Source organism: Ruegeria sp. CDSB136 (genome assembly GCF_059610965.1).
Genome location: NZ_JBXWOP010000023.1, coordinates 1 through 57671, shown reverse-complemented (window position 1 = coordinate 57671; position 57671 = coordinate 1). Strand labels below are relative to the sequence as shown.

The following is a 57671-nucleotide window of genomic DNA, read 5'->3' as shown; positions in this document are numbered from 1 at the left end:
GTTTCTCAGCGTGAACGGATTGAAAATACGCACATTTGCGGTCGGTAGGGCATCGAGTTCGGCAAGATAACTGTCCATTCCGGATATGCCGTTATCGTCGACCAGCAATCTGACCCGCACGCCGCGCTCGGCCGCCGACCTAAGCTCATCCAGCAGCATCAGGCCCGTGACGTCATCTTGCCAGATGTAGTACTGAGCATCGATTGAGGAAACCGCCTCTCTCGCGAGGATGGCCCGGGCCGCGAAAGCCACGCGCCCATTGCCCAAAGGCCGAATTCCGTCCCGCCCGGGATTCCGTTCGAGAGCGTTTTTGATCGTCTCCCCCAAGGGTCCGGTCCAGTCCGCATCTTGCTTCAGCGTTCGCTCAGAGAAGTTCTCTTCAGGAAGCGGAAACGCCAGTCTTAACCCGACTACGGCGATTGCGATCACCGCCACTGCAATCAAACAAATCCTGATCAGCCGCATTCAGGGTCCCTTGTTGTGTGCGCCGGATTGGCCTTGTTGCCAAGATTGACCCATTGGAACTCGGATTTTCAAGAGAATAGATCGAAGCAAGTGGTTTAGCGACATGCTGTGACAGCCTTTGGGCGGAAGCAGACCATCGCGCGGAGTTCCGGACTCTGAGGAAGGGTACGGATCTCTGTCTGCTGATCTAAGAAGTGAGGATCAGCGCATCGAAGGAACAGGATCATTCACTCGTATTACGGCGCGGGTCGCACTTGAGGCTTTGCAGGGCGAACGGACGATCACCGGCGGGCATTGCGCCTCATGAAACAGGTTTTTAACGCGGCCAATGCCGAATCCATTTCTTCCTCGGAATACCCGCAAAAGCCAAGGATCAGGCCATTGTGGGCCGAACCTTTGACTGAGAACCGTGATAGCGGCTGCGCTGTGACGCCCATCTCTGATGCGCGCATGGAAATTTCGGTATCTTCGAAGCCATCGTTGAGGTGCAACACGACCTGCATACCCGCCTGGTGGTTGATGAAGTGCCCATAATCCGAGAAATCGTACCTGAGCCGTTCCAGAAGATATTTCCGCCGGTCATCGTATATCCGACGCACCCGGCGCAAGTGTCGGTAAAATTCCCCTGACTTCATGAACTCGGCCAGCGCCTGTTGGGGCATATAGCTTGCTTTCAGCCCGAAGCGCCTCAACGTTGTTCGGAAACGGTCAATCAGGACTTCGGGGACGATGACATATCCCAACCGCAATGAATTAGAGAATACCTTGGAGAAACTGCCGACATAGATTGCTCGGTTCAGACTATCAAATCCCGCCATGGCAGGGATCGGACGGCCCGCATACCGGAATTCACTGTCGTAGTCGTCTTCGAGAACCCACGCGTCATTTCTTTGCGCCCATGCCAGGAAATCCAGCCGACGGCTTGGCGACATGGCCCCACCAAGCGGGTATTGATGAGACGGCGTCAACACGGCAAGCTTTGGCAGGGTGCCCTGTTCGGGCAAACGGGCACCACTTTCATCCACATCCAGATAGGTTGGCGCAAGCCCCTGGGCGTCGGCAAGCTGGCGAACGGGCAGATAGCCCGGGTTTTCCAGGCCGACGATCTCGCCTTTGCCAACAAGACTGCGCAAACAAATCTCGATTGCATCGATTGAGCCGGCGGTCACGATGATCTGATGCGGCGAGGCATCGATCCCACGCCACTCTGATACATGTGCGGCGATGGCTTCGCGCAGATCGCTATTTCCAAAACCGGAACTCCCGACCAGCATGGCCTCGGGTTTTGTTCGGCAGACGCGGGCAACCGCCTTGGCCCACTGCCGGTGCGGGAACAATCGCATGTCCGGATAGCTGGCCTCGAAAGGGATCGGAGTTTTGATTGTTTATCGGCGGATCGGGTCCCTGTGCGGCTTACCTGTTTCGTCAACTCAACTTCACCCAAGGCACAAATAGTGTAGCCCGACCCTTGCAGGCTGTTCAGATAGCCTTCGGCAACCAGTTGTTCATAGGCTGTCACGATGGTCGAACGCGACACCCCAAGTTCAGTGGCAAACACGCGGGTTGGCGGTAGTTTCGAACCCTCGGCCAGATCGCCGGAAATGGCGCGGTCCCGGATAGCGGCACAGATTTGTTCGAAGACCGGTGTTTTCGCGGACCGGTCGATGGAAAAGGCAAGCCAGGGTGTTTGCTTCATATTGGTATGCTCATTTTTGTCGATTTTGGACATTAATGAACGTCCAAAATCATGACAATCCATTCCCGACCAAAAGCACCTTGAGGACGCCGCCATGACAGTGCGTAGAAATGAACACGGCCAGCTGATCGGCATGGCCTTGCCCAACTGGGCAGGTGCCCAGCACCCCGGACACAAGGGAATGGCCGGGCGCTATGCGCGCTTGATCTCTCTGGATCCGTTGACGCACACAAAAGAACTGTTCGAGGCGTTCAGCCGGGATCGTTCAGGAAAAATCTGGACCTACAACTTCATTGGGCCGTTCAACACCGCCTCGAGTCTCAGGGCTTGGACTGAAGGCGCCGGCGGCGTTGACGCGCAACCCTATTTTGCTGTGGTCGATCAGGAAACCGGCAAGGCGTCGGGGATTGCCAGCATTATGCGCATCCAGCCCGAACATGGCGTGATCGAGATCGGCGGCATCACTTTCGCACCCGGCTTGCAACGCACACGGGTTGCGACCGAGGCGATATACCTGATGATGCGCCGCGCCATGACCGAACTCGGCTATCGCCGCCTGGAATGGAAATGCGACGCTCTGAACGCACCCTCTCGGGCAGCGGCAGAGCGTTTTGGTTTTCGGTTCGAAGGTGTGTTCCAACAGGCAGCCACTTACAAGGGCCGCAACCGTGACACCGCTTGGTATGCGCTTTTGGATCGGGAATGGGAACCCGTCCAGCGTGGTTTCCAGACGTGGCTGGCACCGGAAAACTTCGATGAAGACGGCTGGCAGTACCAGAAGCTCTCGGACCTGATCGCGCTGGAACGCGCCAGTTTCTACAAAACGGAGGACGTCGCATGAACCGACTGACCATGTTCGCCCTGTTTTACACCGCCAGTTTCCTTCAGGCGGGTGCCTATGGCCTCACGTTCATGTTGCCGCGCCTGTTCGAAACCTTTGGGGCCAATGAGAAAGTGGTGGGCATAATGTTGTTCGTTACCACCATCGCCACGCTGATCACTGTCTATTATGCCGGGCATCTGTCAGACAGGTTCGGGCGCCTGCGCACGCTTGGCGTAGCCTGTCTGTCCATCGCGGCCGCGCTGACAGCCTATGGCCTCGCCGAAGGTGTCGGGGCGCTTCTGATCTTTGCCAGCACCGCGATCGGTTTTGGCTGGGGACTTACCTACGCGCTGTCGCCCATCGTTCTTACCCGATTGGTCACGACCGCTGAACGGGTTCGCTATTTTGCGATTCTGTCTGTGGCCTTGATGGCCGGGTTCGGCTTGTCGCCGGTTATGGCGTCGATGATGGAAAAAGCCGGCATGACGGTGAACACCGCGTTCTTTGTCACGGCCGCGCTGTGCGCTTTGGCCGGCGCTATCTTCTTTGCCCTCATCAAGCCTGTTCGCGCGCATTCCGAGGGCTCCGGCCCCGAGCTGCGCTCCTCCCTCTCGCTGGCCGGCGTCGCCGCTATCATGCGCTCGCGTGCGCGACTACCGGTGATCATGGTCTGCCTTGGCGCGTCGGTCTTTGCCGGGATGAACAACTTTCAGACTGTCTTTGCGGATGAGCGTGGACTGGATTACGCCGATTATTTCCTTGTCTACACAGTCACTGTCGTGCTGTTCCGGGTGGTGCTGGCGCGGTTCAAAGGCGGGCGCAATCCCTACATGACGATCGCCACCCTGCAATACGTGATGTTCGGGTCCGTTGTGCTGTTCATCGGGATCGGCGGCAATGTCCCGATGTATCTGGTCGTCGCCTTCCTGTTCGGCATCGGTTACGGAGTAAGCTATCCAATCCTGGCAGCGATGGCAGCCAATGATGCCGACCAGGACCTTTTGCCCCAGACACTTCAGTTTTTTGCTCTTTCCTACTTCATTGGCATCTTCGGCTTCCCGCTGGTGGCGGGATGGATGATCGTCGAATTGGGCAGCTTTGCACTTCTGATCCTGGTGGCCGCCCTGGCCGGGATCGAGGCAACCATGGCGGCATTACGCGGCGCGCAGCAACGCAGGGCTGTTCCGGTCAGCACATGACCCGGATTGCCGAGAACCTTGCGGCGGTGCAAGCCCGGATCACCCGCGCTTGTATCGCCTGCAACCGAAACTCGGCGGAGGTGACGCTGCTGCTGGCGACCAAGACGCAACCGACAACACGGATCCTTGAAGCCATGGCGCACGGCTCCTTCCTGACCGGCGAGAACCGCGTGCAGGAACTTGTCGAGAAATCACCGGCTCTGGCCGGGCACAGGATAGAACGGCACCTGATAGGACACCTGCAATCGAACAAGGCGGGCAAGGCATTGGAACATGTCACCTGCGTGCAATCCGTCGACCGGTTGTCGATCGCCGAAAAGCTGAATCGCCTGTGCGAGGTTCGAGAGCGGGAGTTAGATGTTTTCCTGCAATTCAACACATCGGGCGAGGCCAGCAAGTTCGGCATGGATCCAGCCGACGCCATACCATTCGCCCGTGCCGTGGCTGCACTACCCAACCTGCGGGTACGGGGCTTGATGACGGTTGGTTTGCTGGCCCCGCACCCGGTTCTGTCCCGCGATAGTCTGCGCGACTTGCGCCTGTTGCGGGACAAGATCACATCCGAAGATATAGACGACGTGGACCTGCGCCACCTGTCGATGGGTATGAGCACGGATCTTGAAATTGCTATTCAGGAAGGATCAACCATGCTTCGCATCGGGACTGACGTTTTCGGAAAACGAAACCTGCCGCCGGGAACCTTTTGGCCCGAAAAAGAATGGGAGTATCTGGCATGATTGCAGTCATCTTCGAGGTTGAAATCGCCGACGGGCGAAAACAGGACTATCTGGACGTTGCCGCAGACCTGAAGCCGCTGCTGGAGCAGGTGGATGGGTTCATATCCGTCGAACGCTTTCAAAGCCTGACCAATCCCGGAAAACTGCTGTCGCTTTCATTCTTTAGGGATGAGAAGGCTGTTGAAGCTTGGCGCAATCTGCCGCGTCACCGGGCCGGACAGGCCATGGGCCGAGACGGAATTTTCGAAGGTTATCGCCTGCGCGTTGCCGGTGTGATCCGGGACTACGGAATGAACGACCGGGAACAGGCCCCGAAGGACAGCCGGGAAACGCACAGTTGAAGGTTGGGTGCCTCGCTGCCGTCGATCCGCATCTGGAATTGCCTGATGACTAAGCAAGGTTCAGATTGCTCACAGCGCGAACAGATGCTTGCCGGAACAGACTTGCCAATGCGGACATTTCACTGTCCGCCCGGGCCATTATGCCAATTGGCCCCGCAGTCAGACTTGTATCGATCGGTAGCGCCTTTAGCCGTCCGCTTTGGATGTCTGCGGCGACCACGCCCGTTGAAATGATCCATACGGCACCGCCGGCAAGCGCAACCTGCCGCCCGAACGCTGCGGAGACGGATTCGATCATTCTTGGAAAACTGCTCAGACCGTTGGCGATCATCATCCGGTCGACCAGCGGTCGGATCGCCGAGTCATCCGGCGGATAGATAACGGGATAGTCTGACAACTCGCTCAGGTTCTGGGCATGGACCAATGGGTGATCGGGCGCACAAACGATTGCGACGCGTTCGATATACATTTGAGTGAACGAGATATCCTTCATCGTCGTTGGTTTTCCCAGCCGACCGATGACAAGCTCCAACTGCCCCGCGTGCAAGCGATCGATCAAATATCCATGGGGGCCGTCCTCGACCCGGGGAATGGTGTCGGGCGAAAGCTGGGAAAAGATCTCGAGCGCATGCGGCAGTAACCGGGCGGCAACGCTGGGCAGGGCGCCAATGGAAATCGAACCGGCATCTCCCTTGCGGATCGCGGCGACGCTGTTCATCGCCATGTCCAAGGCTGTCATTCCACTTGTTGCGTGTCGCAAGAACACGTCCCCGGCCACGGTCAGTGTAATGCCACCCCTGTTGCGCTCCAGAAGGGTGGTGCCGGTGATGTCCTCCAGCTCTTTCAGGGTTTTCGAGATTGCAGGCTGACTGAGATTCAGGTTCTCGGCCGCAAGTTTCATGCTTTGTCGCCGCACGATTTCAACGAAGGCTTCGATGTGCCTGACTTTTAGCCTGCGATCGATCATCACTTTCCATTTTTGGAAACTAAATGGGACATAACGTCATTTTACATAACGGAAACCGTAGTGCAATCTGGTCGAAGTTGGAGGAGGGGACAGATGCGCACACAAGTCGTGGTCATCGGTGGCGGACCGTCAGGCTTGCTTTTGTCGCAGCTTCTGCATGTCCACGGCATAGACAGCATCGTTTTGGAGAGAAAGACCAAGGAATATGTCCTCGGCCGCATCCGCGCAGGAGTATTGGAAAAGGGATTTGTCGGCCTGATGGAAGAGGCCGGTGTCGCCGACCGCCTTCATGCCGAAGGTTTCGAACATGACGGCACGCTGATTGCTTATGATGACGAGTGCTTTCGCGTCGATTTTCGCGAACACACCGACACGCCTGTCGTCATCTATGGCCAGACGGAAGTGACGCGCGATTTATACGCTGCCCGCGAAGCCGCAGGCGGCAGGATTGTTTTCAACGTGGAAGATGTCACGATCCATGATGCCGACACCGACACGCCGTTTGTAACATTCACGGTCGACGGTAAGGAGCAGCGTGTGGATACCGATTTCGTGGCTGGCTGCGACGGGTTCCACGGCGTCAGTCGCCAGACCATTCCTTTGGATGTGCGCCGCGAATACGAAAAAGTCTATCCATTCGGTTGGCTTGGCGTTTTATCTGAGACGCCCCCTGTCCACGAAGAACTGATTTATTCTTCATCGAGCCGTGGTTTTGCGCTGTGCTCCATGCGCAACGAGTCTCTTAGCCGCTATTACATTCAGTGTTCGTTGTCCGACAAACCCGAAGATTGGTCTGACGCGTCTTTCTGGGCCGAGCTCAAGCGTCGTATCCCGCGCGAATTCGCCGATGCTTTGGTGACGGGACCGTCGATCGAGAAATCGATTGCGCCGCTACGCTCGTTCGTGACGGAACCGATGCGCTGGGGGCGGCTGTTTCTTTGTGGCGATGCCGCGCATATCGTGCCGCCGACCGGAGCGAAGGGGCTGAACACCGCGTCTTCGGACGTACACTACTTGTACAACGCCCTCAGGGACTTCTACGAAAACGGCTGCACCCGGGGAATCGACAGTTATTCGCAAAATGCGCTGGCCCGCATCTGGAAAGCTGAACGCTTCAGCTGGTGGTTTTCATCGCTGCTGCACCGGTTTCCGGATCAGTCCGAATTTGACCTTAAGATGCAGCAGGCCGAGATCGACTTTCTGCGGACAAACACGGCGGCCCAAAAGGCGATGGCTGAAAACTACGTCGGTTTGCCATATTGATGGGCATAGCCAAGGAGATAACGATGACGGATCGCTATACCACGGGAATGTCAGTCCGGCGCCGGGTGCTTGGTGATGTGCATGTGGACCGGGCGGAGGCACAGAAATCCGCCTTTGATGCGCCGTTCCAGGAAATGATAACTGAAACGGCGTGGGGCACCCTTTGGGCCAACGATGCGATCACACCGCGCGAACGTTCGATGATCACGCTTGCCCTTTTGGCGGCCACGCGGAACTTCGAGGAGATCCCGATGCATGTGAAGGCGTGCAGAAATACAGGTGCCTCGAGGGAAGACATCATGCAAGCTTTCATGCATGCGGCGGTTTACGCAGGCGTTGCATGCGCGAACCAGGCCGTGAAGCTGGCAAAACAGACATTTGCCGAAATGGAGGGTGAGGTGAAATGACCAGGCCGATGGACCTGTACCAGCGGGACCGCGAATGGCACCCGCCTGCCTTTTCCCCGAATTACAAGACGAGTGTGTCGCGCTCGCCCAGAAATGCCCTGTTGTCGCTGGAACCTTCGCTGAGCGAGGCTACGGGACCGACATTCGGCCATGGTGATCTGGACCCGCTGGATAATGACCTGATCCGAAATCACGCCAAGACAGGCGATCCGATCGGCGAGCGTATCATCCTCCATGGCCGGGTTCTGGACGAAAACGCACGGCCCGTTCCGAATACCCTGGTGGAAATCTGGCAGGCCAATGCAGGGGGCCGGTATCGCCACAAGAAAGACACCTATCTGGCAGCGATTGATCCCAATTTCGGAGGGTGTGGCCGTACGCTGACGGACGAGAATGGCTGTTACACGTTCAGAACGATCAAGCCAGGGGCCTATCCGTGGCGCAACTGGGTCAACAGCTGGCGGCCGGCGCATATTCATGTTTCGGTGTTCGGCCCAGCCTTTGCGCAGCGGCTGATCACACAGCTATATTTCGAAGGCGACCCCCTGATTGCCAAATGTCCGATCGTGAACACGATTCCGGATCAAAACGCGATCGATCAACTTGTCGCCGCGCTGGATCTGAACGCGACGGTTCCACTGGACAGTATCGCCTACAAGTTCGACATCGTGCTGCGCGGTCATCGATCGACCTATTTCGAAAACCGACCGGACGGGAATTGATCATGGTTCAGAAGCTCGACTATCTGAAAGAAACCCCATCGCAGACAGCCGGACCCTACGTTCACATTGGCCTGGCCCCGGGGGACGCAGGGTTTGACATCTACCGGCAGGAATTGGGCCGGGACGTTGTCGGCGCGCAGGCCGAAGGTGAGCGGATCACCATTCGGGGCAGGGTGCTGGATGGCACCGGCGCGCCGGTCAAGGATGTTCTGATCGAAGTCTGGCAAGCCAATGCAAAGGGGATTTACCCCGGGCAGGGAGAGGTCGAGCCCGGTTTTCGTGGATGGGGCCGTATCATACCCGATTTTGAATCCGGAGAGTGGATCGTTGAAACAGTCAAACCCGGCTGTGTTCCGTATCGAGACGGCAGGCCAATGGCTCCGCACATCAGCCTGTGGTTAGTGGCGCGCGGAATAAATGTTGGGCTGAACACGCGGCTCTATTTCCCGGAAGAAGAAGCCGCCAATTCGGTTGATCCGGTTCTGAATCTGATCGAACAGGTTGACCGGCGGCAAACCCTGATAGCCGAAAGAACCCCGGACGGCTATCGGTTCGACATTCGCTTGCAGGGGGAAAATGAAACGGTGTTCTTCGATGTCTGACGAAACAAAACAAAACCCGTGTATTATTTGCGTGGCAATCACCGGCTCGGTTCCGACCAAGGCGGACAACCCGGCTGTTCCGATCAGCGTGTCGGAACAGGTTGAAAGCACACATGAGGCTTTTGAGGCCGGTGCTGCCATCGCCCATTGCCATGTGCGCGATGAGGAAGGCAAACCTACTTCGGACCCCGATCTTTTTGCCGCGTTGAAAGAAGGGATCGAAACCCACTGTCCCGGCATGATCGTGCAGCTTTCGACGGGCGGGCGGTCCGGGGCGGGCTCCGCCCGTGGTGGCATGCTGCCGTTGCGGCCGGACATGGCGTCCTTGTCCGTCGGATCGAATAACTTTCCGACCCGCGTTTACGAAAACCCGCCTGATCTTGTCGAATGGCTGGCCAGCGAGATGGTGAAATACGATGTCAGGCCGGAGATCGAGGCGTTCGACCTGTCTCATATCTTTCAGGCGGCCAAAATGCATAAGGCAGGTCAGATCAAGGATGTGCCCTATGTCCAGTTTGTCATGGGCGTGAAAAACGCGATGCCCGTTGATCGTGAGGTTTTTGATTTCTACGTGCACACAGTGCGCCGCCTTTGGGGGGATGTGCCATGGTGTGCGGCGGGCGTCGGGGCAAATCAGATCGTGCTGAACGAGTGGTCCGTTGTTTCTGGCGGGCATGTTCGAACGGGGCTTGAAGACAATGTGCGCCTGAATAGAACCACGCTTGCCCCCTCGAATGCAGCGTTGGTTCGTCGAGCTGTCGAAATCTGCGAAACGCACGCACGCCCTGTCGCGACTGTCGCGCAGGCGCGCGCAATCCTTGGGTTGCGAGAGGTCGCCGCCTGATGCCGAGCTTCGCCAGACCCCGTGACGTAATCTTGCACTGCGAAGTGGCAAACCACGGTGTCGGCAGAGTGCCTGTTGTCTTTCTGAACTCTTTGGGAACGGATTATCGCATCTGGCGGGAAGTCGTGGCAGGTCTGGGCAAAACAGAATGCCTTCTTTGGGACAAGCGCGGGCATGGCCTGTCGGATTGCGCCGCAACTTCAATTGATACGCTGGCCGAAGATGTTGCCGATCTGATGGACATGTTGGGTTGGCGCCTTGCAATTCTGTGCGGTGTTTCGGTCGGTGGACTGATCGCTCAGCGCATTGCCCACCGACGCCCCGATCTTGTCGGCGGGCTTATCCTGAGCAATACCGGCACGAAAATTGGGGATGACGAGGTTTGGAATACGCGCATTCAGGCTGTGCGTGAATCCGGTATCGATGCCATCGCCGACACGGTAATGGAACGTTGGTTTTCCAACCGTTTCCGAGCCGAGCACCCCGATGCCGTGGCCGGTTACCGGAACATGCTGACACGCATACCTGCCGAAGGTTATATCGCGACCTGCGAGGCCATTCGGGATGCGGACCTTGCCGAAACAACCAGCCAGATCAGAGTACCCACCACCTGTATCGGTGGGCGTGAAGATCAGGCAACGCCGCCCGAACTTGTAGAGGCTTTGGCCGATCTCATAAAAGGCGCAGAGCGGCATATTTTGCCGGATGTCGGGCATTTGCCATGCGTCGAAGCGCCGGGATTTGTCGCGGGTCAGATCCGGGCACTATTGGGTCGTGTGGCATGAGTGACGTGTTCGATCACCCTTGGTTGTCGGGCCTCTTTGGCGATCAGGAAGCCGAGGTGATCTGGTCAGCTGAACGCACGCTGGCCCATATGCTTGCCTTCGAAGCCGCCTATTCCCGCGGGCTTGGCGCCATTGGCGTCGTGCCGGAGGACCAGGCCCGGGCCGCCGCCGAGTTGATTGAGCGCGCCAATCCGGACCTTCGGGATTTGCAGGCCGGAACCTTAAAAGACGGGATGCCAATTCTCGCATTTGTGCGTGGTCTGAAGGCCGAGGCCGGGCAATTGGACGGTGCGATCCATACCGGCACAACCTCACAGGATGTGATGGATACAGCGCTGGCAATGACAATGCGCGAAAACTCAGATCTGATCGCGGATCGCCTGTCGACCCTGACCGAGCGATTGGGTAATCTGGGCCGCCGGTTCGGCAGCAACAAGATGATGGGCCGCACACGGATGCAGGCGGCATTGCCGATTTCGGTCGGGCACCGGATCGAGAACTGGCAAGCGCCGTTGATCGAGCACGGCGATAGCATCGAACAGATGCGCAAGAGTGTCGAGCGCCTGCAATGGGGCGGGGCAGTCGGAGATGGACAGGCCATTGGCGAAAAGCATCCCGACCTGGCAGCCTTTGTTGCCGAAGCGTTGTCGCTGCGCCCACCCAGCCGCAACTGGCATTCAGATCGCGCAACCGTCACCGATTATGCAAATCTGTTGTCGCTGATTTCCGGTTCGATTGGGAAAATGGGGCAAGACATCTGCTTGATGGCGCAGCAAGGTGTCGACGAAATCAAGCTTTCGGGCGGCGGTGGGTCATCAGCCATGCCGCATAAACAGAACCCAATTCTTGCCGAATTGCTGGTGACGCTGGCGCGCTTCAATGCCACGCAAGTATCGGGGATGCATCAGGCGCTTGTGCATGAACAGGAACGTTCAGGAAGCGCCTGGTCGCTGGAATGGATGTTGTTGCCAAACATGGCCAGGTGCACGGCCAGATCGCTTTCGGCAGCAAATGCCCTTTGCGCGCAAATTGTTTCAATGGGGGTGCGGGAATAGGCGCGAGGCAGACATCGCGCCGAACGCCAAACACCGAACTGCGCCATCACGACACAACGGAGGAGGAGAAATCATGACCATAAGGAAATCCTTGCTGAGTTCACTGGCCGCCCTGGCCGTTTCAGCAACAGCCAGCCTGGCCCAGGAAGTGACGCTGACGATGCATCACTTCCTGCCGCCAGTCGCAGCGGCCCACAAAGGTATGCTGCAGCCATGGGCCGATAAGATCACTGCCGACAGCGATGGCAGGATTGCGATTGAAATCTTCCCGTCAATGTCGATGGGTGGCAAACCACCTGAATTGTACAGCCAAGTCCGTGATGGGTCTGCCGATATTGTCTGGACAGTCCTGGGATACACACCGGGTGTCTTTCCGCGCACCGAAGTTTTCGAACTGCCGCTTGTGCATGCAGGCTCTGCGACGGATACAACGGTCGCCATGAACGCCTCGATGGAGATGCTCGCGGAAGACTTCGATGACGTCCACGTCATCTTTCTGCACACCCATGATGGGAATGTCATACATTCGGCGACCGACCCGGTGCGCACCCTGGAAGACGCAAAGGGGATGAAGCTGCGGACCCCCAGCCGTACGGGCGCGTGGGTGATCGAAGGCATTGGTGCGGAACCCGTCGGCATGCCCGTGCCGGCCTTGCCCGAAGCCATGTCGAAAGGCGTTGTGGACGGCGCACTGATCCCGCTGGAAATCGTGCGGCCCCTGAAATTGCAGGAACTGGACAAGTCCATAACGGAACTGCCGAACGGAGACCGCTTTGGCACCGCGACCTTCATGGTGGCGATGAACAAAGACGCCTACGAAGCGCTGCCGGATGACCTTAAGGCCGTTATCGACGCCAATTCAGGCGCCAATGTCGCGCGCGAGGTCGGGTCTAATTGGGAAGGTTTCGAAGAAAGCGGCACCGAGGCACTTGAGGCCGCAGGTGTAGAACGGATCGTGTTGTCCGACGAAGAAGCGGCCAAGTTCAACGCCGTGAGCGAACAGATCGTCCAGCGTTGGATTGACGAGGTGAGCGAGAAGGGCATTGATGGTGCAGCCCTCGTCGACAAGGCCCGCGCGGCAATTGCCGCAGCCCAGTCTGGCAACTGATTGGAAACCGACCGAGCGGTCCGATGATCGCCCGGTCGTTTGTGAAGCCTCGGGAATATGAGAATGCGCGTGGTTCTGAAACGGCTGGCGGATGCTTTTGCATTGCTCGGCGGCGTCATCCTGCTTGCGATTGTCGCCGTCACAACAACGAATGCTTTTGCCTTCATCCTCGATCGGATTGCCGGGGCGTTTGGCGCGGATGTGTCGGGCCTGCCGGGCTATGAGGATTTTGTTCAGCTGGCAATCAGCTGCGCGGCCTTGATGTTCTTTCCCTACTGCCAGGCAAATCGAGGCCATGTGTCAGTGGATCTTCTGATGGACCATCTGCCGAAAGCCGTGCAGCGCGGCTTCGATCTTCTTTGGTTGGGGGTCACCGTCATTGTAGCTGTGTTTTTAAGCTACTGGATGGTTTTCGGTATGCTCGAAGTACGCTCGGACGCGGTGGTGACCAGCGTTCTGGGGTGGCCGACCTGGCCATTCTATTTCCCCGGCCTGCTGTCGATGATCCTTTGGGCTTTGATCGCGGTGTCTCAGGCATTAGAGGGCACCGCAGATGCTTGATCCCATTTCCATCGGCATTCTTGGCCTGATCGTTCTTTTCGTCCTGCTGCTTCGGATGCCCGTCGGGATCGCGATGATCGTTGTGGGGATTGGCGGCACGTGGGTGTTGAGCCAATCTGTCAGTTACATCCGGTTCGTGCCCTACCTGAAGCAATTCAAAAGCCTGTTGTGGGAAAACGTGGCCAACTATGACCTTTCCGTCGTCCCGCTGTTTGTCCTGATGGGCTATGTTGCGGCCGAAGCGCGACTATCCACTGATCTCTTCAAAGGCCTCGAAGCGCTCATGTCGCGTTTGCGCGGTGGCGTTGCGATGGCTGCGGTCGCGGCTTGCGGTGGTTTCGGTGCAGTTTGCGGGTCTTCTCTGGCGACCGCAGCCACGATGGGGCGCGTTTCGTTGCCCGAACTGAAACGGCTGGGATATGCGCCCAGTCTTGCCTCAGGATCACTGGCCGCCGGAGGGACCTTGGGAATTCTGATCCCGCCATCGGTAGCCCTGGTGATCTATGCGATCATCGTGGAAGGCTCGATCCTGCGGATGTTTCAGGCCGCTATCGTGCCAGGGATATTGGCCGTTCTGGGTTTTATCGCCGTGATTGCCATTCAGGTGAGGATGAAACCATCGCTGGCGCCAGAGCCGACGCAGATGGATCCGGTTGAACGAAAACTGGCTATACGTCGCCTCTGGCCCGTTATTCTGATTTTCGGTGCCATCATACTGGGTCTGGGCTTTGGTCTGTTCACGCCAACACCCGCCGCCAGCATTGGGGTTTTTGTGATAACGGCCTACGGTTTTGCGCTGCGGGTTTTTACGGGCGAAGGATTGGCGTTTTCCGGGTTGTTGAAGGCCATTCGCGCCACGGCAATCACCAGTGGAATGATCTACCTGATCCTTTTTGGCGCCGAAGTTCTGAAGGGCTTTTTTGCCCGCACTCAGTTGCCGCAGGCCTTGTCCGACTGGGCCGCAACCAGTGGTATGGATCCGATGCTGATCCTTGTGATCATGCTGTGCCTCTTTGTCATTCTTGGCTGCTTCATGGAAAGCTTGGCAATGATCCTTGTGGTGGTCCCGTTTTTCTGGCCGACCCTGATTGCGTTGAATGGGGGCGAGTACGCCACGGCCGAGACGGCGGCGTTCGGAATGGACGCCGATAACCTCAAGATCTGGTTTGGAATACTGGCGCTGATCGTTGTGGAACTGGGGTTGATAACGCCCCCCGTCGGGTTGAACGTGTTCATCATTTCGTCGCTTGCAAGGGATACATCCATGGGCACGGTATTCCGGGGCGTCTTTCCCTTTCTTGGTGCCGAGGTCGTACGGGTTGCATTGATCCTGTCGATACCGGCCCTGACGCTAGCGGTGCCGGCACTCATCGGGGGCTAAGCGAGTTTTGATACCTGTTTTGGACGCTTGCGCAGTATCTCCGACTTAGATGCGCTGTGATTTTGAGGAAAACGGCACGGCACGAAATTCCTTTTCGCCGTTTACAAATTAAAATATTCATTTTAGTGATTGTGTATGAGTGAGAATGCATGGTCCCGACGCACTTTCTTGTTTCACGCCGCATGCCTGACGGCATTGGGTGCTCAATCCAGGATTGCACTCGCCGAGGTGCAGCTTGGGACTTCGGCCCGGATATCAACAGTGTCAGACGGGCACCTGTCGTTGCCGCCGGAGATGGTGTTCGGATCCATGCCGAAGAAAGAGCTGAAGCAGCTTCTGAACCGCAATAAGGTGGACACGACCAAGTACGAGCCGGAGTGCAACGTTGCACTTTACCGCGACAATGAAAACACGGTGTTGTTCGATGTTGGGGCGGGGTCTGATTTCATGCCGACGTCCGGCAAGCTTTTGGAAACTCTTAAAACAATTGGCCTGGCGCCTGAAGACGTAACTCAGGTGATCTTTACCCACGCGCACCCGGATCACCTTTGGGGCGTTTTGGACGACTTCGACGATCTGCTTTTTCCCAACGCCGCACACCACTTTGGTCGCAAGGAATGGGACTATTGGTGGAACCCTTCAACGGTAGGGTCGATAGGGGAAGATCGCGCCGCGTTTGCCGCGGGCGCAAAGCGACGCATGGAGGCGATTGAGGATCAGGTCGCGTTCTTTGACGACGGTCAGGAGATCCTTCCCGGTATCGCCGCTCGGGCAAGTTATGGGCACACGCCCGGCCATATGGCATTTGAAATTCGCAATGGAACCGAGGCCGTCATGATGGTCGGCGATGCGCTCGGGAATCCGCATGTCGCGTTTGAACGCCCGGACTGGCACAGTGGTACTGATCAGGACCCTGAAGCTGCAGCAACTGCGCGCACATCACTGCTGGGTCAGATTTCTCAGGAGCAAATGAAAATCATTGGCTTCCACCTGCCGAACGGTGGGATTGGCCGGGTCGAAAAGACCGGCTCCGCATATCAATTCATTGGAGAGCCTTCATGATGCGATCGTTCGTGATTGCCGTTGCCTTGGCCACACCAGCCTGGGCCAGCGAAGATATTGCAGATCAATACCCGCAAAGCGTGCTGTATTCCAAACCGGTCGAATACATTCCCGGCGTCTATTCTGCCATTGGCGCAACTGCTCCGCCCACCTATGAAAACTCCGGTCACAATAACAACCTCAGCTTCATCGTAACCGGTGAGGGCGTGGTCGTTGTAAACGGTGGTGCGGCCTATGTACTTGCCGAAGCGCTTCACAAGGAAATCCAGGCGATCACGGATCAGCCGGTCAAACTGGTCTTTAACGAGAACGGTCAGGGGCACGCGATGCTTGGCAATGCCTACTGGTCAGAACTTGGCGTTCCAATCATCGCACACTCGGATGCAGCGGCAGAATTCGAAGAATACGGCGCCCAGATCCTGCAGGGGATGCAAAACTACAATAAAGACAAATCCGAAGGGACGTTTCTGGCTGGCCCGACCGAAACATTCGACGACGAATATGTGGTCGAGCTGGGCGACTATCGCATTGAGGCGAAATACCTTGGACCGGCACACAGTCCCGGTGATATTTCGATCTGGTTGCCCAACCAAAGCCTTGTCATCGCAGGCGACATGGCCTTCCACGAGCGTATGCTGCCGATCTTTCAGGAGACCTACACGGCCGATTGGCTTGAGACCTGGGACAATGAGTTCGAAGCCTTGAATGCCACATATGTCATTCCCGGGCACGGCCACCCGACAAACATGGATCAGGTACGCCGCTATACGCGCGACTACCTGATTTACCTGCGCGGCAAGGTTCAGGAGCACATGGATGCCGGTGGCGATCTGGCAGAGGCCTACTACGTCGATCAGTCCCCGTACGCCCAACTGGATACGTTTGAAGAACTGGCAACAAAAAACGCCGGACGTGTCTATGAGCAAATGGAATTCGAATAGTTCAGGATTGCTGTGGAACGGGCAACCGCATCAGCAATCTGTGCGTGCTGATCGCCCCAACCCACATGAAGAAGACGGCGAGCCATGCGGTCGATGACAGGGCTGACCCACCAGACAAACCGGCCCCAACGGCGCAGCCGCCTGCCAGCATCGCTCCGAAACCCATAAGAACGGCCCCGACCAGGTAGCGTTCCATCGGTGTATCCGGGCCAAACCGTTCAATCTTCCACTCTCCGGCAAGTATGGCAGATCCCGCTGCACCGATGGCCACACCCGGAACAAGGCCGATACCGAAGGACAGCACGACATTACGCTCTGCAACCAATGCCATCAGTGTATCTGTGGAGGGGCCCGTGAAGGTGACCGAGGACACGGGCACAACTTCAAAAGACGCTTGCGCGATTGCAAATGTCATCAACCAGCCAAATGCAACCGCCACCCCAACTCCTGCTGCGGATACGATCTTGGTGATCGTGACATTCCGGCGGATTGCAAATGCAATTGCCAGGGCCAAACCGAAGGACGCAAGGCTTGCGTAAATCACCGGAGAAAACCCAATTATCTTGGACAGATCACGCGGCGCGCCTCCAGCGATGGTCCAGATGCCGGAAAGCGCCTCGCGCGCCGGGCTGAGAACACCGGTGTAGGCCGCCTGAGCCACCAAGGTCAGAATCAACCCCGCTACAAGGGCACGCAGGTTCCCGCTGGACGCCAGAACCAACAGGCGTGAGGCGCACCCGCGCGACAGAACCATTCCAACCCCGAACATTGCACCGCCAATTACCGCACCGCTGAGACTTCCCGTCGATGCAATCGCACGCGCCCCGGACAGGTCCAGCCATCCGAACGAGACAAACCCCTGCACCAGAGTCAGCGCTGCGGAGAAGGCAATCAGCCAAACCGCAAGCCGTGGCCCGAACTCACCTTCAGCGACCTCGACGGTCGAGGCGCGCAAACAGAAGTGGGATTTCTGGGCGGTCACACCGAATAGGAGGCCGACAAGCGCTCCGGCAAATGCCAGCGCGCCCGGGTCTCCCAGCAGATCGATGAGCCTCTCCATGGACAGAAACTCTCACCTCGTTGATTGTTCGTCTTTGTCTTTCGTCAAATTACTATTGCGCGGCCATCGGCGTTCGAGCCAGTTGGCATTGCGTCCAAAGCTCGCCCAAAGCGGCTACCAACCTGTCGATGTCTTCCGGTGAATGCACGGGCGACGGAGTGATCCGCAAACGTTCAGTTCCCTTCGGGACGGTTGGGTAGTTGATGGGCTGGATATAGATCCCGAAATCGCGCATCAGAACGTCTGATATAAAGCGGCATTTGATCGGGTCGCCAACCATGACCGGGATGGTGTGGCTTGGGTTGGGTGTGTGTGGAATGCCCAGATCGTCCAGCCTGTTTCTGACTTCCTGCACGCGTTGCCGGTGCAAATGCCGCTCCGCTTTGCTCTGCTTCAGATGACGAACAGAGGCCGCCGCACCAGCTGCCACGGCAGGGGGCAGCGCGGTGGTGAATATGAACCCACTGGCAAAAGACCGAACAAAGTCGACAAGGTCATGGGAGGCCGCGATGTATCCGCCGACTACGCCGAACGCTTTGCCCAATGTTCCTTCGATGACGGTCAGACGGTCCATCAGACCTTCGCGTTCGGCAATGCCACCTCCGCGTGGGCCGTAAAGTCCGACGGCGTGAACCTCATCCAGATATGTCATCGCGCCATAGCGATCCGCCAGATCGCAAATCTCGGCAATCGGTGCAATGTCGCCGTCCATCGAATAAACACTCTCGAACGCGATGAGTTTCGGGGTATTGGCCGGCAGGTCCGCAAGATGCCTTTCAAGGTCCGCGAGGTCGTTGTGCTTCCAGATCCGCTTGTTGCAGCGACTATGGCGTATGCCCTCGATCATCGAAGCGTGGTTCAACTCGTCGGACAGAACAGTGATGTCGGGGATCTTGGACGCCAAAGTGCCCAAAGCAGCCCAGTTCGACACGTAGCCGGACGTGAACAACAACGCCGCTTCCTTGCCATGCAGGTCTGCAAGTTCTTGTTCCAGCAACACATGCTCGTGGGTGGTTCCCGAGATATTCCGTGTTCCGCCAGCCCCGGCACCACAGCTGTCAATGGCCTGATGCATGGCGGCGAGGACTTTGGGATGCTGGCCCATCCCGAGATAATCGTTCGAACACCAGACGGTTACATTCTCAGGACTGCTCTTCGTGTGGCTTCGGGCAGTTGGGAACTTGCCGCACTGACGTTCCAGATCAGCGAAGACCCGGTAGTTCCCTTCTTCCTTCAGCTTATCAAGCTGGTCGCGAATGCACTGCTGGTAGTCCATTTCAGTTTCCAACGGCCTCTTCGACGATCTCGGACAACAGGGCCTGAACCTTTTGCATCGGACCGTCAGGATAGCTTCGGTATCCCACCATCACGCCGCTATCGTTCTCGGCCACAAAAATTCCGTAGGGGCAGTAGCCGATATTCATTGGGTCGGCTTCCATCACCTCACGCGAGATCTTTGCTGAACAGAAGATGAAGATATCTGCGGCCGAAAAAATCTGTTTGTCGCTGCCGACGTCAGAGCCTGTTCGTTTCAGCATTTCACCGACATGGCTGACATAGTCGATGACCAGTCCCTGTCCCACGATCGCGGACTCCACGGCGAAGGTGGCATCGTCAAAACTTCCGTCGAAGGGAGTGGTTATGATCGCTTCCGCAAGCGCCTGGCTTGCCAAGACAGCGGAAAGCGCGGCCGTAGCGATAAAGTGTTTCATGATCGTGATCCTCCTCGTAAACCGCATTCTCTCAGGTTGTGCTGCGGGGGCTTTGACACCGGTCAACCCCCCCCCAGTCCTTTAGCCAAACATGTCCGAGGTGATACCCGCGTACCAACCAAGCGACTCTTCGTAGGTTGCTTTCCGAAGGTCTGTGTTTTCGCCTGTCTGACTGATGAAACCATCCACCTTGGCGATCTTCTCGGGCGTCGCTTCGTACGTGGCACCGACTTTGACCCCGTCATCTGCATCGATGAGCGACCAGCACGTGTTCGAAAACTTGGCCGGAAACACTTTCGACCCGGTCAGCGCGCCTCGTACGGCATTTGCACAAACCTTCGCCTGACTGTTGGCCGAGAAACCGGATTTCGGCATGTCGCCCTGCTGGCTGGCATCACCAAGAACATAAATGTCCGGATCGGCTTTCGAGGACATGTCCGCCGCATTGACAGGCGCCCAGTTTCCGTCGGTCACACCCGCCATTTCCGCGATGCGCCCCGCTTTCATCGCCGGGATCACATTGCAGACATCGACCTTGGTCACTTCACCGTCGATGGTCACAGTCATCGCGTCCGGATTCACCGACACGTTGCCGCCGCCGAAGTCTTCACCGATCCAGTCTACCGTCCCTTCGTAGTGGTTTGCCCAGCCTTCCTGAAACAGTGACATCTTGGAAAACTTCGGTTTCGGATCAGCTACGATAATTTTTGCTGTCGGATTGTTCGCCTTCAAAACATGCGCGACCATTGAAACGCGCTCGTACGGCCCGGGAGGGCAACGGTAGGGATTCGGCGGGGCGACCATTGCAAAGATCCCGCCTTCGGGCATTGCCATTACCTGCGCTTTCAGGAGTTCGGTCTGGGAACCGGCCTTATATGCGTGCGGCATCTTGTTTTGTGCGGAGATATCCCAACCCTCGACCGCGCCATCGACGAAATCGATACCCGGGCTCAGGATCAGCTTGTCATACGGGACGGATCCACCCCCCGCCAGGGACACGGTCTTTGCGTCGCGATCCACGCCAACCGCCCAATCATGAACCACGTTGATGCCATAGTCCGCGGCCAGCGTGCCGTAGCTGTGTGCAATATCCGAAAGCTCCTGAAACCCTCCCAAATAAAGGTTCGAGAAGAAACAGGTGTAGTACGTTCTGGACGGCTCGATCAGAGTTACATCGATTTCGCCTTTGCTATCCTTGGCAATGTAGCGTGCAGCGGTTGCCCCACCGGCGCCGCCGCCAACAACCACGACACGTGGCTTGCCTTGCGCCAGTACCATCGGAGCGGACAGCCCGGCGGCAATTGCCCCGGCGGTTCCAAGAAATGCTCGTCTATTGATTGTCATCGCGTTTCCTCCCCTTAGTCACTTTTATTCTGGATTGTTGAAATAGGCGGCCAAGGCCGCGATCTCGTCGTTGCTTAGCCGTCCGGCGATCATTTGCATGACCGGATGGGGCCGCTGCTTTTGCTTGTATGCGTGCATGGCGACCACGAAGTCCTCATCAGGCCAATACACGATCGAAGGAATGCCATCGTCGGCCCCTTCGATCTGATGGCATGTCGTACATTCGCTGCTGAGATATGCGCCATAATCAGGATCACCCTGGATCGCCAGAATTGCCGGGTCGACCGAGCGATCGGTACTTTTAGCCGTTGGATCCGCTTCGGGAATATCCCGGGGGTTGTCCGAAAACGCCCGAAGATATGCGATGACGTTGGCCCGGTCTTCCGCGGTCTTCAAACCGCGAAAACTCATCCGTGTTCCTGACGCAAAGGCACGTGGGTTTTCGATGTAAGCCGACAGGGTGTCCGCGTGCCATTCCAGGCCCGAATTTCCTGCACGTTTCAGGCTTTTCGAATAGTTGAAGCCATCCAGCCCGGCGGCCTTGCGGCCGAAGATTCCGTTCAGATGTGGACCGATCTTGTTTTCAGCCCCGTCACCGACCTCGTGGCAGCCTTTACACTGCGCGAACACAGCTTTCCCGGCGTCCGCATCGCCCAGGTCCTCGGTTGCGCTTGCCATAGGTGCAAGACCACCCAAGACCGCAGCACAACTCAGTACCTTCGGCCACCCCATGGTCAGCCTCCGAACGACTTGAGATAGACAATGACCGCCTGGATATCGTCCTCTTTCTTAAGTCCCGCGAAAGACATTCGCGTCCCCTTCATGTAGGCTTTGGGCTTTGCCAGAAACGCCGCCATTTCTTCGTCAGTCCAGACGAGGCCGTCATCGGCGGCCGCCTTCATTGCCTTGGAGTATTTGAACCCTTCGACAGCACCGGCATTTGCTCCGATAATCCCATTCAAGGCCGGGCCCGTCCGGTGCTTGGCACTTTCACCGACCTGATGACAGGATTGGCACTTCTTGAAAACTTTCTTTCCGCTTTCGATCATCTCGGGATCAAGTGCGGCGGTTTGTTCTACTGCTGTAGCTTCCGCCGGTTTCTCTTCGACCTCCACCGATGCTTCCTGAACCGAAGGCTGCGCCTCGGTCGCCTTTGCTGCGGTTTCTTCAGGCGTAACATCCAAAACGGCCGCGCGCATCGTGATTTCCACGCTTTCCTTGCAATCGGTCATGCAAGGTTTGCTGGTCCAGAAATGGGCCTCAGCGGTTTCACGATCATCCACGATGAAACCGCCTGCATTCGGCATTTCGACTTCAAGGAAATTCTCGTGCGACAGAGTAAACTCGTCATCGACGATGTCATTGGAATAAAGGATATAGGCCACCATCGCATAGACATCATCCGTTTCCAGCGACTGTGCGTTTCCGAAGGGCATGGACCGGTTCACATAGTCCCAGACCGTCGAAAGATAGGGCCAATAGGACCCGACTGTTTTCAGAGGGTCCTTGTCGGCCAGTGTGCCTTCGCCGCCCGCCAGTTTGGGCCAGTTGTCCACGCCTTCCGCGAAATCGCCGTGGCAGATCGCGCATTGCTCGGCAAAGACCTCTTCTCCGGTGAACACGTCACCAGAACCCTCCGGCAAACCGGTTCCGTCCGGAGCGACGTCCAGATCCCACGCCGCAATCTCTTCTGACAGTGCTGGCCGTCCAAGCCCGAATTTTTCGGCATAAGCCGGTACGGCCAAACATAAAGCAAGGGCGGAGGCGGCTAACAGCTCAGGATACTTCGACATTTTCCGCCTCTCCGGTCTCTTTGATCCACCAGGTCTGGATGCAATTGTTGTGGTAAATTGAATTCTCGCCGCGCACTTCACGCAGTTGGGCCTTGCTTGGCTGGACATAGCCTGTGGAATCCTTCGCGCGGGCCCGCAGAAGCATTTCGGACCCGTCCCAGTTGTAGTCCAGATAAAAGCGGGTCAGCGCCTTGTCCGTACCGGGCGCTGCCAGTCGGGCCGGAATCCAGTTCTTGCCCCCGTCCACGGAAACGTCGACACCCGTGATCGAGCCTCTTCCAGACCAGGCCAACCCCGTGATCACCAAGGGTCCCGGTCCGTGCTTGATCGGAGCCTGTGGACTGGGCGACGTTACAACGGACTTGGCGTCCATGACCCAGGTCCATTTGCGGGATGTGCCGTCTTCCAGCGTGTCGGTGTATTTCGAAGTCTCCTCGCGGCTCTCAATCGCCATTTCCGTGACCTCGACGCGGCGCAGCCATTTGACCCACATGTTGCCTTCCCAACCGGGGACGACCAGGCGAACCGGATAGCCATGTTCCTTGCGCAACGCCTCGCCATTGGCCTTGAAGGCCACGAGCACGTCGTCCATGGCCTTTTCCAGCGGGATCGAGCGCCCGTTCGAGGATGCATCCGCCCCTTCAACGTAAACCCACTTGCCTTCGGGCTTCACGCCGGCCTCTTCCAGCAGGGTGCGAAGCGGAACACCGGAATACTCCATGTTGTGGATCATTCCATGGGTGAACTGCGCACCATTCAGTTGCGCACCGGCCCATTCCATACCGGTATTTGCGGCGCACTCGCAGAAATAAACGCGGTTCTCTCGCGGGAAGCGTTCAAGGTCTTCGTAGGTGAACACAAGGGGTGTATCGACCAACCCGTTGATCATCAGGCGGTAGTCCGCCTTGCTCAGTTCGATGGCGCCTGAATGATGCCTTTCGAACGCGCAACCCTGCGGCGTGATTGTACCGTCCAACGCGTGGATCGGTGTGAAGTTTATCGAACTGATCGTGTCGGCGGTCAGCCACTCGACATTGCGGCGCACGACGTCGTCTTCAAACTGGATCGGCAACCCGTAGGGGGTCGCATCCACGCCCTCACCAGTGGCCTGTGCCCATTCCTGAACCTGGGTAATCAGCGGATCGGGGCCGGCAGCGCGCGCTGCTCCGGCGCCGACTGCTCCTACTCCAACGGCGGCCGCGCCACTTAGAAATTGGCGGCGGGAGGGTGCCTTTTCTCTGGAGTTTTCACTCATCGTGTTTGCCTCCGTTACTCGATCAGCAAATTTTGTTTATGTGTTGCAAGTTCCGGCCGCGGCCTCAGGCGCCGATGACATCGACCGATGTATTCGGCTCGACGGTCACGGTGCCCTGGCCGCGAATGTGGTTTTCGACGACATCCCAAATGGGTGGGCCTTCGGTGCCCTCGTTGACGCTGGCCCAACCCGCCACGACGTAGGTTTTCGACGGATCAATCGCCTCGCCGGTCTTGAGCAGGGTCATTTCACTGATCCGCTGGCCTTGCGGTTTGGTTACGTCGATGCGGTAGCCAAGCCCGCCGACACGCACCATGTCGCCGCCCTGCTGGTAGTAGGGATCTGGGTTGAACAGGTTGTCACCGACATCTTCGAGGATCACGTGGATGAATTCGCCCGTCATTTCCGTGCGATACGCGTTCGGATAGGACATCGAGGTGACGTTCCAGATGTCTTCGCGGGTAATGTCCTGCCCCGGCAGGATCGACGGCCCCCAACGGACGCCGGGCGACATCGCGATGTCCGCCTCGCGCTGGTTGATCAGGGCATCGCAGATCAGATCATCCCAAGTGCCGTTAAAGTTGCCCCGGCGATAGAGCAACGAGTCGGTCTTTCCGATGACCTCGCTCAATGCCGTTTCGAAAGGTGCGCGTTGATCGTTGATCAAGGCAGAAATGGCTGGATCTGGTGCGATAACGTCCGAGAAGATCGGGATCAGCTTGTGCTTCAACCCCATCATCTGGCCATCCCGCACATCCAGGTCCACGCGGCTGACGAATTTGCCATTCGAGCCGGACGCGACGATGTGGGTCTTGCCAACCAGAACTGGCTCGGGCAGCGCATCATGGGTGTGACCGCTGAGGATCACGTCGATCCCCTGCACCCGGGCGGCCATCTTTTTGTCAACGTCGAAACCATTGTGGCTGAGGACAACGACAACTTCGGCACCGGCATCGCGCACTTCGTCGACCATGGCCTGCATGTTTTCGTCCCGAATACCGAAAGAGTATTCCGGGAACATCCAGCCCGGGTTGGCGATTGGCATGTAGGGGAATGCCTGCCCGATCACGGCGACCTTTGCGCCGCCCCGGTCAAAGAACTTGTAGGGTTGGAACAGCTCGGCGGGTTCGTCCCATTCGGCGTCAAAGATGTTCTGGCCCAGGGCGGCAAAGGGCAAGCCTTCGACGATTTCATTCACCCTGTCGCTACCCAGGGTGAACTCCCAATGGAAGGTCATCGCGTCGGGTTTCAGCGCGTTCATGACATTGACCATGTCCTGCCCAGCCGTCTGGTAGCAGGTGTAAGAACCGTGCCATGTATCGCCGCCGTCCAGAAGCAGGGCATCAGGGCGGTCAGCGCGGATAGCGTTTATGATTGTCGAGACCCGGTCCAGACCACCGACCCGGCCATAGGTCTTCGCCAGCGCCGCGAAATCATTGTAGGTCAGTGCATAGGCAGACGGGCTTCCATCCTCGATCCCGTAGGCTTTGCGAAACGCGGCACCCGTCACATGCGGCATGTGCCCACGCGCGTCGCCGATACCCAGATTGACTTCGGGTTCGCGGAAATAGATCGGCTTGAGTTGCGCGTGTATGTCGGTGACATGGATCAGGCTGATATTGCCAAAGGTCTCAAACTCCAGCAGTTGATCCTGTGTGAGGCTTTGCTGCGCGGCAAGTCTGGCCCAGTTTCCAAACCCGGATGCCCCATAGAGCGCGGAAGCGGCCATTGAAACCTGCAGGAAGTCACGTCGCGAAATCATCTATCGGCTTTCCTATTTCACATATAAATGTGTGAATGTTTAATCGGTCGAAAACCCGCGCAAGACATCTCTTGCGCGGGTTCAGTGTTATTGGCGCACGGCCGGAGTTTCGACCGACAGCCCGTTGCCACGTGAAGCAACGTAAAGCTCCAGCGCGCGGAACTCATCCGATCCTTCGGCAAAGGTTTCCGCCCGCGTATCGCGAATACAGCCACGGAAACGATTGTGGCGCGAAATCAGCTTGGCCTGTTTCAGGCGGTAGGTCGGAAATCCGTTGATCATACCCTGGCTCAGGTGATCCGCCCGGATCATGTTGCCCCAGTTGTCCTCATGACAATTGGCGCAGCTCAGTTCCAACTGGCCATAGCGGGTGTAGTACATTTCCTTACCCTGCTCCCAATAGGGGGCGGCATCGCCATCAATAGCGACGTTCATCGGCATCCCGCGTGACTGCAGACCAATCAGCGCGACCATACCCTGCATGTCGCCGCCGGACCATTTCCAGGCATCGGCTTCCATGCGATCCGTACGACACTTGTTGATCAGATCTTCCATGACCATCAGCTTGCCGCTTTCGGCATCGACCTTGGGCATGGACGCCTGCAACCCTTTGAAGCTCTCAACGCCATCATGGCACGAGGCACAGCTTTCACCAGCGGCACCATCGGCCGCCTGGAACAGGTCCGCCGCCTGGTCGACAAAGATCATCGCCGGATTGTCAAAATCGTCGATTTGAAGCGCCTGGGTTTCATCGGTTCGGAAATGCCACCCCGAATAGATTTTGTCGAAGTTTTCGACATGCGCCGGTGCCGCGGTTACCGAGATCATATCCAGCTCGTCGTTGATCACGAGATTGTCGCCGTCTGGTTCGGCCACTGCCGCCACTGGGAAAGCCAGAATTGCAACAATCGCCGTAAGTGCCTTATTTTTCATTACGTTCCTCCCTTGGTGGACCAGCGCCAGAACTCATATCCGGCGCTGACCTGCCTTAGCGGTCGAGCCGTCAGGCGATCTCGATCGATTTCTTTTCGTCGTAGACAGAACCGTCATCGTCGTACCATGTGAAGACAAACTCACCGGCCTCGGGCACAGTTGCTTCGAACTGGAAGTACGGGTTTGTCGAAATCGCCGGCTCCATCGTCACATCAACGACCAGTTCACCGTTAAACTCGCAGGTGAAACGGTTTATGATCGAACGCGGGATGACATTTCCTTCTTTGTCTTTGCGCTGACCGCTTTCCATTTTGTGGCTGATAAGCGTTTTGATCGTGATCGTTTCGCCAGCAGCGGCAGTCTTGGGAACCTTGACGCGGGGTTTTACACCGGATGCCATTGGTTGAACTCCTGTTCTTCAGGGCGCGTGGCGATCAGCCGCCGCAGCCGCCAATTGTCACTTTTACGGTCGCGGATGCCTTGGCAAAGCTGCCATCCGCCATCTTGGCCACAGCAATGACGTCCTGCGTTCCGGCTAGGCGGATGCGCGTGGATGCAGCCTGTTCGGCCGCCAGAGGGCCGAAATTGAACGTGGCAACGCCCGGCTCGGGGTTACCTGCCGCCACGATCAGAATTGCGGAAGCACCCGGCGCACTGACTTCAATCGGTACAGTATTGCCATTCTCGGCAATTTCCGGCGCCGTAAGGGTGACACCACCGTCCGCCATGTCCGCCCCGCCGGTAAACGCCGCGATGGCATCTTCGGCGGCCGCATTGGCGCGGAGCGGCATCAGTGTCAGGAACGCGGCGCTCAGGCCAAGGGCCAGAGTCTCGCGACGAGAAAGTTCCATTTTCAATCTCCTTCGGATTCTCGCAATTTCACGCCTTAACGCGTGATCATTCCTCTTTCAGGGTCGCCAGAAATGCGACCACATCCTCGATCTCCTGCGCGGTGAGGATCGTCGTCAAAGGCGCTGACGGAGCTTTGCCGGTATAGGCGTCGCCGGGGCGAATATAGCCGTCATCCTTGTAGAAGGCGGGCATGACCGTTCCTTCAAACGTCATCTTGGCATTTGCGACCAAACCGCGAAGTTCTGCTTCGCTCCAACGATCACCAGCTCCGTCCAGCATCGGTCCAACTTCGCCATGAAACGGAATTTCCGCCAAGGCCGTAACCGCGTGGCAGGCCACGCAGTTGCCCTTTGACTTGTCTCCGACGATGATCGCACCGTTTTCGGCATCACCTGCAACGCCGGTCAGAGAGACCTCGATTGCACCATAATCATCATAGGCTACGTCTTTCGGGCCTGTACCTGCCGCATAAGCGGCGACACCTGTCATTGCGCAGACCAAAGTTAAGAGTCTCAGCTTCATGATCCCTCCCATTTGCTACCGCGCCGATGGCGCTTTGCGGCCCAAAGCTTTGGTGTACCGTAGTCGACGGGCAGGGTTCGTCGCAACATTAAATTCATCAAAATGAATTTTTTTATTTGTAACGCTATCGCTCAGTCCTGCGAAATATTGTTTCGCTCCTGAATGCGCCGCGCATGGTATCGTTGAAAATCTTCACCATTATCAAGTTCGTATCGTTTCTCATTGACCCAAGTAAAAAGATCCAGGGTTGTTCCTATGGAGAACGCGCCTGGCATGACGGCAACCGCCGCATTGATGGCTGTGACGTCCTCGGGCACCTCTTCCGGCAGAAAAACAAGCGTCGGGGTGAACAGAATCCCCCACTTGCGCATCAGCGCTCTTTGCTCATTTTCTTCCCCGTCAAAGTCGGTGGCGGTGGTGCTTCCATGCAAATCCAATTGGACCACAAAGAAGTTGTCTTCGATATACACCGCCAGATCAGGCTGGGGAAAAACCTCATCATGCATCTTTTTGCAATAGATGCAGCCTTGTTGTTCAATGAATAAAACCAAGCGCTTACCTTCACTTGAAGCCTCTTCAAGGTCCTCGCGGAGGTCCTTGAACGTATCGCGCATCCACGGCGTTTTGTGCAAGCCGTCGTCGCCCAGTTCCGCAGCGGAAACTGCCCCACCCAACAGGCACGCTGCCAGGAAAAGTAATACTCGGTTCATGTCTTCCTCCTGTCTTAGCCAATCGCCGCGAGCCAGGGCATATGGTCCAGCATCCACTGGGCGATGAGGTTGATAGAGTTGGTTGCAATCAGCACGCCGAAGAGAATCAGCAGCCCGCCCATTGCCTTTTCGATCAAAGGCAAATGCTTCCTGAACCGCGCCATCCATTGCATGAACGGGCGAACCAAAAAGGCCGCCAGAACAAACGGCGCGGTCATTCCTGCACCGTAGACGAACAAAAGCATTGCACCACGCCAGGCCGTCTCGGTACCTGCCGCCGTAAACAGGATTGCCGCAAGCACCGGTCCGACGCAGGGTGTCCAGCCAAAAGCAAAGGCCAGTCCAAGAACGTAGGCTCCGATCAGGCTTATATTCGACGTCTCGCCTATGTCCGCGCGAAACTGGCGATACAGAAACCCGATGCGGACAAGCCCAAGGAAATGCAGTCCCATTGCAATGATGATGGCCGCCGCGATCCAGCGTAGAATGTCAAAATACTCTCGGACCAACTGCCCAAAAATCGAAGCCGTCGCTCCGAGAGCCATGAATACGGTGATGATCCCGGCCGCAAATGCGATTGCAGATAACGTGGCCCTGCGACGGACGCCGGGCGAAATGGCGGAACCTGCTGAAATCTGCTCCATCCCGACACCCGCCAGATAGCTGAGGTAGAAGGGCACAATCGGCAGGATGCAGGGAGAGAGAAAAGATAAAAGCCCCGCGACCAAAGCTCCTGCAAATGTAATGTCGAGCATGGTCAAACCCGTCCCAAAACGCTATCATTCACACATTCAAAATAGTAAAGATATAATGCTGCGGTCAATCGGAGCTTGAGATGCGTCAATTACTCTTGCTTGTTCTGGCAATCACATTGCTTGTTTCCCCTGTGTCTTCGCGGGCCGAAATGACACTTCTGATGGCAGAGGAAGATGGGTGTATATGGTGCGCCCGTTGGGATTCCGAAATCTCTCAGATCTACCCGAAAACGCCCGAAGGACATACCGCACCATTGCAGCGCGTCGATATCCACGCAGCACTGCCAGACGGTATTTCTCTGACAAAACCTCTCTACTACACGCCGACCTTTGTTTTGTTGGACAATGGCCACGAGGTCGGCCGGATTGAAGGCTACCCGGGCGAGGACTTTTTCTGGGGCATGTTGGGTGTTTTGCTTCGTGACGCAGGAATACCGATTGAGACCTCTGGCTAATTGGCGGCAAATTATATAAACTGTTTTGAATACGTGAAGCCAAGACAGCGAGGCATTCTTGTTGGACAAACCATCGAAACTGCCTGTGTTCTCGAAGGACATGTGTGCGGAAGATCTGGACCGAATGATGGAAAATGCCCAGACGGCATCAAACTTCCTGAAGGCTATCAGTCACGAAGGGCGTCTGATGATCCTGTGCTATTTGTCCTCGGGGGAAAAATCCGTCACCCAGATGGAGGAGATGCTATCGGCTCGGCAGGCTGCGGTCTCTCAACAACTGTCTCGCCTGCGCTTCGAAGGTCTGGTCAAAACCCGGCGCGAAGGAAAAACGATCTACTACAGACTGGCTGACGACCGATCGACACAGATTCTCGAGGTTGTTTACGATCTTTTCTGCAGGGAAAATTAGAGGCCCTGTCTGAAAGGCCGCCAGCTTTGGGAGGGGACTGGCCATGTTCGAATTGCTGGGAGACGCCAATTCCGTTGCCCTGATCGGATTGATCGGCGGGATAGTGTTGGGATTGGCGGCACGTATCGGTCGTTTCTGCACGTTGGGCGCGATTGAGGACTACCTATACGCGGATGATGATGGGCGGCTGCGAATGTGGGCGGTGGCAATCGGTGTGGCCATTGTCGGTAGCCACGTGGCTATGGCGTTGGGTTGGCTCGATCCCGTCGAAACGACATATCTTGCACAATCGTGGAACCCGCTCGGCTCGATCGTGGGGGGGTTGCTGTTCGGCTACGGCATGGCCATCAGTGGAAACTGTGGCTACGGCGCATTGGCAAGGCTGGGGGGCGGTGACCTCCGATCATTCGTAATCGTATCTGTCCTTGGTCTGTCAGCATACGTCGCGATGTCGGGCCCTTTGGCGTATCTCAGGGTTTCGGTATTTCCTGTGGAAATGGATATCGGCCAGCCGCAGAGCATCAGCTTACTGGCCGAGCGCTTGACCTCTGTTCCGGCCTGGTTGATTGGCACGCTTGTCGGCGCCGCCACTGTGGGTTTCGCTCTGGCAAACGAACGGTTTCGCCGCACCCCGTCGCGGGTATTTTGGGGCACAGCCGTAGGACTGGCGGTCGCCTCAGGTTGGCTTGGAACGTATCGGGTTGCGTCTCATGGCTTTGACGGAGAGACGGTGCAGACCCATACATTCGCAAAGCCGCTGGGTGACACGATACTCTATCTGATGACGGCGTCCGGCACCACGCTTTCCTTTGCTGTCGGTTCGGTCTCAGGTGTTCTCATCGGAGCGTTCCTTGGATCCTGGTCCAAGGGCCATTTCCGGTGGGAAGCGTGCGAGGATCCACGTGAACTCAAGCGGCAAATGCTGGGTGCCGCCATCATGGGCCCGGGCGCGGTCATCGCGGTTGGATGCAGCGTTGGACAAGGCATCTCTGCCTTCTCACTTCTTGCCTACAGCGCGCCCGTCACATTCGCTGCGATCTTCGCCGGGGCAGCCCTTGGTTTGAGGCAACTCGTCTCAGGGCTGTCTTTCATAACTGAGCGTTGAGTTCCTAATTCAACGCCAACCGGAAACAACTTCCCGCCGCCTCCCTGACGTCGGTGAGTTTCTTTCGCCAATAATCAGTTCGTGTTGATAGCGTTTTCTTGATTAGCGCCTCATACCTCATCATGATCCAGATATGTCGGTCGAAATTGAAAAGTGGCTAAATGATCTCGGATTGAGTCAGTACGCAGATGCTTTTGCGGAAAACGATATCGATGCGCGCGTTCTGCCATTGTTGACAAGCGACGACCTCAAGGAGCTTGGGGTAAGTCTGGGTCATCGAAAAATCATTCTCGCTGCGGTTCGGGAACTGAGTGGCCAACAGAAATTGCCCACTTCACCCCAGTCAGCGGACGGGCGAGTCGATGAGAAGGATGAGGCATTTGTTTCTGATGAGGCTGAAAGTGGAAGTCCATCGAAAAGAAGATCTACAACACAAACAGCCGCTGAGAGGCGACATTTAACAGTCGTGTTTGCTGATCTGGTTGGCTCGACAGAACTGACCAATCGCCTGGATCCCGAAGACATGCGGGGTCTGTTGCAGAATTACCAGGATGCCGTCGCAGGGGCGGTAAGCCGATATGGCGGCTACGTCGCGAAATATCTGGGCGATGGCCTTCTGGTGTTCTTCGGCTGGCCAACGGCCTATGAAGATCACGCTGTTCGCGCGGTAAAGGCCGGTCTTGAGGCTGTTCGACGGGTCAAAGAACTTAAAACGCCGGACGGCGAGCGTTTGTCGGTAAGGCTGGGCGTTGCGAGTGGTGATGTGGTGGTCGGCGACACGGTCGGAGAAAACACTTACGAAGAAGGCGCAATGACCGGCCCGATCGTCAATCTTGCGGCTCGGTTGCAGGAATATGCAGAACCAAACTCAGTCGTCTTGTCTGTTGAAGAAACCGAAGCAGCCTTGCATCAGATTTTCGAGTTCAAATCTCTTGGGCAAACCGAACTCAAGGGGTTCAGAGAACCACGCACTCTGTTGAAAGTAGTTTCGGAGCGCAGCGCGGAGAGCCGTTTTCGCGCTTCACACAGAAATGACGCCGGCAGCGCCATGATTGGCAGGGATTACGAAAAAGGGATCCTTTTGCAGTCGTGGCAACGTGCCAAAAGCGGTCATGGGGAAGTTGTCCTTCTGGCGGGCGAGGCCGGAATCGGAAAATCGCGCCTGACAGAGGAATTCCTTGCAGAAGTCGCCGCAACTGACGAAGCCGATGTGATAAGACTGAACTGTTCCCCTTATCTGACCAGCAGTCCTTTCCACCCGGTTACGCAGCGAATTTCCCAGGACGCGGATGTTGAACCTGACTTTGATGACAATCTGATCCTCGACCATGTCAGGAAGATGCTGGAGGGCAGAAAAGGCTTGGACTGGGAGAAGGTCTTGCCTGTTTTCGCCGCCTTGGTCGCGCCTCGTAGCGCGCTCGCTCGAGAAGTGCTCGACTTGACGCCGCAGGAGCAGCGCGACCTAACAATTCAAACCTTGATCCACGCGGTTCAGGTTCGGTCAAACGTGCGTCCGGTTATTCTGTGCGTTGAGGATGCTCATTGGATCGATCCTTCGACGCAGGCCCTGTTGGAGCGTTTCAAAGCGATTTGCACCGATCTTCCCCTGATGATGTTGATAACGCACAGACCGGGCTGGGAAATGGCCCGTGACGATGGAGCCTCGCACGTTCAGACCCTCTTGCTGAGGCGGTTTGATTCAGCTCATGTCTTCAATCTGGTTCGCAATATTACCGGTCAGGATCCGGACGATGCGCTGATCGCCGCAATTGTTGAGAAGACGGATGGCGTGCCCTTGTTCGTCGAGGAACTGACCCGTGCAATCGTGGAAGCCGGAGAGCAGGGACAAATCCACATACCGTCGTCTTTGAAAGGTGCGTTGATGGCGCGGCTCGATGCGGTTTCACCAGAGGCCAAACAAGTCGCGCTTACGGGATCCGTCATTGGCCGGGAGTTTGAGCCGAGCATATTGAGTGCCGCAATGAGCCTAGATGAAGCCGACATCATCAAGCGTCTCGAAGAGCTTTCTCGTACCGGCCTGATCTTTGAAAGCGGGCATAATCGTGGGCATTTCGTTTTCCGACATGCCCTTATTCGTGACACTGCCTATCAGTCTATGTTGAGCTCTACCCGAAGACAGCAGCACTCAGGTGTGGCGCGCGCTTTGCTGCAGATGCGATCCGCTGAGATTGAACGCAGACCCGAATTGGTCGCCCGCCATCTTTCAGAGGCCGAAGAATGGCCCGCTGCGTTCGAAAAATGGCGCACTGCGACTGAAATGGCCCTCGGGCGATCCGCTAGTCAAGAGGCGATGGTCAACGCCCGGGAAACACTCAAGGCAGCGGAAAATCTCGGACCTGAGAACAGTGCTGAAACGATCAAGAGCAAAATACTGATCGGTCGCAGCCATGACAGCCTGGGTCAGTTGCCAGAGGGTATAGCGGTCTTGAAAGCTGCTTCGGACGCAGCCCGTGTCATACGTGACGTAGAGCTCGCTGCAGATGCGGCCAACCACTTTGCGGATTCGTGTATGATGTCGAGCGAGAAATACAGCGAGGCAATTGAACTTTGTGACGACGCGCTGAAGGACCTGCCCGACCATGACGAAGTTCGCCGGTGCAGGCTGATGAGCCAACTTGCGCGCGCGCACATGTTTGCTGGCCAGCTTTCCGAGGGCGTGCGTTTTGGCCAGCAATCCATGGAACTGGCCGCGAGACTGGGTGATTACAAATCCCAGTTCTCTGTGATGATGATGCATTTTGGCGCGCCGTTTGTCGCGCGCAAAGGAAGAGAGGCACGCCATTGGCGTGAAAACCTCGATGCCATGCATCGGGTGGCCGAGAACCTGGGAAGTATTGATCAGGGCCGGAATTGGACACTCAGCCTGTTTGTCGGAGCCGAAATGGCCGACCGAGACCTGATGGACAAATCGCTCGAATTGCTGGCGGAGAACTCGGAAAAGGAAAACCATCTGCAGCTCTACTGGGTTCAGAAACACGCACGCGCCATGATTGCAATTATGGACGGCGATTTTGACCAGGCCGAAAAGCATGCAACCGAGGCGGTGCAGATAGGTCGGAAGACCCACGGCGAACACGTTGAGGGCGTCTTCGGTGTTCAGATGTTCACCATCCGCCGCGAACAGAACCGTCTGCACGAGGTCGCGCCGGTGATCAAAAAACTGATGACGGACAGCCCCGATGATATTTCCTGGAAACCGGGCTTTGGCCTGATCGCGGCAGAGTTGGGATATACAGAACCAGCCGAACGCATTTTGAACGAAATGGCAGAAAATGGCTTCGATCTTCCACCGGATGCCATGTATTCGACCACATTGTCCTATCTTGCCGACATTTGCGTCGCCGTTGAGAACCTTAAGCATGCCAAGACCCTCTTTGACATGCTTGCCCCATACGAAGAGCTGACGATCACCGCTGGGGCAACCACAGTTTGCACCGGGGCTGCTGCGAGACGCCTTGGCAGTCTGGCCGCGCTGCTGAAGGACTGGGATACTGCCGAAAGGATGTTCGAAAAGGCTATCGAAATAGACACGCACATGAAATGCCCGCCCTGGATTGCGCATAGCAAGGCAGCCTACGCATCCGCGCTGCGGCGCCGGGGTCGAACGGATGATCTGAAGTTGGCGTTTCAACTGGAAGGGGAAGCGTTGGCAACTTCGCAGAAATTGAGTATGGTTTCCTTAAGGTCAAAGCTCGAAGGAACAGCCAGTTAAGGCCATACCATGCTTGGGGGAGCATCATGCCAAGGTACATCATAGAAAGACAATTCGCCGAGCAACTGAACGTCACCGACGATGACAAAATCCACATCAAGCAGATCAATGACGAGGTCGGCGTCGAGTGGATTTTCTCGTTCCTGAGCGCAGACAAGCGCAAAACATACTGCCTGTATGAAGCCCCTGATGAGGAGAGCCTCAGAAAGGCGGCCGAGCGCCTGAACATTCCTGCCGATGTCATAACACCTGTGGATCAGATCGATCCGGGCATATTCGCCTGACCGTCAGCCGGTCTTTTACCTGAAAGAACGTAGCTCCTTCGTGAAGGGCTTCATAAGTACATGAGGCAGCCGTGCAAGAAGCCTGACCTGACAATGGGGAGGCCTAAGCATGTATGACCTGAAAAAACTCGACGGAAGCACAGCAACTGTGGATCAGGAAGCGCTGGACGCGCTGGATGCCTCGCTTCGTGGCGGTGTCTACCTGCAGGGAACTTCGGAATATGAAGACGCAAGGACGACCTGGAACAGTATGTTCGAGCGTTATCCCGGGTTCGTAATCCGCGCCATGGGGGCGAGTGATGTCCAGAAGGCAGTGAACTTTGTCAGAGACGCAGGCCTCATGATGTCGGTCCGGTCCGGTGGGCATCAGATTGCAGGTCATGCTGTCGCAGACGAGACCGTAATGCTCGATCTGTCCCAGATGCGGTCTGTACACGTGGATCCGGTCAACAAGATTGCGCGGGTTGCGCCAGGTGCACTGCTTGGCGACGTAGATCGCGAAACTCAGGCTCATGGGCTTGCCGTTCCCGTTGGCATCAACTCGACCACGGGTATCGCAGGTCTGACCTTGGGCGGTGGCTTTGGATGGACCACCCGGAAATTCGGCATGACTATCGACAACCTGCTTTCGGCAGAAGTCGTGACCGCAGACGGCGCGATTGTAACGGCCTCTTCCACGAGCCACCCAGAGCTTTTCTGGGCCATCCGCGGTGGGGGTGGAAATTTCGGGGTCGTGACTTCCTTCGAGTTCCAGTTGCACGACCTCGGACCCGATGTTCTGTCAGGCCTGATCGTACATCCGATCGAAAAAGCGTCGGAGCTTCTTGCCCAATTTGCGGCCATTGCAGACAATTCCCCTGATGAACTGACCGTCTGGAGCGTGATGCGCAAAGCACCGCCTCTGCCTTTCCTGCCGGAGGAATGGCATGGGCGGGAAGTGCTGATCTTTGCGGCTTGCTATAGTGGACCGATGGGCGAGGGTGAAAAGGCGATGTCACCCTTACGTGCGCTCGGCGAACCGATTGCCGATGTCATATCACCGCACAAGTTCGTGGACTGGCAAGCCGCCTTTGACCCCTTGTTGACGCCCGGGGCCCGGAACTATTGGAAAAGCCATGATTTCGATGCGCTATCCTCGGATGCGATAGCGGGTCTGCTGGAGGCAATTTCCAGCCTTCCCGACCCGGCGTGCGAAGTCTTCATTGCCCATCTAGGTGGCGCAATGGCCCGCGTTGAATCCAGCGCGACAGCGTATCCGGAAAGATCGGCACATTTCATCATGAACGTTCACACGCGCTGGGAAGACCCCAGCAAGGACGGAGAATGCATTGAATGGGCGCGCAGGCTTTATGAGCAGATGCGACCACATTCGACTGGCAGCGCGTATGTGAACTTCATGCCAGAGGACGAAGCGGATCATATGACTTGCGCGTACGGCGCGCATGGGGAGAAGCTAACAAAGATCAAAGGCAACTATGATCCAAATAATCTGTTCAGGATCAATCACAACATCTTGCCCGGGTGAGGCCATGCCGTGCTTGCAAGGTCGGGCTGAGTAGAGACCCGTAACCTGATTTGGTACCGCACAAATGCTCACTTGGGTGTGCCAAAAGCCCGCAGGGAGCTCTTGATTGCCGTCTTGAGGGTCCATACGAATCCGGTTTCGAAATCAACCGAATGAGGCGGCGAAGAGAGAACTGTGCATTGCATATCTGCCGGTCTTGCTGATCGAAGCGTTCCGCCAGCTTCACCATAACCGGCCCTCGTTTCCCGACCTGAGCAGCGCGCATGTGATCAATAAGGTAGTGCGCCAGCCGCTCTCATTCTCGGGGGGCTAAACTACACACTGGGTCTAAATAGCCATTGCAGGCTGTCCAGACCTTTGGATGACACTTATCCGCTTTTCTCTGAACGAGCATATCCGACGACGCCAATTCGGTTTTGGATAGATGCGTACAGATTTCTTTTTGATACTTCCTCGACAAATTCCGATTTTTGACTTTGTTTCATAAGCGCGTACAATTCCAACAGCTTTTAGCGTTGGATTTTCAAGTTGGCCCGCCTTCACGAAGACGACGGTAGGAAAAGCGGCCAGCACGGGAGGGGGAAATGAAGAGATTTTCTGTTTGGTTGTTTGCCCTCCTGTCGCTTACGGGGTGCTGGGAGAAGGAAGAGGAAACAGCCGAAACGGTCGTCCGTCCCGTCAGAGCAACCGAGATTTCCGATCTGTCCAGTTTGCATGACCGGTATTTTGTTGGAACAGCCAGAGCCGCGCGCGAGGTGTCCCTGGCATTTCGCGTCCCGGGCAACGTGGTCGGAGTGGACGTTCAGGTTGGCGACCTGGTGGCCAAGGGCGACGTTGTCGCAGCCTTGGACCCGGCCCCATACCAGGCCGAGGTCGATCGGCTTTCAGCAGAACTTGAGAGCGCGCAGGCGACGTTCGAGAACGCCAAGCTTCAAACGGACCGGCAACGTTCATTGGTTGAAAAAGACGTTGCTGCGCAAGCGACACTTGATCGGTTTGTCGCGGGTGAAACATCAGCTCAGGCAGCAATCAATTCTGTCCAGGGCGCGCTGGACAGGGCCACCTTGGATTTGACCTATACAAGCCTGACTGCGCCATTCGATGGGCGTGTGGTCGCAAAATACATCGAGGATTTTGAAGAGGTCGCGGCACAAAGCCCGGTTCTGCGCATTCTGGATGCGGAGCACATCGAAGTGGTGATCGATATCCCCGAACGATACATCGCCCTGATCCCGCATATCGAGGACATAACCGTTACTTTTGACGCTTTAGGGGACGTGATCCTGCCTGCCGAGATCAGTGAGATTGGTTCTGAAGCTTCTGCAACCACCCGAACCTTCCCCGTCACGCTGATTATGGAGCAACCAGAAGACTCGCTTGTTCTTCCGGGCATGGCAGGGCGTGTCAGCGGTCAGCCAAAGGAAGGGCACGAGCCATTTGACGCGATCACGGTTCCTGCCAGCGCGGTTTTTGTGCCCGAAGGGGAAACCGCCCCTCATGTCTGGGTGTTTGACGCAGCCTCGGAAACCGTGACCGCACGGAAGGTTGCGCTTGGCACACCCCGGTCGCAAGGGGTCGCCGTCAGCGAAGGACTGGAGTTCGGCGACGTGGTCGTTACGGCCGGCGCGAACTCTTTGCGAGAGGGCCAGAAGGTGTCGCTGCTTTCTGAGGATCCGGAATAATGGGCCTTGCCGCATTCGCAGTCCGCAACGCCAAGTTTGTTTGGTTTACGGTCGTCATGCTTACGTTGGGCGGCATTTCGGCGTTCTTCAGTCTTGGCCAGTTGGAAGACCCCGAATTCACCATCAAGACCGCAGTTGTAACCACCCCCTATCCCGGTGCCAGCCCTGAAGAAGTTGAGCAGGAGGTCACCGAACGGATTGAACTCAAGCTTCAAGAGATCAAGGAAATCGACTACATCTCGAGCGAAAGCCGGGCCGGCATTTCGACCATCAAGGTCGAGATCCGTCCGAATTACTGGTCCGATGAACTTCCCCAGATCTGGGACACGCTGCGCCGCAAAGTCAGGGACGTGGAAACAGACCTGCCCCCTGGCGCAGGCCGTCCTGCTATCAACGACGATTTCGGTGATGTCTTCGGGCTTCTGCTGGCCATGACATCTGATGGGTTTGCCGCCCAGGAACTCGACCGGTTTGCCGAAGACTTCAAGCGAGAACTCTCATTGATCGACGGTGTCGGACGCGTCGATCTGTGGGGAGAGCGCGACAGGGTCATCTATCTGGAAACACGGGAAGAAACTTTGGCTGCGCTGGGCGTATCGGCTCAGACCATTCTCAGCACCTTGCAGACGCAGAACGCGATTGTGGATGCGGGGCGGGTGAACATTGGCGACTACCGCATGCGGATTGCGCCAAGCGGTACATTCACCAGCCCGACGGACATTGCAGATCTGGTGGTGCGGCCAAGCGGTCTGGATCAGGTTCAAAGCGGCCAACGTCGGGGCCCGGAACTGCTCCGGCTGGGTGAAGTTGTCGAGGTCAAGGAAGGTTACGCTGATCCACCGACCACCATGATGCGCTATAACGGTCTTCCGTCCATTGGATTGGCGATATCCTTCCAGTCAGGTGTCAACGTCGTCAGCGTGGGAGAAGCTGTAGATGCGAGAGTGTCTGAACTGATCGCGGCCCTGCCTGTGGGCATCGAGGTTGAGCGGGTTCATTGGCAGTCCGACGACGTGAATCTGGCAGTCAGTAGTTTCCTGATCAGCCTCGGACAGGCCGTCGCGATTGTCTTGGTCGTTTTGACCTTGGCGATGGGTGTTCGGATGGGCATCATCATCGGCAGCGGGTTGATCTTGACGATACTCGCCACCTTCATTCCGCTGGCGATGCTGGGCATAGATCTTCAGCGCATGTCCTTGGGCGCGCTGATCATTGCGCTGGGCATGATGGTCGACAACTCAATCGTCGTGGCGGATGGCGCAATGGTTCGGATGTCGCAAGGCATGGATCGCGCGAAAGCCGCAATCGACGCCGCAACGCGCCCCGCCATGTCCCTGCTTGGGGCCACGTTCGTCGCCGTGATGGCCTTCTACCCGATCTTTGCATCTGTCGAGAGCGCGGGAGAGTACTGCCGAACACTTTTCTCGGTTGTCGGGATTGCGCTGCTGGTCAGTTGGCTGTTGTCCATGACGGTCACGCCACTGCAGTGTGTTGCCATGCTGCCCGAGCCAAAGGGCGGAGCCAGCGAGACTTTTGACACCGGTCTCTACGCCGTTTACCGCCGTTTTCTGGCCGCCGCGATCCGGGTTCGCTACCTGACGATCGGTGTAGCCCTGGGTGCTTTGGTTGTCGCAGGCGTGGGCTTTGGTTCGGTCACACAACTGTTTTTCCCAACCTCTTCGATGACCAAGTACATGATCGATTATTACGCGCCCGAGGGAACGCGGATTGAAGCCGTGTCAGAAGCCATCAAACGCATCGAAGAGCAGGTGGAAATGGATGACCGCGTGACTGGTATCGCAAGTTTTATCGGGGCAGGCCCGCCGCGTTTCTACTTGCCCGTCGATCCCGAAGGGACCAATCCGTCCTACGCGCAAGTCATCGTGAACGTCCAGGATTACCGGGACATTCCCGAGATGACCAAAGCCATTTCGCTGTGGATGTCCGAGAATATGCCCGAGGCAACCTCGTTCACGCGCCAGTTTGGTGTGGGCCCCAGCAATACCTGGGCGTTTGAAAACCGTATCATCGGCCCGGCAGATGCCGATCCCGAAACCCTGCGCGAAATTGGCGACCGGGCTGTTGCGATATTGGATCAGCATCAATGGACGAAGGTGGCGCGCACCGATTGGCGCAACAGGGTCCTGAAGACCGTGCCTGACTATGACCAGGACCGGGCACGATGGACGGGCATCACGTATGAAGACCTTGGCAACACGACGAAACGCGCGTTTGACGGCCGTTCGGTTGGCCTCTACCGCGAGGGCGATGAGTTGCTGCCGATCATCGTCCGGCCCGGCGCGGAAGATGTGGCCGCCGTGGACAACTTTGAACTTCTGCAACTGCAGTCTCCGTTTTCAGTGGAACCGGTCCCGTTGGCCCAGGTCGTGCGCGGCGTGAATATCCAGCCGGAAGACCCAACGATCAATCGCCGCGACCGGCGCCGAGTTCTCACCGTTCAGGCCAACCCCATCGACAGCGTTACCCTGCCAAGCTATCGCGCCGCAGTTATCGCCGATTTTGACGCGTTGGAGGCCGACTTGCCGCAAGGCTACAGCATGGAGTGGGGCGGAGAGTACGAGGACACGGTATCTGCTCAGGCGTCCCTGATCCCCGGAATGATACCCGCGTTTTCGATCATGGCTCTTATCGTTGTTGGCCTGTTCAACTCGTATCGCAGACCGCTGGTCATTTTTCTGACCGTGCCTTTTGTGCTGATAGGCATCGTCCCCAGCTTGCTTCTCACGAACACACCCTTCGGGTTTGTGGCGTTGCTCGGCGGCATGAGCCTGGCTGGCATGATGATCAAGAATGCGATTGTTCTGATCGATCAGATCAACGACAACTTGGCTGAAGGTCAACCGGGATACGACGCCGTTTTGAATGCCGGCGCCTCAAGACTGCGCCCCGTCGTATTGGCCGCGGCAACCACGGTTCTGGGTGTCATACCACTGCTGCCGGACGTGTTTTGGGTGGGTCTTGCTGTCACGATCATGGGCGGATTGACGGTGGGCACGATGCTCACAATGATCCTCGTCCCGGTTTTGTTCGCCACGCTGAATGGTATCCGACAATCACCACAGGCCGTTTAACATGGCCTTTCGAACCACGGTCGGATCAGTTTTTTCCGAGTGAGATAGATGGTTGCGCAATTGATTTAGCGTTTGGGGGGATAAGGTGGACAATACAATACTGTATTTCTTGGTGGGAATATTCGTAGTTGGCCTGCTTTCGATGGGATATTTTGCCAAGGGCAGCGGAGCACTTTGGGTCATCGCAATACTGGTCGGCGTATTGCTTGCAATGGTCGCATTCTTTGGAGGCTACTTTGGTGAAGCACCAAAGTGAATCTTGAAGGCCTGAGATTTGCCATAACCATCACGCTCACTGTCTTTCGGCCAACATCAGCACGAATGAGACAGTTTGGGGTGTTTTGATTAAGGCAGGTTTACGGCTCATCGTAACCGCCAAGGAGTGAAGATAAAAAAGAAACCCCGAAACCACTGGGCCAGAAACGGGAGCATTTCCTTGAGGGTTCCGCCCCAAGAGCCTGCTGTCGTTCGATGTTCCGATGACCTGGCTGGAGTGGCAGGATATTTTTCAACATATTGAAATATATTAAAATAAATGGAAAAAGCTCAATGGGCGATTTTTGGGGATCGGTTTGAATTCAGTCATGTGTCTCACTTTTTGCTCTTGATTGTTTTGGCGTTTGGGGACTCGTCGGCCATACGAATTTTGCGCTCTGGGCAGGAGCCGGATGTTCGCTGCATTGGCAAAAGACCGACGGGCCGGGGAACAAGCGAACTATGATCAAAAAGCCTTTTAGGATCCTGCCAGCTCCGCTCTCGCAATAAGGTGCCGGGTGATGTTGTCGACCGGCTGTTGGTTCCGGATGGGAAGATCTGGAAGCCCAAAAAAAAGAAACTGGCCGCACTCAATAAATCTGACATGGCATCGGGGGAACATTTTTGGTCAAATGGCTGCCGAAGGTTCCGTTCCCTGGGATGAATAAATAACTTGCCGATATGAAAAACTTAATTTCCCGTGGCATATCGAAGGCCCTTGGCCGTGGCAGAACACAGCCGCTTGAAAAGCCAGAGGCTATTCCGCCGGGAACTAAAAGTATTCAAATGCCGCGGGAACAATCCAAAATCTTGTCGCGCTGTCTGTCGATTGATCTGGAGGTTGATCCCAAGGAAGCCAAGTTGTTCGCCTTTGCAGCCGTGCTGGAAGGCGATGGAGAGGGGATCGTTCATCGGAAAGGTGACCTGAAAGCCGCGCTTGAAAAGCTCGACCTGTTTTGCGCCGGTTTCGCACATGTTATTGGGCACAATATTCTGCGCCACGACTTGCCGCATCTTATGGGGGGTTCCGGGAACGCTTGCGTCTGCTGTTTGGCTAAGATGCTCGCTTCGTGACGGTCTTGACCATCCATGTCTTAGCCAAGCGGTTGGTTGGCGCGAGTTTCGCCCGACGGGTAGCTGCCGATGAACTTGATTTCGAGACGCTTCTGACCGACAATTACCGCTCGTCGAAGAACGTGATCAGCGCAGCGAACGCCGTGATCGGAGGATCCCGGGAACGTATGAAAACAGGCCATGGGATTACCGTCGACCAATCACGGCAAAAGGACCCGCCCCGGGGGTATCATGGAAAGCCTCGACCCGGTTGCGCAGGGGCGGGTCCAAATCCTTGGCTGCCCGGCCGGAAACGACGCTCAGGCCCTTTCGGCGGTCAACGAGATGATCCGCCTGTCAAAACTGATCCCAGATTGGAGCTGGAAGGGGACGGCAATCATTTCTCGTGATTGGCGCAAGCTTCTGCCGGTCTGCGACTTTGCCGAGGCGCATGGAATTCCCGTCGAAATGGCGAACGAAAACTTGCCGAGTGTGTGGCGTACCCGTGAGATGCGGAGATTCATCGGCGGCCTAGGTTTTCAGAAGATACTGTACATAAAGAAGCAGAGCGATTGTCGTTCCCGCTGCTGCAATGTTGAATGTGACTTCCCACCCTGTCATTTGGGTGCTCCCTTAATTGATAAGTTTCGCTTCTCTCCCGGCGCAGTAACGATTTAGGACCGAGCGGGTTTTAATCGGTCCGATACTCCGTCGGGTTTTCGCGAGCCGATACGGTGACCGATCGGTTTGCAGCTTGACCAGAGCGTAGGGGCGAGAGTTTGTGTTCCATTCGACCCGCAAGTGGTTCATCGCCCAGTGCGAGCGAACGGGTTTTCCTGAGCACTTCACAGCCTCTCTGGTCGGTCACCAATCGGCTCGATCGGAGAACGGGATCACCTACGGGAAATACTCGGCTGGGATCAGTGATGAGCAGCGTCGGTCGATCGTCGATCAGATACGGCTCCCGATATGAGTTTCCCGGACATCGACGCGTTCGAGGAGCGAGCAGCGATTGCCGAATACGACGGCGGGTGCACCCGTAAGGCAGCGGAAGATCTGGCAGCTCGGGCTCAGGGGTTCCGGGATGCTGAAGCCTACTGGCAGTGGTTAGCCCACAATGTCGTTAATCGCAGACCACCCTGAAATCCAAACCTCGGCGGCCCTTAGCGGGTTGCCGGCGGATCTCTGCTTTACTTTCTTTTTCCAAGGATGACGTTGGTCGTAGGTGGCGGAATGAAGGCTGTGCGGACAAAACTGCCGGTCATTACGTCGCCTGAATTGCTTCCCACAATACGAGTAGATGCTAACGCTCGTGTCGAAAATGTAATTTTGCTCAGCCAGACGTGCTCAAGTACACAGTCTGGAATGCGAAAGCCTGCGCGGCTAAGATTGAATTAAGTACATCGCAACCAAAGGCGCGACAGTGATTAATTCGCCTCAGAACACAAATCGCCATGGGTCGCAAAAACAGCTTGCGCGTGCACGTGAGCGTGAGCGTGCGATGCGGGCAATCCTTCAGGTCATCTCACGGTCCCGTGACGATGAAAAACCTGTTTTTGATGTGATTCTTGAAAGCGCGGCACGATTGTGTAATGCGCCATTTGCATGTCTGTTTCTGGCCAATGATGAGCGCACCTGTTTGACAATCCCCGCCTATCACGGCGCCCGGTCACAATTCGTTGAGCTGATCAATGCCAATCCGTTGCCAATGGACCCGGAACAATCACTGACGGTACAGGCGATGATTGCTCGCGAACCGCTGCAGATCGCCGATGCACGAGACCAAATTTACGATGCCGGTCAACCGCACCGGGTTCACGCGGTTGAAGTTGAGGGCATACGCACACTTCTTACCGTTCCGCTGTTAACACCGGATTCTTCGCTAGGGGTTTTGTTTCTCTACCGTCGGGAAGTGTTGCCCTTCACAGAAGATGAAATCGCCTTGGTGCAAACCTTCGCTGCACAAGCCGTTATCGCCATTCAGAACGTGCGGCAGTTCCGCGAGCTGCAGGCTAGGCTAGAGCGTGAAGTGGCGACGCGGGATATTCTGGAAGTCATCAGCCAGAATCGGGACGATGATGGCCCAGTGTTCGACCTGATCACGCGGAACGCGGCGATACTATGTGGTGCACCGGTGTGCACTTTGTGGCGCGTCGAGAATGGCATTATCCACTACTGCGCCAGCTATGGCGTCCGCGGCGAAGCCCTCGCCGAGACGGAACTGACGCCAGCAGAACCGCTTGCCGACAATACTTTGACTGGCCGGGTTTTCCGCTCTCGAGCGGTCGCCCGGATCGACGATGCTACTGACGAAAGTTATCTTGATTACGAATGGGTCCGGGCGCGGGGCCTGAAGTATCTGGTAGGTGTACCTATCTTTGTCCGCGGCGAAGTGTGGGGCAGCATAAACCTCATGTGGCCGCCCGACCGCCTCCCGCGTGACTCGGATACCCAACTGGTCGAAGGCTTCGCCTCCCAGGCCGCCATCGCCATCGAGAACGTGCGCCAGTTCAGGGCGCTGGAGGCGCTCAATGCCGAATTGGGCGATCGGGTGCAAGCCCAGGTGGGCGAGATCGAGCGCATGGGGCGCCTAAAGCGGTTCCTGCCGGCGGCGGTGGCAGATACCGTCATTTCGTCGGGATCTGAGAAGTTGCTGTCGAGCCATCGGGCGCTTCTGGGCGCGCTGTTCTGCGACATCCGGGGCTTCACTGCCTTTTGCGAGACGGCGGAGCCGGAGGAGACCATCGAGGTTCTCCAAACCTATCACGAAGAGATGGGAAAGCTGATCAACGCCCACGAGGCGGGAGTTGATCTGCGGATGGGGGATGGCATAATGGTGCTGTTCAACGATCCGCTGCCCTGTGACGACCCCGCAGGCGAGGCGGCGCGGCTGGCGATTGCCATGCGCGCGCGGATGGTGGATCTTTGCATGCGATGGAAGCGATTGGGTCACCGGCTGGGTTTCGGTGTGGCTGTCTCCCTTGGGTATGCGAACATTGGGATCGTGGGGTTTGAGGGGCGGTTCGACTACACGGCTTCTGGCACACCTATCAACCTAGCGTCGCGTCTTTGCGACGAGGCAGAGGATGGAGAGATCCTTCTAAGTCCGCGGGCGGCCATCGCGCTCGAGGATCGGTTCCTCGTGGAATCGCGTGGGGAGTTAACGCTGAAAGGCATCCGGGAGCCAATGGAAGTGTTTCGGCTGACCGGCATAGCTGAGGCTTAGTCAATGAGTGCTTAGGGCTCAGGCCAGTCGTTCGCGGTATCTGGTATTGATGGCCGCTTTAGTGGACAAAACCGCCATTAGCTGCATAGCGGCATCGGATTGCCAATTGGTCGAAACCGCTACGGGCTTGTTGTGGCGCTTCTTAACGCTTTTGCCCAATCCTCTAGATGGCTATCGTGATATGGGCCTTGCTCGGATTTGAAGGTCACGACACCCTTAGCGTCGAGAATATACAAGCGCTCTGGTGCGCCAGCGTAATCGTCATTTATCCGATTGTCTGGCCAATCTAGGACAACTTGGCTGTGAAAGCTGAAGGCCCTTCGCCAATCATGGGCCACCTTGGCACGCTCATTCATATTTGTTGGTTGAGCGTACATAATTTTGTCGGCACGGTTGGAGTTTGTGTTCCATCCGTCTGTCGGATGCGCTTCCAGCGTGTAAACGAAAACGAACTGAACCGAGTTTTCAAATTCGCCAATTAACTGCTTCATGCGCTCGGATTGACGACGAAATATGGGACACGTGTAGCTCCCGAAAATCAACGAGACAGGCGCATCGCGAAGATCGGATAGCTTCAGTAAGTCGGATGAAACGTCTCCAGGCGAGTTGCCTTTGGACATGACAGCAACGAATGGGTAGCCTTTGATACTGCAGATGATGGCAAGGCCGGTGCCCATATTGCCACTTGTCAGCTCAACGATTGTCTGCCCATGCTCTAACGTGCCATTGGCCTCAGCTGCTTCAATGACCCCAAGCGCCGCGCGGTCTTTTTTTGGAGAATCCGGGGTTCAAGTAATCGAGCTTGGCTAAAATTTTTCCCTCGCAACCATAGTGCTTTACCAGCCGATCAAGAGACACCAAAGGTGTGTTTCCAATCGCTCCGAGAATGGAACAAAATGTACCAGTCATTATAAGAGTCCCAACTCTGTTTCGAAGCGAACTTTGGTAGACACTGCAGAGTTTTGCAACTTGGGCGCCTGGTGCTCAGCCACCAAAAAGTAACGTAAGGCTGCTCTGTAGGCGACACAACCTATCGCGGCAATCAGGTTTGGCGTTAGAGACTGGCCAAAACTGATTTCCAGTCTCGGTTATTTAAGTGGCAAAAATTTTCTTGTGGATACCTGCTGGAGTGCGAGCTCACAAATATACCAGCTGGTTTTCTACTGCTTCCAATAGTGCCGTCTTAACTGCGTCGATCATTTTAGTGCGAGGTGAGGCTCTCATATTCGCCAGGCCAACAATGCGCTTAGGTCCGTTCTGTTCAAGGGGAATACTTTTGAGCCGCAAGTGGTCATATGCAGCTAAGCGGCTGTCTGGTATGATTGATACGCCAAGTTCAGCCGCCACCATACTTGAGATTGCTTCAAGGCTCTCTAGTTCCATGGCGTCTTTGACTTCAATGCCCTTTCTTTGCAGCCAAGTCTCGATTTGCCTTCCTACAACCGCATCACGCGTAAAACGAATAAACGGTGACGCACCAAGCAGTTCTTTCGGAGGTAAATCTGGGGTGTTTTCCGAGACAAGCAGGACCAATTCTTCGGATACAATTTCAGAGAATTCCAACGTGTTTGGCAGAACATCTGGTCGGGAAATGATCGCCGCTTGAATCTGCCCGCGATCTAACTGTAGCAAAAGCTGATTGGTCAAACCTGGAACAACTCTTACACGGATATCCGGATGCACGGACTTTAGCCTCGCTAGCGCAATTGGCACCAATCCAGTCAGAGTTGTTGGAACGGCCCCCAAAGTTATTTCACCAGAGAGTTCGTTGTTCGACCTCACCCTTTCCGCCAAACCGTCATATGCGGCCACCACCGCAGCAGCCTCTCCGACTAATGTTAGCCCGGTATGAGTAAGTTTGGGAGATTTGGCTGATCGGTCAAATAAATCGAGCCCCAAAGTGACCTCCAGATTCCGCATTTGGTGACTGACGGCCGACGCAGTTAAATGCTCCGCCTCTGACGCGGCACGGAAGCTACCATGTCGATGGACTGCGATTAGAGTTCGCAGTGACCTAATGCTCATTCCGATAACCTCGCTACCGCCTAACCCGTGATCAATATGTGAAATTTTTTCACCCATCAGTCAAAGAATTTTCGTTTTTGTTCATTTTTGTTGATGTGTACCTTGCGCATAGCATGCCCAACGAAACCAAACCCAGAGGTGCTTATGGTTGCTCCCAAATCCAACGCTTATACTTCCATCGTTGCCAAACCCTTCGCTCCAAACCTTGGGGCTGAGATTTATGGAGTCGATCTAAGCCGGCCTGTTCCTGACAACCAGTTCGCAGAGATCTGCAGCGCTTTTCACACCTATCAAGTTCTGTTTTTCAAAGAGCAGAAAGAAATTCCGCCTGCGCAGCACATTGAATTTGGGAAACGCTTTGGACCGCTTCATGCGCACCCCGCAGCCCCAACAATGGAAGGATATCCAGAGATTTTCGAAATCCATGCAACCAAGAATTCCAAGGTAGCAAACGGTGAGTTCTGGCACTCTGACGTCTCTTGCGACGAGACGCCTCCTCTTGGAACTATGCTTCAAATCCATATCGCCCCTCCCTGCGGCGGGGACACTATGTTCAGTGATATGTATGCGGCCTACGACGATCTTTCTGAACCGATAAAAGATATGATCAACGGCCTGTCTGCGCTTCATAGTTCAGAGCATATCTATAAAGGCCGCTATAGCGACCGGGGACAAAAAGACAGCGATATTGATTGTCCCGAAGCAGTTCATCCAATTGTTAGAACTCATCCGGAAACGGGCCGGAAATCGCTATTTGTGAACCGAACATTTACGACAAAGATTGTGGGCTTGTCGGATAAGGAAAGCGATGCGATCCTCGACATGCTTTTCGAGCATGCGGAACAAATCAACTATCAAATCCGGTTCAGGTGGTCGCTTTACGACATGGCCTTTTGGGACAACCGGTGCTGCATGCATCGTGCTATCTGGGACTATTGGCCCGCAGAGCGTAAAGGGCGACGTGTGACCGTGAAAGGCGATAGACCTGTTTAGTCTCGACTGAACCGAATTGCTCGATCAATGAAACCAAATCTTTAGGAGCGCTAAGTGCGAGCTGCAGTCGTAAGAGAGTTTTGTGAAGACCTTTCGATTGAGACGGTCCCGGATCCAACCTGTCCAGACAATGGAGTGGTCCTGGAGGTCGCTGCCTGTGGCGTATGCCGCTCGGATTTCCATGGATGGTCTGGTGCACACCCCAAAGTTCAAAATGGCTCCATCTTAGGGCACGAATACTGTGGGACCGTGGTAGAGGCAGGGCCTCAAGCGAAGCACAAAGTTGGTGATCGCCTCATAGCGCCATTCATCTTAGGCTGCGGCAGCTGCAACGCTTGTCAAACAGGCGTATCAAACACTTGTGCTAACCAAATCGTTCCTGGATTTGGAACGCAAGGTGCATACGCAGAATACGTTGCAGTGCCTTTTGACCACAACTTGGTTCACTTGCCAGAAACGCTGTCCCCTGCCTTGGCGGCAGGGCTCGGGTGTCGTGTCACCACTGCTTGGCATGCTTTGACTGACCGTGCAGATGTCGCAGCTGGTGAATGGGTGGCTGTCCACGGAACCGGAGGGATTGGCTTGTCCGTTCTTCTATTGGCAAAAATGCTTGGATGCCGAGTTGTCGTAGTGGATGTGGTTGAAGAAAAGCTTGAGTATGCAAAGCTCAACGGCGCGGACGCAACAGTAAATGCAAGCAAAGAAGACGCCGCAGCAGCGATCCGAGATATCACGGATGGAGGAGCACAGGTTTCCATAGAAGCGTTGGGTATCGAAACAACGACGAACGCATCCGTAGAGTGTCTCGCTATCCTTGGTCGACACGTGCAAATTGGTATGCCGTCGGGCGACGGCCAGATGCAGGTGAACATGCGTGCAATCTATTCCAAACAACTCTCGTTTTTTGGCACTCGTGGTATGCCTTCATGGAAATACCCCCGCCTTCTAGGAATGATCGAACGTGGCGAAGTGGATATCCAGCCAATGGTCGCCAGAGAAATCCGATTGGAAGAGGCTAGCAATGAACTTCGCGCAATGAATGGACCGACTTCCCCAGGAACCGCTGTTATCACAAGGTTTCAGCCGTGATCGGCCCAAACGCCTTATGGGTTTTTTAAACAGTCATTCCCTCTATCATTGTGCGTCCCTATGCAAATTCAGTTATTCGCGCAATCTGGCTGTTCCGGGTAACGCAATGAACGTCTGCTTTTGGCTCCAGGCGGTCATTCGTGTATTAGGCTTGAGCGACCGCTTTGACGCCATCGACTCCATAGGCCCCGCCACCCGCCAGCACCGGCGACCGCCCGTCAGCCCCAGGAACGACTCGTCAACGGTCCAGTCCTACGGATGCCGTCAGCACCAGTGAGCGGTCTCGGGTCTCTCTATCCTCCGGTTTTTATTCATTACTTATACCTATTCCCCACCCCCATAGTACCCCTGCTAGTGGTTAGGAAAGAGGAGGAGACAAGGGGAGTCAGAACACCCGAAACCACTGGGGCATAAACGGGTACCACGGGTATCGAACTAACGATGTTCCAATCAACTGGCTGGGGTGGTAGGAAACCTTGCCGACCGATGAAACCAATGAGCTTTTCCGACCGGTGGCCGGAACTGGGGCGATTTTGGGGGGCATTTAGCGGAGCTAAGCGATACGCGGCACGAGGACGAAGGACGAGTGAGCACGGGGAATTTAGAGGGTGAGCATCTGGCATTCTGTTAATCGAAGCGACGTGTTGAATGGAGCATCAACGGGTCAGCATTGGCAATTCGAGTCGCTGGCAGCCCCATTTTACATTGGCGACAGGCGCTGGCGGGGCCAATGATGGTTGAATGCGCTAAACAGGCCTAAAGTCGAATTTCATTTCATTTTCTGCTATCCTCAAACTCGGAGGATTAGCATGGAGCGTAGGATTGCTGCCATTCTCGCCGCCGACATGGTTGCGTACTCGCGCCTAATGGAGGCCGACGAGACAGGTACCATTGAGCGACAAAAACGACACCGGATCGAACTCATCGACCCCAAGATAGACACCCATAAAGGTCATATAATAAAACTAACGGGGGACGGAATGATTGCCGAGTTCCCCAGTGTCGTAGAGGCAGTTCACTGTGCGGTTTCGATTCAAGAAGCCATGAAAACCCGAGAAGAGCATGTCCCTGAAGATCGCAAGATCCGCTATCGAGTTGCGGTCAACCTTGGCGATGTAGTCTTCGACGAGGGGGATATCTACGGAGACGGTGTCAACATCGCGGCTCGGCTGGAAGAATTGGCCGCACCGGGAGGTGTGGTCGTATCCGGCACAGCCTACGATCACCTCAAAGCGAACGTGGAAGTTGGTTATGAAGATCTAGGAGAAAAGAGAGTAAAAAACATATCCACTCCTGTCAGGGTGTATCGGGTGGTGCCGGGCGGGAAGCCGCTTGTTTCAAGCTCTGGAAATTTTCCAATCAAGGTAGGCATTTCAATGTCTGCGATCATCCTCTTGCTTGCACTAATGATTTGGCGACCATGGAAACCGGAATTCGATCCTGCCTCAGTTGATCAGATGGCCCTTCCTCTGCCGGACAAGCCTTCACTCGTGGTACTTCCGTTCGACGATTTTAGTGACAATCCAGAACACGCATTTTTTGCAGACGGGATCACCGAAGACCTGATCACGGACTTGAGCAAGCTGTCTGGCATTTTCGTAATTTCACGAAATTCAAGTTGGACTTACAAAGACAAGGCCGTGAAATCCCAGCAGGTCGCTGAAGAATTGGGGGTACAATACATCCTTGAAGGGAGCCTGCGCAGAGCAGGAGATCAAGTCCGTGTAAATGCACAGTTGATCGATGCCTTGAGCGGTCATCATATTTGGGCCAACCGATATGACAGTGATGTTCAGCAGGTTTTTGAACTTCAGGACAAGGTCCTAGAAGAAATAACATCTGCATTGGCGGTTCAATTGACAGCCAAAGAAAAACAGGAGTTTGGAACAACAGAAACTGAACATCCTGAAGCGTATGACTCGCTGCTGTACGGCCTTGAACTTTTGCGCAGTGGCAATTCTGATGACACCTTGAGCGCGATTTCCAGATTTGAAGACGCGATCGCAATCGATCCCGATTACCACAGGGCTTATGCTGCCTTAGCTGCGGCCCATTGGCGAATTGTTCAGAGTGTCTGGTTTCTGGCCATGAGTGGCGGGTTTGAACGGTCTTGGAAAGAAGTGGAAAGAAGCCTTGAAAAAGCGATGGAGGAACCATCGGCTTTAGCATATTCGGTTCAGGCAGAGATTCTTGTGGAGCAGGGCCGCCACGATGAGGCTTATAAGGAATTAGATAAAGCGTTGGCTTTGGCGCCAAATGACCCTGACATACATCTCGTAAAAGCCAAGGTCCTTAACGCGACAGGGCGTGCGTCGGAAGCAGAAGCGGCGGTTCAGTATGCCTTGCGTTTTGATCCGCTTGAACCAACCCGTTATTTGCGCGAACTGGGTGTTTCCCAGCTTCACCAAAAAAAATATGCGGACGTCGTGGCAACGATGCGACGCGTGCTCAACCGCAATTCTGACATAGTGGCCGATATTACAACGTTAGTATCCGCGCTTGGTCACTTGGAGCGGCTAGAGGAAGTCCCTGATTTGGTAAAGCAGTACGACGCTCTTGCCCTGCCGTCGTTTTATGATCCCTTTACGGCTGAAGAAAGCCTTATCTGGTGGTACGGTGACATGTACGGTTACGACCCGGATTATCGCCGACATTTGTATGAGGGCGTTTTGAAAGCCGGGGTACCACCCAGCACTGGCAATGACATTGATTACGATGATGTCGCAGACCAAATGACACGTGATGAAGGTTTGTATTACCCTGAATCAATCTCTCGTATTAATACTGAAGAAGCACATGCTCTTTGGGAACAAGGCGCAGCGAAATTCGTCGATGTGCGCGCGAAGTTGGATTTTAATGCCGGGCATATACCCAATTCCTTCAACTTCTCGCTGTTAGTTGGTCTGTCACGAGACGCACTTTTGGAAATAGCGGAACTTGATGACACTATGGTATTCAGCTGCCATGGGCCACATTGCCCATATTCTGCGTATGCCGCAATAAAGGCCCACCTCTGGGGCTTCGAGGATTCTCGGTACTATGCCGGTGGGTATCCAGATTGGGTCGAGCAAGGCCTTCCAACGGCAATCGTTGAAAACGATTAGCTCGTCGCTCGCCAACTACCCCTTGGTTTCACCCTGAAAAATGCCAGAAACGTCGGCTGCGAGCTTCTGTTGGGCGTAGAGCAGACGTTCAGTTGGTACCGGTCGGAGTGCAGACGCCCAGCTAAATTGATGGCGTGTTCGCATTGAGCCCTGAGCAAGCACGAGTAGCCTTGTGGTTGATTGGTGAAACGCGGCCTTTATGCTAAAATTCGGCTGCGGAAAACGTGAGACGGGAGGAGAAGTCATGGCTTGGAATGTTTCGGGCGAGCTCGTCGAAACCTGCAGTTGCAACATGCTTTGCCCATGCTGGTTCGGACAAGCCGACCTTATGCTCATGGACCAGGGGTATTGCGCAACAACACTGTTGGTACGCATTCGCGAGGGCTCTCATGAAGGCGTGGACCTTTCCGGTCAGAACGCGATTGTCTCGTTTCATTTCCCCGGGCCGACCCTGTTCGACGCCAACGGCACCGGGCGAGTGTACATTGATGAAAACGCCAGCGATGCGCAGGTAGCGTCATTGGAGACCATCTTGCAGGGTGCGTCCGGCGGCGGCATGGAAGTACCAGCAAGCCTGTTGTCGACCTGGCTTCCGACCAAACGCGCCGGGATCAGCGTGACCGAGGCCGAAGGCGAACTAACGGCGAGTGTGGCTGGTGTGGGCGAGATGAAATCCCGCCGTCTGGTCAATGATCTCGGCAACAAGATGAAACTGCAGAACGCCGCGTTCAGCCTCGCCTTCGGGCATGAGGGGCATCAAGGTGATCTGGCCCCCAGTGACGGCACCACCTGGAACGACTCAGATATGCCCATGAGCTGGACAGGCCGGTCGGGTGTGGTTGGACAAGTCGCCTGGGCCGGCTGAGGCTGGGCCGGATCGTCAGGCTATTACAATGAATGCTTTAGGAGTTGCACAACGGGATCGGGCGCTGGTTCTGGCTGCGCTAGTTGCGCTCACGGCGCTGGCGTGGGCCTATACAATTTACCTCGGGCGTGGTTCGTCCCCGATGACGATGGCCAGCGACGTAACCATGCCGATGATGATGCAGTGGTCAGTCGCGGATTTTGTCTTCATGCTTATCATGTGGGCCGTGATGATGTTCGCGATGATGCTGCCTTCGGTTACACCCGCCGTAATGATCTACGAAAGAGTGCGCGCGAAACGGGAGGAGGCAGGGCGCCCCTTCGTGCCGACGGGCAGCTTCGTTGCAGGGTATCTGTTGGTTTGGCTGGGGTTCTCGCTGGCGGCGACTGTATTGAATTGGTGGCTGCACACGGGTGGCGCGCTTTCCTCCATGATGGGGAGGGTTGCGCCGACCGTGGGCGGCGTGATGTTGATATTCGCCGGGTTGTTCCAATGGACGCCACTCAAGAACGCTTGCCTAGAGCATTGCCGCTCGCCCATGAGTTTTCTGACGGCTCATTGGCACGAGGGAAACCTGGGTGCCGCGAAGATGGGGCTTCAGCACGGGGCCTACTGTCTTGGCTGCTGCTGGCTGCTGATGGTGCTGTTGTTTGTATTGGGCGTCATGAACCTGCCGTGGGTTGCCGTACTTACAATCGTGGTGTTGGCGGAAAAGACGTTGCCATTTGGGCGATTTCTGAGCCGAGGATTTGGCCTGGTATTGATTGTCTGGGGCGGGTGGTTGATCGCACTGACCTGAGGAAGGGTCGATAAATTCTCAAGCAGGTCGAATGCCACGACAGAGTGATATCCGAAACCTTACCGGACGGGCAATTTCAGTACGAGATAGAAACCCGCCTCGAGCCTAAATCTGACATCTCCACTCGCCACGATACTCCCGATAGCCGAGTTTTCGTTTTATCGCTTTACACGGGCAATGATTTTTTAAGACTAATGCGCTGATTTGAGTAAGCAGGCTAATTCAAATTTGCCAAGGACCTGAAATCCAAGTCTGGTGCTCAGTCCGGCAAGCCAGCTACACGAAGGGTTTGCATAAGGTGGTCGAGCGTTGACGGATCCTTGTAAGGCTGACTGCTTGCGTAGTCGGATAGGCAAAACGCCGGATCACTCCTCACGATATCGTGGGCGACGCGTTTCGCCTTGTCGTGAGCGGATGTAAGCTCGTAGTCGCTGCAGAGAATAATGCGAGCGTCATTGTTCTTTTGATTAAGCCGCAAGGACTCTTTCGCAGCGCGGATCGAGAGCGCAATGTTGCCGTTGTCTCGGTACGCGGCTGCGAGTACGTCGATTAGCCAGGCAGGATACACTTTCTCGAGCTGAAGGGCTTCTTTCACGCTCTGAACAGCGGACTGTGCGTCGCCGCAATAATTCAGCACGAGCCCCAGGAGAGCATGCGCCAACGGACAACTCGACCTAAGCTTCGCTCCGGTTTTACATAGCGTCAGCGCTTCTTCATATTTCCCGTTAAGAAGTAGAATATGCCCAAAGACAGCGTGACCGATGCCGTTGTTGTCTTCGTATTTTATTGCACTTTGCGCCCAATTGGCCGCCAGTTCCATGGATCTTGCTGCCGGCTCGGTCCACTTGAAAAAACCGTCCATCCAATGCGTTACGGAAACGTAGCTCGGACCCACCACTGAGTCGGGTTGTACGCGGTGAAGCTCTTCAAAAAAGCCGCGGGCAATTCCATTGTCCTCAGGGTTTAGCTCGTAAAAGTGACTGGCACCGCGGTAGTAACACTCGACCGCCTCAGGGCTGTTGAGTTTTTCGAACCAAATGCGATTTCGTTCATTCGTGGCCAACTTTATGTTCAGTGCAGCGATGATTTCCCGAGTGATTTCATCCTGAACTTTGAAGATATCATCCACAACTCGATCATAGCTTTGAGCAAAGATGATTTGCTCGATTTCTACGTCTGTAAGTTGCGCGGTGACCCGCACTCGATCACTAGCCTGTTGGACAGCGCCTTCGAGAATGTAGCGAGCGCCGAATTTGGCGCCCACCGATGATGCCGAGACATCTTTCCCGCGATAGGGATTAAGGGCCGGTGCATGAACAAGAAAAAGCCCGGAAAGCTGTGTTAGTGTGGCCGAGATACCGAACCGGATACCATCGGCAAGAAAGTCCTTTTCGGGGTCAGAACACAGGCATTTGAAGGGTACAATCGCGATGCAAGGTCTTTCCGGAAGGTCGAATTCAAGCGTGCCTTTGTCGCGTGCGCCGGCATCCGTCTCGATCTCTTTGGTGGCAACACGGTACGCGCGCACTTGGCCTTCAATGTTCCTGAGAGTTTGCTCACCCACGAATTCGAACGGATAAGAGATCTTGCCAACAACCTGATCGTAAATCGTTCCGCTGATCATAATTCCCCCAGCTTCGGCCAGCTTCTCGAGCCGGGCCGTGACGTTAATTGCGTCGCCAAAGAGGTTGCCTCCCTCGACCATTACATCGCCGAGGTTGATGCCAATGCGAAAAAGCATAACGCGGTCTACTGGAAAGTGAGCGTTTCCAGTCTCGAGTCTCCGCTGAATTTCTATGGCGCAGCGCACGGCTTCCACGGGACTCGGGAATTCGGCGATTACACTGTCGCCCGCGGATCCAAAAACACGACCGTTGTAATTGGCAATGGATGCTTCAATGGTTTTACGGTGGACCAGGAGCGTTCGTAGCGTAGCTTCTTCGTCCGCATCCATCAGCCGGCTGTATCCTACTGCGTCTGCTGCAAGGATAGCCGCGAGCCGTCGCCGAACTTGGTCATCCGTCATAGCACCTGCTTCCCTAGGTCACAGAACTATGGCGCCATCTTACTTTTCCAGGGAACGAGAGTCCACTGACGCGTAAAGAAAGACGCGCATTAGGCAGGGCCCTGCGTACGGCCGGACTGTCCGAATTGCAGTCTCTCAAACCTTGCTCAGCGAATAGTCGAACCGAGCCCAACGCCGACGTCCACAATATGAAGATGAACTGACTTACTTTCGCCGAGAGGCTCTGTTGCACAAAACGCGTGAGGGATTCATCTTGTGAATCCAGTGTGGTAGCTGGGATGCATTAGCAGACCT

The 57671-nt window shown here is 55.9% G+C and carries 53 protein-coding genes and 2 pseudogenes (1 of these 55 running past the window's edge); 34 read left to right on the top strand and 21 right to left on the bottom strand.

Going from position 1 to position 57671, the window contains the following annotated elements:
* From AC2FIR_RS20960 to AC2FIR_RS20950, 3 genes and pseudogenes are all read right to left on the bottom strand, one after another.
* A protein-coding gene (locus AC2FIR_RS20960) for a phospholipase D family protein (RefSeq protein WP_496763032.1) crosses the window boundary here: on the bottom strand, positions 1–465 show its beginning. Its footprint begins 1077 nt before the window's first position; only the first 465 of its 1542 coding nucleotides appear in the window; the start codon lies at positions 463–465; the stop codon falls past the left edge of the window.
* 281 nt (positions 466–746) lie between these two features.
* Positions 747–1808 (bottom strand): MocR-like pyridoxine biosynthesis transcription factor PdxR, encoded by a 1062-nt coding sequence (gene pdxR / locus AC2FIR_RS20955; protein ID WP_496763029.1) that lies wholly within the window; start codon positions 1806–1808, stop codon positions 747–749.
* 170 nt (positions 1809–1978) lie between these two features.
* Positions 1979–2161, bottom strand: a pseudogene (locus tag AC2FIR_RS20950) (GntR family transcriptional regulator); the annotation flags it as partial.
* Positions 2162–2255: 94 nt separating this feature from the next.
* Here AC2FIR_RS20950 and AC2FIR_RS20945 point away from each other — a divergent pair.
* The 4 genes from AC2FIR_RS20945 to AC2FIR_RS20930 are packed head-to-tail and all read left to right on the top strand — an operon-like array spanning position 2256 to position 5261.
* On the top strand, positions 2256–3002 hold the full coding sequence (locus AC2FIR_RS20945) for a GNAT family N-acetyltransferase (protein WP_496763027.1): 747 nt from the start codon (positions 2256–2258) through the stop codon (positions 3000–3002).
* Positions 2999–4183 (top strand): MFS transporter, encoded by a 1185-nt coding sequence (locus AC2FIR_RS20940; RefSeq protein WP_496747372.1) that lies wholly within the window; start codon positions 2999–3001, stop codon positions 4181–4183. Before AC2FIR_RS20945 ends, AC2FIR_RS20940 begins: the two co-directional genes overlap by 4 nt.
* Complete coding sequence (locus AC2FIR_RS20935; RefSeq protein ID WP_496747370.1) at positions 4180–4920, top strand: YggS family pyridoxal phosphate-dependent enzyme; 741 nt, start codon at positions 4180–4182, stop codon at positions 4918–4920. The genes AC2FIR_RS20940 and AC2FIR_RS20935 overlap by 4 nt, the downstream gene beginning before the upstream one ends.
* Positions 4917–5261, top strand: a complete 345-nt coding sequence (locus AC2FIR_RS20930) for an antibiotic biosynthesis monooxygenase family protein (RefSeq protein ID WP_170617276.1) — start codon at positions 4917–4919, stop codon at positions 5259–5261. Before AC2FIR_RS20935 ends, AC2FIR_RS20930 begins: the two co-directional genes overlap by 4 nt.
* Positions 5262–5310: 49 nt before the next feature.
* Here AC2FIR_RS20930 and pcaQ read toward each other — a convergent pair whose 3' ends face one another.
* Positions 5311–6228 (bottom strand): pca operon transcription factor PcaQ, encoded by a 918-nt coding sequence (gene pcaQ / locus AC2FIR_RS20925; protein WP_496747368.1) that lies wholly within the window; start codon positions 6226–6228, stop codon positions 5311–5313.
* Between the two features lie 93 nt (positions 6229–6321).
* On the opposite strand from pcaQ, the gene pobA reads away from it, so the two are divergent.
* The 12 genes from pobA to AC2FIR_RS20865 all read left to right on the top strand — a co-directional run bounded on the left by pobA (position 6322) and on the right by AC2FIR_RS20865 (position 16959).
* Positions 6322–7491, top strand: coding sequence for a 4-hydroxybenzoate 3-monooxygenase (gene pobA / locus AC2FIR_RS20920; protein ID WP_480908810.1), 1170 nt, complete (start codon positions 6322–6324; stop codon positions 7489–7491).
* Between the two features lie 23 nt (positions 7492–7514).
* The gene (gene pcaC, locus AC2FIR_RS20915) at positions 7515–7898 is read left to right on the top strand and encodes a 4-carboxymuconolactone decarboxylase (protein ID WP_170617270.1); all 384 of its coding nucleotides are present in this window, start codon (positions 7515–7517) and stop codon (positions 7896–7898) included.
* The gene (gene pcaH, locus AC2FIR_RS20910) at positions 7895–8620 is read left to right on the top strand and encodes a protocatechuate 3,4-dioxygenase subunit beta (protein WP_496747367.1); all 726 of its coding nucleotides are present in this window, start codon (positions 7895–7897) and stop codon (positions 8618–8620) included. Before pcaC ends, pcaH begins: the two co-directional genes overlap by 4 nt.
* A gap of 2 nt (positions 8621–8622) precedes the next feature.
* Positions 8623–9222 carry a protocatechuate 3,4-dioxygenase subunit alpha gene (gene pcaG / locus AC2FIR_RS20905; RefSeq protein WP_496747365.1) on the top strand — a complete coding sequence of 200 codons (600 nt, stop codon included), beginning with the start codon at positions 8623–8625 and terminating at the stop codon, positions 9220–9222.
* The gene (locus AC2FIR_RS20900) at positions 9215–10066 is read left to right on the top strand and encodes a 3-oxoadipate:acetyl-CoA acetyltransferase (protein ID WP_496747363.1); all 852 of its coding nucleotides are present in this window, start codon (positions 9215–9217) and stop codon (positions 10064–10066) included. Before pcaG ends, AC2FIR_RS20900 begins: the two co-directional genes overlap by 8 nt.
* On the top strand, positions 10066–10851 hold the full coding sequence (gene pcaD, locus AC2FIR_RS20895; RefSeq protein WP_496747361.1) for a 3-oxoadipate enol-lactonase: 786 nt from the start codon (positions 10066–10068) through the stop codon (positions 10849–10851). The genes AC2FIR_RS20900 and pcaD overlap by 1 nt, the downstream gene beginning before the upstream one ends.
* Positions 10848–11906 carry a 3-carboxy-cis,cis-muconate cycloisomerase gene (locus tag AC2FIR_RS20890; protein WP_496747359.1) on the top strand — a complete coding sequence of 353 codons (1059 nt, stop codon included), beginning with the start codon at positions 10848–10850 and terminating at the stop codon, positions 11904–11906. The genes pcaD and AC2FIR_RS20890 overlap by 4 nt, the downstream gene beginning before the upstream one ends.
* 73 nt (positions 11907–11979) lie before the next feature.
* A complete protein-coding gene (locus tag AC2FIR_RS20885) occupies positions 11980–13014 on the top strand; it encodes a TRAP transporter substrate-binding protein (RefSeq protein ID WP_496747358.1) in 1035 nt (344 codons plus the stop codon).
* Between the two features lie 63 nt (positions 13015–13077).
* A complete protein-coding gene (locus tag AC2FIR_RS20880) occupies positions 13078–13575 on the top strand; it encodes a TRAP transporter small permease (protein WP_480442255.1) in 498 nt (165 codons plus the stop codon).
* Positions 13568–14956 (top strand): TRAP transporter large permease, encoded by a 1389-nt coding sequence (locus tag AC2FIR_RS20875; RefSeq protein WP_496763022.1) that lies wholly within the window; start codon positions 13568–13570, stop codon positions 14954–14956. The genes AC2FIR_RS20880 and AC2FIR_RS20875 overlap by 8 nt, the downstream gene beginning before the upstream one ends.
* A gap of 135 nt (positions 14957–15091) precedes the next feature.
* Positions 15092–16018: an MBL fold metallo-hydrolase gene (locus AC2FIR_RS20870; protein ID WP_496747355.1), complete on the top strand. Its 927-nt coding sequence runs from the start codon at positions 15092–15094 to the stop codon at positions 16016–16018.
* Entirely contained in the window at positions 16015–16959 is a 945-nt protein-coding gene (locus AC2FIR_RS20865) for an MBL fold metallo-hydrolase (protein ID WP_496747353.1), read from the top strand. Before AC2FIR_RS20870 ends, AC2FIR_RS20865 begins: the two co-directional genes overlap by 4 nt.
* A 1-nt stretch (position 16960) precedes the next feature.
* Here AC2FIR_RS20865 and AC2FIR_RS20860 read toward each other — a convergent pair whose 3' ends face one another.
* The 14 genes from AC2FIR_RS20860 to AC2FIR_RS20795 form a co-directional block, all read right to left on the bottom strand.
* On the bottom strand, positions 16961–18019 hold the full coding sequence (locus AC2FIR_RS20860) for a YeeE/YedE family protein (RefSeq protein ID WP_170617249.1): 1059 nt from the start codon (positions 18017–18019) through the stop codon (positions 16961–16963).
* A gap of 52 nt (positions 18020–18071) precedes the next feature.
* On the bottom strand, positions 18072–19295 hold the full coding sequence (gene hemA / locus AC2FIR_RS20855; protein WP_496763020.1) for a 5-aminolevulinate synthase: 1224 nt from the start codon (positions 19293–19295) through the stop codon (positions 18072–18074).
* Position 19296: 1 nt separating this feature from the next.
* Complete coding sequence (locus AC2FIR_RS20850; protein WP_496747348.1) at positions 19297–19731, bottom strand: DUF302 domain-containing protein; 435 nt, start codon at positions 19729–19731, stop codon at positions 19297–19299.
* 81 nt (positions 19732–19812) lie between these two features.
* Positions 19813–21075 (bottom strand): FCSD flavin-binding domain-containing protein, encoded by a 1263-nt coding sequence (locus AC2FIR_RS20845; protein ID WP_170617243.1) that lies wholly within the window; start codon positions 21073–21075, stop codon positions 19813–19815.
* A gap of 24 nt (positions 21076–21099) precedes the next feature.
* Entirely contained in the window at positions 21100–21753 is a 654-nt protein-coding gene (locus AC2FIR_RS20840; protein ID WP_480714432.1) for a c-type cytochrome, read from the bottom strand.
* 56 nt (positions 21754–21809) lie between these two features.
* Positions 21810–22868: a c-type cytochrome gene (locus AC2FIR_RS20835; RefSeq protein WP_496747347.1), complete on the bottom strand. Its 1059-nt coding sequence runs from the start codon at positions 22866–22868 to the stop codon at positions 21810–21812.
* Positions 22852–24123, bottom strand: coding sequence for a sulfite dehydrogenase (soxC, locus tag AC2FIR_RS20830; protein ID WP_496747345.1), 1272 nt, complete (start codon positions 24121–24123; stop codon positions 22852–22854). Before soxC ends, AC2FIR_RS20835 begins: the two co-directional genes overlap by 17 nt.
* Positions 24124–24187: 64 nt before the next feature.
* On the bottom strand, positions 24188–25885 hold the full coding sequence (gene soxB, locus AC2FIR_RS20825) for a thiosulfohydrolase SoxB (protein WP_496763018.1): 1698 nt from the start codon (positions 25883–25885) through the stop codon (positions 24188–24190).
* A gap of 87 nt (positions 25886–25972) precedes the next feature.
* Positions 25973–26818 (bottom strand): sulfur oxidation c-type cytochrome SoxA, encoded by an 846-nt coding sequence (gene soxA / locus AC2FIR_RS20820; RefSeq protein ID WP_170807472.1) that lies wholly within the window; start codon positions 26816–26818, stop codon positions 25973–25975.
* 70 nt (positions 26819–26888) lie between these two features.
* Positions 26889–27218, bottom strand: a complete 330-nt coding sequence (gene soxZ / locus AC2FIR_RS20815) for a thiosulfate oxidation carrier complex protein SoxZ (RefSeq protein WP_170617232.1) — start codon at positions 27216–27218, stop codon at positions 26889–26891.
* Positions 27219–27252: 34 nt separating this feature from the next.
* On the bottom strand, positions 27253–27669 hold the full coding sequence (soxY, locus tag AC2FIR_RS20810) for a thiosulfate oxidation carrier protein SoxY (RefSeq protein ID WP_170617230.1): 417 nt from the start codon (positions 27667–27669) through the stop codon (positions 27253–27255).
* Positions 27670–27715: 46 nt separating this feature from the next.
* On the bottom strand, positions 27716–28192 hold the full coding sequence (gene soxX, locus AC2FIR_RS20805; protein ID WP_170617228.1) for a sulfur oxidation c-type cytochrome SoxX: 477 nt from the start codon (positions 28190–28192) through the stop codon (positions 27716–27718).
* A gap of 131 nt (positions 28193–28323) precedes the next feature.
* Complete coding sequence (locus AC2FIR_RS20800; RefSeq protein WP_496763015.1) at positions 28324–28902, bottom strand: thioredoxin family protein; 579 nt, start codon at positions 28900–28902, stop codon at positions 28324–28326.
* A gap of 14 nt (positions 28903–28916) precedes the next feature.
* Entirely contained in the window at positions 28917–29657 is a 741-nt protein-coding gene (locus AC2FIR_RS20795; protein WP_170617224.1) for a cytochrome c biogenesis CcdA family protein, read from the bottom strand.
* Between the two features lie 80 nt (positions 29658–29737).
* Here AC2FIR_RS20795 and AC2FIR_RS20790 point away from each other — a divergent pair, with 80 nt between their 5' ends.
* The 12 genes from AC2FIR_RS20790 (at position 29738) to AC2FIR_RS20735 (ending at position 46476) form a co-directional block, all read left to right on the top strand.
* Complete coding sequence (locus tag AC2FIR_RS20790; RefSeq protein WP_170617222.1) at positions 29738–30112, top strand: thioredoxin domain-containing protein; 375 nt, start codon at positions 29738–29740, stop codon at positions 30110–30112.
* A 100-nt stretch (positions 30113–30212) separates the two neighbouring features.
* Positions 30213–30521: a metalloregulator ArsR/SmtB family transcription factor gene (locus AC2FIR_RS20785; protein ID WP_170617300.1), complete on the top strand. Its 309-nt coding sequence runs from the start codon at positions 30213–30215 to the stop codon at positions 30519–30521.
* A 43-nt stretch (positions 30522–30564) separates the two neighbouring features.
* Positions 30565–31626, top strand: a complete 1062-nt coding sequence (locus tag AC2FIR_RS20780) for a YeeE/YedE family protein (protein ID WP_170619808.1) — start codon at positions 30565–30567, stop codon at positions 31624–31626.
* A gap of 133 nt (positions 31627–31759) precedes the next feature.
* Positions 31760–35359: an adenylate/guanylate cyclase domain-containing protein gene (locus tag AC2FIR_RS20775; protein WP_496716835.1), complete on the top strand. Its 3600-nt coding sequence runs from the start codon at positions 31760–31762 to the stop codon at positions 35357–35359.
* 26 nt (positions 35360–35385) lie between these two features.
* On the top strand, positions 35386–35643 hold the full coding sequence (locus tag AC2FIR_RS20770; protein ID WP_170617216.1) for a DUF4242 domain-containing protein: 258 nt from the start codon (positions 35386–35388) through the stop codon (positions 35641–35643).
* Positions 35644–35752: 109 nt separating this feature from the next.
* The gene (locus AC2FIR_RS20765; protein WP_496763014.1) at positions 35753–37168 is read left to right on the top strand and encodes an FAD-binding oxidoreductase; all 1416 of its coding nucleotides are present in this window, start codon (positions 35753–35755) and stop codon (positions 37166–37168) included.
* 584 nt (positions 37169–37752) lie between these two features.
* Positions 37753–38850, top strand: coding sequence for an efflux RND transporter periplasmic adaptor subunit (locus AC2FIR_RS20760; protein WP_170617212.1), 1098 nt, complete (start codon positions 37753–37755; stop codon positions 38848–38850).
* Complete coding sequence (locus tag AC2FIR_RS20755; RefSeq protein ID WP_170817377.1) at positions 38850–41942, top strand: efflux RND transporter permease subunit; 3093 nt, start codon at positions 38850–38852, stop codon at positions 41940–41942. The genes AC2FIR_RS20760 and AC2FIR_RS20755 overlap by 1 nt, the downstream gene beginning before the upstream one ends.
* Positions 41943–42027: 85 nt before the next feature.
* Positions 42028–42198 carry a hypothetical protein gene (locus AC2FIR_RS20750; RefSeq protein WP_170619310.1) on the top strand — a complete coding sequence of 57 codons (171 nt, stop codon included), beginning with the start codon at positions 42028–42030 and terminating at the stop codon, positions 42196–42198.
* A gap of 680 nt (positions 42199–42878) precedes the next feature.
* Positions 42879–43271, top strand: a complete 393-nt coding sequence (locus tag AC2FIR_RS20745; protein WP_170617499.1) for a hypothetical protein — start codon at positions 42879–42881, stop codon at positions 43269–43271.
* A 231-nt stretch (positions 43272–43502) separates the two neighbouring features.
* Positions 43503–43928, top strand: a complete 426-nt coding sequence (locus tag AC2FIR_RS20740; protein WP_480442394.1) for a hypothetical protein — start codon at positions 43503–43505, stop codon at positions 43926–43928.
* 823 nt (positions 43929–44751) lie between these two features.
* Entirely contained in the window at positions 44752–46476 is a 1725-nt protein-coding gene (locus AC2FIR_RS20735; protein ID WP_496716833.1) for a GAF domain-containing protein, read from the top strand.
* A gap of 119 nt (positions 46477–46595) precedes the next feature.
* Here the strand turns inward: AC2FIR_RS20735 and AC2FIR_RS20730 are convergent, their stop codons facing one another.
* Positions 46596–47222 carry a deiodinase-like protein gene (locus tag AC2FIR_RS20730; protein ID WP_496747395.1) on the bottom strand — a complete coding sequence of 209 codons (627 nt, stop codon included), beginning with the start codon at positions 47220–47222 and terminating at the stop codon, positions 46596–46598.
* A 391-nt stretch (positions 47223–47613) separates the two neighbouring features.
* Positions 47614–48501 (bottom strand): LysR family transcriptional regulator, encoded by an 888-nt coding sequence (locus tag AC2FIR_RS20725; RefSeq protein WP_170617522.1) that lies wholly within the window; start codon positions 48499–48501, stop codon positions 47614–47616.
* A 144-nt stretch (positions 48502–48645) separates the two neighbouring features.
* On the opposite strand from AC2FIR_RS20725, the gene AC2FIR_RS20720 reads away from it, so the two are divergent.
* From AC2FIR_RS20720 to AC2FIR_RS20695, 6 genes and pseudogenes are all read left to right on the top strand, one after another.
* A complete protein-coding gene (locus AC2FIR_RS20720) occupies positions 48646–49494 on the top strand; it encodes a TauD/TfdA dioxygenase family protein (protein WP_170808432.1) in 849 nt (282 codons plus the stop codon).
* Between the two features lie 54 nt (positions 49495–49548).
* A pseudogene (locus AC2FIR_RS20715) lies at positions 49549–49938 on the top strand (alcohol dehydrogenase catalytic domain-containing protein); the annotation flags it as partial.
* A gap of 138 nt (positions 49939–50076) precedes the next feature.
* Complete coding sequence (locus AC2FIR_RS20710) at positions 50077–50583, top strand: zinc-binding dehydrogenase (RefSeq protein WP_480491799.1); 507 nt, start codon at positions 50077–50079, stop codon at positions 50581–50583.
* A gap of 809 nt (positions 50584–51392) precedes the next feature.
* Positions 51393–53687 carry a rhodanese-like domain-containing protein gene (locus AC2FIR_RS20705; RefSeq protein ID WP_496747339.1) on the top strand — a complete coding sequence of 765 codons (2295 nt, stop codon included), beginning with the start codon at positions 51393–51395 and terminating at the stop codon, positions 53685–53687.
* A 244-nt stretch (positions 53688–53931) separates the two neighbouring features.
* Complete coding sequence (locus AC2FIR_RS20700; protein WP_170617505.1) at positions 53932–54552, top strand: DUF1326 domain-containing protein; 621 nt, start codon at positions 53932–53934, stop codon at positions 54550–54552.
* Positions 54553–54580: 28 nt separating this feature from the next.
* Positions 54581–55351 (top strand): DUF2182 domain-containing protein, encoded by a 771-nt coding sequence (locus AC2FIR_RS20695; RefSeq protein WP_480915075.1) that lies wholly within the window; start codon positions 54581–54583, stop codon positions 55349–55351.
* A 259-nt stretch (positions 55352–55610) separates the two neighbouring features.
* On the opposite strand, the gene AC2FIR_RS20690 is transcribed toward AC2FIR_RS20695, so the two are convergent.
* On the bottom strand, positions 55611–57377 hold the full coding sequence (locus tag AC2FIR_RS20690; RefSeq protein WP_496747337.1) for an adenylate/guanylate cyclase domain-containing protein: 1767 nt from the start codon (positions 57375–57377) through the stop codon (positions 55611–55613).
* Between the last annotated feature and the right edge of the window lie 294 nt (positions 57378–57671).

Bases quoted from the DNA above. Each gene is read 5' to 3' on its own strand.
- pdxR (WP_496763029.1), bottom strand. From the start codon at position 1,808: ATGCGATTGTTCCCGCACCGGCAGTGGGCCAAGGCGGTTGCCCGCGTC.
- AC2FIR_RS20945 (WP_496763027.1), top strand. From the start codon at position 2,256: ATGACAGTGCGTAGAAATGAACACGGCCAGCTGATCGGCATGGCCTTG.
- AC2FIR_RS20940 (WP_496747372.1), top strand. From the start codon at position 2,999: ATGAACCGACTGACCATGTTCGCCCTGTTTTACACCGCCAGTTTCCTT.
- AC2FIR_RS20935 (WP_496747370.1), top strand. From the start codon at position 4,180: ATGACCCGGATTGCCGAGAACCTTGCGGCGGTGCAAGCCCGGATCACC.
- AC2FIR_RS20930 (WP_170617276.1), top strand. From the start codon at position 4,917: ATGATTGCAGTCATCTTCGAGGTTGAAATCGCCGACGGGCGAAAACAG.
- pcaQ (WP_496747368.1), bottom strand. From the start codon at position 6,228: ATGATCGATCGCAGGCTAAAAGTCAGGCACATCGAAGCCTTCGTTGAA.
- pobA (WP_480908810.1), top strand. From the start codon at position 6,322: ATGCGCACACAAGTCGTGGTCATCGGTGGCGGACCGTCAGGCTTGCTT.
- pcaC (WP_170617270.1), top strand. From the start codon at position 7,515: ATGACGGATCGCTATACCACGGGAATGTCAGTCCGGCGCCGGGTGCTT.
- pcaH (WP_496747367.1), top strand. From the start codon at position 7,895: ATGACCAGGCCGATGGACCTGTACCAGCGGGACCGCGAATGGCACCCG.
- pcaG (WP_496747365.1), top strand. From the start codon at position 8,623: ATGGTTCAGAAGCTCGACTATCTGAAAGAAACCCCATCGCAGACAGCC.
- AC2FIR_RS20900 (WP_496747363.1), top strand. From the start codon at position 9,215: ATGTCTGACGAAACAAAACAAAACCCGTGTATTATTTGCGTGGCAATC.
- pcaD (WP_496747361.1), top strand. From the start codon at position 10,066: ATGCCGAGCTTCGCCAGACCCCGTGACGTAATCTTGCACTGCGAAGTG.
- AC2FIR_RS20890 (WP_496747359.1), top strand. From the start codon at position 10,848: ATGAGTGACGTGTTCGATCACCCTTGGTTGTCGGGCCTCTTTGGCGAT.
- AC2FIR_RS20885 (WP_496747358.1), top strand. From the start codon at position 11,980: ATGACCATAAGGAAATCCTTGCTGAGTTCACTGGCCGCCCTGGCCGTT.
- AC2FIR_RS20880 (WP_480442255.1), top strand. From the start codon at position 13,078: ATGCGCGTGGTTCTGAAACGGCTGGCGGATGCTTTTGCATTGCTCGGC.
- AC2FIR_RS20875 (WP_496763022.1), top strand. From the start codon at position 13,568: ATGCTTGATCCCATTTCCATCGGCATTCTTGGCCTGATCGTTCTTTTC.
- AC2FIR_RS20870 (WP_496747355.1), top strand. From the start codon at position 15,092: ATGAGTGAGAATGCATGGTCCCGACGCACTTTCTTGTTTCACGCCGCA.
- AC2FIR_RS20865 (WP_496747353.1), top strand. From the start codon at position 16,015: ATGATGCGATCGTTCGTGATTGCCGTTGCCTTGGCCACACCAGCCTGG.
- AC2FIR_RS20860 (WP_170617249.1), bottom strand. From the start codon at position 18,019: ATGGAGAGGCTCATCGATCTGCTGGGAGACCCGGGCGCGCTGGCATTT.
- hemA (WP_496763020.1), bottom strand. From the start codon at position 19,295: ATGGACTACCAGCAGTGCATTCGCGACCAGCTTGATAAGCTGAAGGAA.
- AC2FIR_RS20850 (WP_496747348.1), bottom strand. From the start codon at position 19,731: ATGAAACACTTTATCGCTACGGCCGCGCTTTCCGCTGTCTTGGCAAGC.
- AC2FIR_RS20845 (WP_170617243.1), bottom strand. From the start codon at position 21,075: ATGACAATCAATAGACGAGCATTTCTTGGAACCGCCGGGGCAATTGCC.
- AC2FIR_RS20840 (WP_480714432.1), bottom strand. From the start codon at position 21,753: ATGGCAAGCGCAACCGAGGACCTGGGCGATGCGGACGCCGGGAAAGCT.
- AC2FIR_RS20835 (WP_496747347.1), bottom strand. From the start codon at position 22,868: ATGTCGAAGTATCCTGAGCTGTTAGCCGCCTCCGCCCTTGCTTTATGT.
- soxC (WP_496747345.1), bottom strand. From the start codon at position 24,123: ATGAGTGAAAACTCCAGAGAAAAGGCACCCTCCCGCCGCCAATTTCTA.
- soxB (WP_496763018.1), bottom strand. From the start codon at position 25,885: ATGATTTCGCGACGTGACTTCCTGCAGGTTTCAATGGCCGCTTCCGCG.
- soxA (WP_170807472.1), bottom strand. From the start codon at position 26,818: ATGAAAAATAAGGCACTTACGGCGATTGTTGCAATTCTGGCTTTCCCA.
- soxZ (WP_170617232.1), bottom strand. From the start codon at position 27,218: ATGGCATCCGGTGTAAAACCCCGCGTCAAGGTTCCCAAGACTGCCGCT.
- soxY (WP_170617230.1), bottom strand. From the start codon at position 27,669: ATGGAACTTTCTCGTCGCGAGACTCTGGCCCTTGGCCTGAGCGCCGCG.
- soxX (WP_170617228.1), bottom strand. From the start codon at position 28,192: ATGAAGCTGAGACTCTTAACTTTGGTCTGCGCAATGACAGGTGTCGCC.
- AC2FIR_RS20800 (WP_496763015.1), bottom strand. From the start codon at position 28,902: ATGAACCGAGTATTACTTTTCCTGGCAGCGTGCCTGTTGGGTGGGGCA.
- AC2FIR_RS20795 (WP_170617224.1), bottom strand. From the start codon at position 29,657: ATGCTCGACATTACATTTGCAGGAGCTTTGGTCGCGGGGCTTTTATCT.
- AC2FIR_RS20790 (WP_170617222.1), top strand. From the start codon at position 29,738: ATGCGTCAATTACTCTTGCTTGTTCTGGCAATCACATTGCTTGTTTCC.
- AC2FIR_RS20785 (WP_170617300.1), top strand. From the start codon at position 30,213: ATGTGTGCGGAAGATCTGGACCGAATGATGGAAAATGCCCAGACGGCA.
- AC2FIR_RS20780 (WP_170619808.1), top strand. From the start codon at position 30,565: ATGTTCGAATTGCTGGGAGACGCCAATTCCGTTGCCCTGATCGGATTG.
- AC2FIR_RS20775 (WP_496716835.1), top strand. From the start codon at position 31,760: ATGTCGGTCGAAATTGAAAAGTGGCTAAATGATCTCGGATTGAGTCAG.
- AC2FIR_RS20770 (WP_170617216.1), top strand. From the start codon at position 35,386: ATGCCAAGGTACATCATAGAAAGACAATTCGCCGAGCAACTGAACGTC.
- AC2FIR_RS20765 (WP_496763014.1), top strand. From the start codon at position 35,753: ATGTATGACCTGAAAAAACTCGACGGAAGCACAGCAACTGTGGATCAG.
- AC2FIR_RS20760 (WP_170617212.1), top strand. From the start codon at position 37,753: ATGAAGAGATTTTCTGTTTGGTTGTTTGCCCTCCTGTCGCTTACGGGG.
- AC2FIR_RS20755 (WP_170817377.1), top strand. From the start codon at position 38,850: ATGGGCCTTGCCGCATTCGCAGTCCGCAACGCCAAGTTTGTTTGGTTT.
- AC2FIR_RS20745 (WP_170617499.1), top strand. From the start codon at position 42,879: ATGAAAAACTTAATTTCCCGTGGCATATCGAAGGCCCTTGGCCGTGGC.
- AC2FIR_RS20740 (WP_480442394.1), top strand. From the start codon at position 43,503: ATGGAAAGCCTCGACCCGGTTGCGCAGGGGCGGGTCCAAATCCTTGGC.
- AC2FIR_RS20735 (WP_496716833.1), top strand. From the start codon at position 44,752: ATGCGGGCAATCCTTCAGGTCATCTCACGGTCCCGTGACGATGAAAAA.
- AC2FIR_RS20725 (WP_170617522.1), bottom strand. From the start codon at position 48,501: ATGAGCATTAGGTCACTGCGAACTCTAATCGCAGTCCATCGACATGGT.
- AC2FIR_RS20720 (WP_170808432.1), top strand. From the start codon at position 48,646: ATGGTTGCTCCCAAATCCAACGCTTATACTTCCATCGTTGCCAAACCC.
- AC2FIR_RS20705 (WP_496747339.1), top strand. From the start codon at position 51,393: ATGGAGCGTAGGATTGCTGCCATTCTCGCCGCCGACATGGTTGCGTAC.
- AC2FIR_RS20700 (WP_170617505.1), top strand. From the start codon at position 53,932: ATGGCTTGGAATGTTTCGGGCGAGCTCGTCGAAACCTGCAGTTGCAAC.
- AC2FIR_RS20695 (WP_480915075.1), top strand. From the start codon at position 54,581: ATGAATGCTTTAGGAGTTGCACAACGGGATCGGGCGCTGGTTCTGGCT.
- AC2FIR_RS20690 (WP_496747337.1), bottom strand. From the start codon at position 57,377: ATGACGGATGACCAAGTTCGGCGACGGCTCGCGGCTATCCTTGCAGCA.